This window comes from Enterobacter sp. EC_50 (genome assembly GCF_019584525.1).
GTDB lineage: Bacteria > Pseudomonadota > Gammaproteobacteria > Enterobacterales > Enterobacteriaceae > Enterobacter > Enterobacter roggenkampii.
Window position 1 is genome coordinate 1 of record NZ_VDAF01000026.1, and the last position, 56,495, is coordinate 56,495.

56 protein-coding genes, 1 tRNA gene and 1 other RNA gene (1 of these 58 running past the window's edge) are annotated in these 56,495 nt (G+C 55.9%); 17 read left to right on the forward strand and 41 right to left on the reverse strand.

What is annotated here, in order from left to right; genetic code table 11:
- Positions 1 to 311 precede the first annotated feature (311 nt).
- The 5 genes from FHC48_RS19005 to FHC48_RS19025 all read right to left on the reverse strand — a co-directional run bounded on the left by FHC48_RS19005 (position 312) and on the right by FHC48_RS19025 (position 6,079).
- Entirely contained in the window at positions 312 to 1,745 is a 1,434-nt protein-coding gene (locus FHC48_RS19005; protein ID WP_223825726.1) for a sugar porter family MFS transporter, read from the reverse strand.
- Positions 1,746 to 2,038: 293 nt separating this feature from the next.
- On the reverse strand, positions 2,039 to 2,800 hold the full coding sequence (gene kduD / locus FHC48_RS19010; RefSeq protein WP_008499679.1) for a 2-dehydro-3-deoxy-D-gluconate 5-dehydrogenase KduD: 762 nt from the start codon (positions 2,798 to 2,800) through the stop codon (positions 2,039 to 2,041).
- A 63-nt stretch (positions 2,801 to 2,863) separates the two neighbouring features.
- The gene (gene kduI / locus FHC48_RS19015) at positions 2,864 to 3,700 is read right to left on the reverse strand and encodes a 5-dehydro-4-deoxy-D-glucuronate isomerase (RefSeq protein ID WP_059364549.1); all 837 of its coding nucleotides are present in this window, start codon (positions 3,698 to 3,700) and stop codon (positions 2,864 to 2,866) included.
- A 240-nt stretch (positions 3,701 to 3,940) separates the two neighbouring features.
- A complete protein-coding gene (locus FHC48_RS19020; protein ID WP_059364547.1) occupies positions 3,941 to 5,119 on the reverse strand; it encodes an acetyl-CoA C-acetyltransferase in 1,179 nt (392 codons plus the stop codon).
- 93 nt (positions 5,120 to 5,212) lie between these two features.
- On the reverse strand, positions 5,213 to 6,079 hold the full coding sequence (locus FHC48_RS19025; protein ID WP_021242027.1) for a LysR family transcriptional regulator: 867 nt from the start codon (positions 6,077 to 6,079) through the stop codon (positions 5,213 to 5,215).
- A 105-nt stretch (positions 6,080 to 6,184) separates the two neighbouring features.
- On the opposite strand from FHC48_RS19025, the gene FHC48_RS19030 reads away from it, so the two are divergent.
- On the forward strand, positions 6,185 to 6,646 hold the full coding sequence (locus FHC48_RS19030) for a multidrug/biocide efflux PACE transporter (RefSeq protein ID WP_059364545.1): 462 nt from the start codon (positions 6,185 to 6,187) through the stop codon (positions 6,644 to 6,646).
- Between the two features lie 119 nt (positions 6,647 to 6,765).
- Entirely contained in the window at positions 6,766 to 7,995 is a 1,230-nt protein-coding gene (locus tag FHC48_RS19035; RefSeq protein ID WP_023294484.1) for an amino acid permease, read from the forward strand.
- A 55-nt stretch (positions 7,996 to 8,050) separates the two neighbouring features.
- On the opposite strand, the gene FHC48_RS19040 is transcribed toward FHC48_RS19035, so the two are convergent.
- Positions 8,051 to 8,503 carry an Lrp/AsnC family transcriptional regulator gene (locus tag FHC48_RS19040; protein WP_021242030.1) on the reverse strand — a complete coding sequence of 151 codons (453 nt, stop codon included), beginning with the start codon at positions 8,501 to 8,503 and terminating at the stop codon, positions 8,051 to 8,053.
- Positions 8,504 to 8,619: 116 nt separating this feature from the next.
- On the opposite strand from FHC48_RS19040, the gene FHC48_RS19045 reads away from it, so the two are divergent.
- Positions 8,620 to 9,231, forward strand: coding sequence for a LysE family translocator (locus tag FHC48_RS19045; RefSeq protein ID WP_059364543.1), 612 nt, complete (start codon positions 8,620 to 8,622; stop codon positions 9,229 to 9,231).
- A 27-nt stretch (positions 9,232 to 9,258) separates the two neighbouring features.
- Here FHC48_RS19045 and FHC48_RS19050 read toward each other — a convergent pair whose 3' ends face one another.
- Together FHC48_RS19050 and yjdI are read right to left on the reverse strand one after the other, a co-directional pair.
- Positions 9,259 to 9,531, reverse strand: a complete 273-nt coding sequence (locus tag FHC48_RS19050; RefSeq protein ID WP_059364539.1) for a GNAT family N-acetyltransferase — start codon at positions 9,529 to 9,531, stop codon at positions 9,259 to 9,261.
- A gap of 10 nt (positions 9,532 to 9,541) precedes the next feature.
- A complete protein-coding gene (gene yjdI / locus FHC48_RS19055; protein ID WP_008499689.1) occupies positions 9,542 to 9,772 on the reverse strand; it encodes a 4Fe-4S mono-cluster protein YjdI in 231 nt (76 codons plus the stop codon).
- A 176-nt stretch (positions 9,773 to 9,948) separates the two neighbouring features.
- Between yjdI and FHC48_RS19060 the strand changes: the two genes are divergently transcribed.
- From FHC48_RS19060 to FHC48_RS19080, 5 genes are all read left to right on the forward strand, one after another.
- Entirely contained in the window at positions 9,949 to 11,589 is a 1,641-nt protein-coding gene (locus tag FHC48_RS19060) for a sensor histidine kinase (RefSeq protein ID WP_048961952.1), read from the forward strand.
- Entirely contained in the window at positions 11,573 to 12,268 is a 696-nt protein-coding gene (locus FHC48_RS19065; protein ID WP_023294489.1) for a response regulator, read from the forward strand. Before FHC48_RS19060 ends, FHC48_RS19065 begins: the two co-directional genes overlap by 17 nt.
- A gap of 168 nt (positions 12,269 to 12,436) precedes the next feature.
- Positions 12,437 to 13,525: an ABC transporter substrate-binding protein gene (locus tag FHC48_RS19070; protein WP_023294490.1), complete on the forward strand. Its 1,089-nt coding sequence runs from the start codon at positions 12,437 to 12,439 to the stop codon at positions 13,523 to 13,525.
- A gap of 80 nt (positions 13,526 to 13,605) precedes the next feature.
- Entirely contained in the window at positions 13,606 to 15,375 is a 1,770-nt protein-coding gene (locus FHC48_RS19075; protein ID WP_023294491.1) for an iron ABC transporter permease, read from the forward strand.
- A complete protein-coding gene (locus FHC48_RS19080; protein ID WP_045415635.1) occupies positions 15,368 to 16,438 on the forward strand; it encodes an ABC transporter ATP-binding protein in 1,071 nt (356 codons plus the stop codon). Before FHC48_RS19075 ends, FHC48_RS19080 begins: the two co-directional genes overlap by 8 nt.
- A 210-nt stretch (positions 16,439 to 16,648) precedes the next feature.
- Here the strand turns inward: FHC48_RS19080 and FHC48_RS19085 are convergent, their stop codons facing one another.
- The 9 genes from FHC48_RS19085 to actS form a co-directional block, all read right to left on the reverse strand.
- Positions 16,649 to 17,101, reverse strand: a complete 453-nt coding sequence (locus FHC48_RS19085; protein ID WP_045353466.1) for a hypothetical protein — start codon at positions 17,099 to 17,101, stop codon at positions 16,649 to 16,651.
- Positions 17,101 to 18,261 (reverse strand): VENN motif pre-toxin domain-containing protein, encoded by a 1,161-nt coding sequence (locus FHC48_RS19090; RefSeq protein WP_227028230.1) that lies wholly within the window; start codon positions 18,259 to 18,261, stop codon positions 17,101 to 17,103. The genes FHC48_RS19085 and FHC48_RS19090 overlap by 1 nt, the downstream gene beginning before the upstream one ends.
- A gap of 574 nt (positions 18,262 to 18,835) precedes the next feature.
- Positions 18,836 to 19,387 (reverse strand): hypothetical protein, encoded by a 552-nt coding sequence (locus tag FHC48_RS19095; protein WP_185949880.1) that lies wholly within the window; start codon positions 19,385 to 19,387, stop codon positions 18,836 to 18,838.
- Positions 19,388 to 19,630: 243 nt separating this feature from the next.
- Positions 19,631 to 19,819: a CPCC family cysteine-rich protein gene (locus FHC48_RS19100; protein WP_369879017.1), complete on the reverse strand. Its 189-nt coding sequence runs from the start codon at positions 19,817 to 19,819 to the stop codon at positions 19,631 to 19,633.
- A complete protein-coding gene (locus tag FHC48_RS19105) occupies positions 19,816 to 21,273 on the reverse strand; it encodes a VENN motif pre-toxin domain-containing protein (protein WP_059364537.1) in 1,458 nt (485 codons plus the stop codon). The genes FHC48_RS19100 and FHC48_RS19105 overlap by 4 nt, the downstream gene beginning before the upstream one ends.
- A complete protein-coding gene (locus tag FHC48_RS19110) occupies positions 21,270 to 21,932 on the reverse strand; it encodes a hemagglutinin repeat-containing protein (protein ID WP_023294499.1) in 663 nt (220 codons plus the stop codon). The genes FHC48_RS19105 and FHC48_RS19110 overlap by 4 nt, the downstream gene beginning before the upstream one ends.
- On the reverse strand, positions 21,904 to 22,341 hold the full coding sequence (locus FHC48_RS19115) for a hemagglutinin repeat-containing protein (protein WP_059364535.1): 438 nt from the start codon (positions 22,339 to 22,341) through the stop codon (positions 21,904 to 21,906). Before FHC48_RS19115 ends, FHC48_RS19110 begins: the two co-directional genes overlap by 29 nt.
- Positions 22,342 to 22,850: 509 nt before the next feature.
- Positions 22,851 to 22,924, reverse strand: a tRNA-Gly gene (locus tag FHC48_RS19120).
- 80 nt (positions 22,925 to 23,004) lie between these two features.
- Positions 23,005 to 23,748 carry an amidase activator ActS gene (gene actS / locus FHC48_RS19125; protein WP_059364533.1) on the reverse strand — a complete coding sequence of 248 codons (744 nt, stop codon included), beginning with the start codon at positions 23,746 to 23,748 and terminating at the stop codon, positions 23,005 to 23,007.
- Positions 23,749 to 23,911: 163 nt separating this feature from the next.
- Here actS and idi point away from each other — a divergent pair, with 163 nt between their 5' ends.
- Positions 23,912 to 24,454 carry an isopentenyl-diphosphate Delta-isomerase gene (gene idi, locus FHC48_RS19130; protein ID WP_008499704.1) on the forward strand — a complete coding sequence of 181 codons (543 nt, stop codon included), beginning with the start codon at positions 23,912 to 23,914 and terminating at the stop codon, positions 24,452 to 24,454.
- Positions 24,455 to 24,492: 38 nt separating this feature from the next.
- On the opposite strand, the gene lysS is transcribed toward idi, so the two are convergent.
- The 5 genes from lysS to xerD form a co-directional block, all read right to left on the reverse strand.
- Complete coding sequence (lysS, locus tag FHC48_RS19135) at positions 24,493 to 26,010, reverse strand: lysine--tRNA ligase (RefSeq protein WP_021242046.1); 1,518 nt, start codon at positions 26,008 to 26,010, stop codon at positions 24,493 to 24,495.
- A 9-nt stretch (positions 26,011 to 26,019) separates the two neighbouring features.
- Positions 26,020 to 27,118, reverse strand: a protein-coding gene (gene prfB / locus FHC48_RS19140; protein ID WP_095908218.1) for a peptide chain release factor 2 whose coding sequence is annotated in 2 segments (ribosomal slippage) — positions 26,020 to 27,042 and positions 27,044 to 27,118 — 1,098 coding nt in all. Because the reading frame shifts where the segments join, the coding sequence is not laid out codon by codon here.
- 90 nt (positions 27,119 to 27,208) lie between these two features.
- Complete coding sequence (recJ, locus tag FHC48_RS19145) at positions 27,209 to 28,942, reverse strand: single-stranded-DNA-specific exonuclease RecJ (RefSeq protein WP_008499707.1); 1,734 nt, start codon at positions 28,940 to 28,942, stop codon at positions 27,209 to 27,211.
- 5 nt (positions 28,943 to 28,947) lie between these two features.
- A complete protein-coding gene (dsbC, locus tag FHC48_RS19150; protein WP_008499708.1) occupies positions 28,948 to 29,661 on the reverse strand; it encodes a bifunctional protein-disulfide isomerase/oxidoreductase DsbC in 714 nt (237 codons plus the stop codon).
- A gap of 28 nt (positions 29,662 to 29,689) precedes the next feature.
- Positions 29,690 to 30,586, reverse strand: a complete 897-nt coding sequence (gene xerD / locus FHC48_RS19155) for a site-specific tyrosine recombinase XerD (RefSeq protein WP_059364526.1) — start codon at positions 30,584 to 30,586, stop codon at positions 29,690 to 29,692.
- A gap of 102 nt (positions 30,587 to 30,688) precedes the next feature.
- Here xerD and fldB point away from each other — a divergent pair, with 102 nt between their 5' ends.
- On the forward strand, positions 30,689 to 31,210 hold the full coding sequence (gene fldB / locus FHC48_RS19160; protein WP_008499710.1) for a flavodoxin FldB: 522 nt from the start codon (positions 30,689 to 30,691) through the stop codon (positions 31,208 to 31,210).
- Between the two features lie 6 nt (positions 31,211 to 31,216).
- Here fldB and FHC48_RS19165 read toward each other — a convergent pair whose 3' ends face one another.
- On the reverse strand, positions 31,217 to 31,627 hold the full coding sequence (locus FHC48_RS19165; protein ID WP_023326024.1) for a protein YgfX: 411 nt from the start codon (positions 31,625 to 31,627) through the stop codon (positions 31,217 to 31,219).
- A complete protein-coding gene (gene sdhE / locus FHC48_RS19170; RefSeq protein ID WP_006178375.1) occupies positions 31,608 to 31,874 on the reverse strand; it encodes an FAD assembly factor SdhE in 267 nt (88 codons plus the stop codon). Before sdhE ends, FHC48_RS19165 begins: the two co-directional genes overlap by 20 nt.
- 294 nt (positions 31,875 to 32,168) lie before the next feature.
- Here sdhE and ygfZ point away from each other — a divergent pair, with 294 nt between their 5' ends.
- A complete protein-coding gene (gene ygfZ, locus FHC48_RS19175) occupies positions 32,169 to 33,149 on the forward strand; it encodes a tRNA-modifying protein YgfZ (RefSeq protein WP_047745992.1) in 981 nt (326 codons plus the stop codon).
- A gap of 84 nt (positions 33,150 to 33,233) precedes the next feature.
- Here ygfZ and FHC48_RS19180 read toward each other — a convergent pair whose 3' ends face one another.
- Positions 33,234 to 33,893: a hemolysin III family protein gene (locus FHC48_RS19180; protein WP_021242052.1), complete on the reverse strand. Its 660-nt coding sequence runs from the start codon at positions 33,891 to 33,893 to the stop codon at positions 33,234 to 33,236.
- A gap of 265 nt (positions 33,894 to 34,158) precedes the next feature.
- Here FHC48_RS19180 and FHC48_RS19185 point away from each other — a divergent pair, with 265 nt between their 5' ends.
- Entirely contained in the window at positions 34,159 to 34,890 is a 732-nt protein-coding gene (locus FHC48_RS19185; RefSeq protein WP_059364524.1) for a MurR/RpiR family transcriptional regulator, read from the forward strand.
- A gap of 116 nt (positions 34,891 to 35,006) precedes the next feature.
- Positions 35,007 to 36,440, forward strand: a complete 1,434-nt coding sequence (gene bglA, locus FHC48_RS19190) for a 6-phospho-beta-glucosidase BglA (protein WP_023294510.1) — start codon at positions 35,007 to 35,009, stop codon at positions 36,438 to 36,440.
- A 65-nt stretch (positions 36,441 to 36,505) separates the two neighbouring features.
- Here bglA and FHC48_RS19195 read toward each other — a convergent pair whose 3' ends face one another.
- The 8 genes from FHC48_RS19195 to FHC48_RS19230 form a co-directional block, all read right to left on the reverse strand.
- Entirely contained in the window at positions 36,506 to 37,249 is a 744-nt protein-coding gene (locus FHC48_RS19195) for an SDR family oxidoreductase (protein WP_021242055.1), read from the reverse strand.
- A 70-nt stretch (positions 37,250 to 37,319) separates the two neighbouring features.
- Entirely contained in the window at positions 37,320 to 40,193 is a 2,874-nt protein-coding gene (gene gcvP, locus FHC48_RS19200) for an aminomethyl-transferring glycine dehydrogenase (protein ID WP_220420566.1), read from the reverse strand.
- Between the two features lie 127 nt (positions 40,194 to 40,320).
- The gene (gene gcvH, locus FHC48_RS19205; protein ID WP_008499718.1) at positions 40,321 to 40,710 is read right to left on the reverse strand and encodes a glycine cleavage system protein GcvH; all 390 of its coding nucleotides are present in this window, start codon (positions 40,708 to 40,710) and stop codon (positions 40,321 to 40,323) included.
- Between the two features lie 23 nt (positions 40,711 to 40,733).
- A complete protein-coding gene (gene gcvT / locus FHC48_RS19210) occupies positions 40,734 to 41,828 on the reverse strand; it encodes a glycine cleavage system aminomethyltransferase GcvT (RefSeq protein WP_059364555.1) in 1,095 nt (364 codons plus the stop codon).
- A 397-nt stretch (positions 41,829 to 42,225) separates the two neighbouring features.
- Entirely contained in the window at positions 42,226 to 43,428 is a 1,203-nt protein-coding gene (ubiI, locus tag FHC48_RS19215) for an FAD-dependent 2-octaprenylphenol hydroxylase (protein WP_220418947.1), read from the reverse strand.
- A gap of 12 nt (positions 43,429 to 43,440) precedes the next feature.
- Entirely contained in the window at positions 43,441 to 44,619 is a 1,179-nt protein-coding gene (ubiH, locus tag FHC48_RS19220; RefSeq protein ID WP_032675466.1) for a 2-octaprenyl-6-methoxyphenyl hydroxylase, read from the reverse strand.
- Positions 44,616 to 45,929 carry a Xaa-Pro aminopeptidase gene (pepP, locus tag FHC48_RS19225; protein ID WP_119312288.1) on the reverse strand — a complete coding sequence of 438 codons (1,314 nt, stop codon included), beginning with the start codon at positions 45,927 to 45,929 and terminating at the stop codon, positions 44,616 to 44,618. The genes ubiH and pepP overlap by 4 nt, the downstream gene beginning before the upstream one ends.
- A gap of 31 nt (positions 45,930 to 45,960) precedes the next feature.
- Entirely contained in the window at positions 45,961 to 46,539 is a 579-nt protein-coding gene (locus tag FHC48_RS19230; protein ID WP_025912457.1) for a YecA family protein, read from the reverse strand.
- Positions 46,540 to 46,707: 168 nt separating this feature from the next.
- On the opposite strand from FHC48_RS19230, the gene zapA reads away from it, so the two are divergent.
- The 3 genes from zapA (at position 46,708) to FHC48_RS19245 (ending at position 47,883) form a co-directional block, all read left to right on the forward strand.
- Positions 46,708 to 47,037, forward strand: coding sequence for a cell division protein ZapA (gene zapA, locus FHC48_RS19235; protein WP_006811891.1), 330 nt, complete (start codon positions 46,708 to 46,710; stop codon positions 47,035 to 47,037).
- Positions 47,038 to 47,078: 41 nt separating this feature from the next.
- A non-coding RNA gene (gene ssrS / locus FHC48_RS19240) (6S RNA) lies at positions 47,079 to 47,262 on the forward strand.
- Positions 47,263 to 47,286: 24 nt separating this feature from the next.
- Positions 47,287 to 47,883 carry a 5-formyltetrahydrofolate cyclo-ligase gene (locus FHC48_RS19245; RefSeq protein ID WP_059359733.1) on the forward strand — a complete coding sequence of 199 codons (597 nt, stop codon included), beginning with the start codon at positions 47,287 to 47,289 and terminating at the stop codon, positions 47,881 to 47,883.
- 102 nt (positions 47,884 to 47,985) lie between these two features.
- On the opposite strand, the gene serA is transcribed toward FHC48_RS19245, so the two are convergent.
- Both serA and rpiA read right to left on the reverse strand, forming a co-directional pair.
- Positions 47,986 to 49,218, reverse strand: coding sequence for a phosphoglycerate dehydrogenase (serA, locus tag FHC48_RS19250; protein ID WP_021242062.1), 1,233 nt, complete (start codon positions 49,216 to 49,218; stop codon positions 47,986 to 47,988).
- 266 nt (positions 49,219 to 49,484) lie between these two features.
- Complete coding sequence (gene rpiA, locus FHC48_RS19255) at positions 49,485 to 50,144, reverse strand: ribose-5-phosphate isomerase RpiA (RefSeq protein WP_003860091.1); 660 nt, start codon at positions 50,142 to 50,144, stop codon at positions 49,485 to 49,487.
- A 127-nt stretch (positions 50,145 to 50,271) separates the two neighbouring features.
- On the opposite strand from rpiA, the gene argP reads away from it, so the two are divergent.
- Entirely contained in the window at positions 50,272 to 51,165 is an 894-nt protein-coding gene (gene argP / locus FHC48_RS19260; RefSeq protein ID WP_008499727.1) for a DNA-binding transcriptional regulator ArgP, read from the forward strand.
- Between the two features lie 43 nt (positions 51,166 to 51,208).
- Here the strand turns inward: argP and FHC48_RS19265 are convergent, their stop codons facing one another.
- From FHC48_RS19265 to epd, 6 genes are all read right to left on the reverse strand, one after another.
- The gene (locus FHC48_RS19265) at positions 51,209 to 51,940 is read right to left on the reverse strand and encodes an oxidative stress defense protein (protein WP_008499728.1); all 732 of its coding nucleotides are present in this window, start codon (positions 51,938 to 51,940) and stop codon (positions 51,209 to 51,211) included.
- A gap of 92 nt (positions 51,941 to 52,032) precedes the next feature.
- A complete protein-coding gene (gene argO, locus FHC48_RS19270; protein ID WP_055322115.1) occupies positions 52,033 to 52,668 on the reverse strand; it encodes an arginine exporter ArgO in 636 nt (211 codons plus the stop codon).
- Positions 52,669 to 52,817: 149 nt separating this feature from the next.
- Entirely contained in the window at positions 52,818 to 53,672 is an 855-nt protein-coding gene (mscS, locus tag FHC48_RS19275; protein ID WP_008499730.1) for a small-conductance mechanosensitive channel MscS, read from the reverse strand.
- Positions 53,673 to 53,858: 186 nt separating this feature from the next.
- On the reverse strand, positions 53,859 to 54,938 hold the full coding sequence (gene fbaA, locus FHC48_RS19280) for a class II fructose-bisphosphate aldolase (protein WP_008499731.1): 1,080 nt from the start codon (positions 54,936 to 54,938) through the stop codon (positions 53,859 to 53,861).
- A gap of 92 nt (positions 54,939 to 55,030) precedes the next feature.
- Entirely contained in the window at positions 55,031 to 56,194 is a 1,164-nt protein-coding gene (pgk, locus tag FHC48_RS19285) for a phosphoglycerate kinase (protein WP_059364518.1), read from the reverse strand.
- A 49-nt stretch (positions 56,195 to 56,243) separates the two neighbouring features.
- A protein-coding gene (gene epd / locus FHC48_RS19290) for an erythrose-4-phosphate dehydrogenase (protein WP_059364516.1) crosses the window boundary here: on the reverse strand, positions 56,244 to 56,495 show its 3' portion. The gene runs 768 nt beyond the window's last position; the window shows 252 of its 1,020 coding nt (coding positions 769–1,020); its start codon lies off the right edge, out of view — the gene reads right to left on this strand; its stop codon occupies positions 56,244 to 56,246.

Sequence of the window (56,495 nt, forward strand, 5' to 3'; positions counted from 1 at the left end):
CGGTCTAAATAGGCTGATTCAAGGCATTTACGGGAGAAAAAATCGGCTCAAACATGAAGAAATGAAATGACTGAGTCAGCCGAGAAGAATTTCCCCGCTTATTCGCACCTTCCCTTTCTCTTGATGCTACGCATCTTTGTTCATTGATCGCTGTGGCTCAATAATACAATAGATTAAGAAAAATCCTAATTCTAAACACCATTATCTGACTCCCCCTGCCAGAGTTAGTAGTGAGTTTCATCACGTTATGATTGTGATTAATCTCCCTTTCCACCTCCGGCATAGGTTAAACATGTAAACAGGCAATCCGGTCACACACCAATATTCCGCAGCTTCTCCCCGGCCATCAGCTTGCGCTCGATGTGTTCCAGCGTCACGCCTTTGGTTTCTGGAATCAGCCAGAACGTGACGCCAATAAATGCCACGTTCAGCACCGTATAGAGCCAGAACGTTCCCGCTGCGCCAATCGCGTCCAGCAGCGTCAGGAAGGTCGCGCCGATGATCATGTTCGATACCCAGTTGGTGGTCGTGGAACAGGTGATGCCAAAGTCGCGGCATTTGAGCGGCTGAATTTCGGAGCACAGGATCCACACCACCGGCGCGGCGCTCATCGCGTAACCTGCGATACACATCATGGTCATCCCGACAGAAAGCCAGGAGAGTCCGCTGGAAGCCGTGCCGTTATCAAACTGCATCAGGCAGTAGCCGAGGATCAGCGTGCCGAGCGCCATCACGCTGAAGCCAATTTTCAGCGCCGGTTTGCGGCCCGCCTTGTCCACGGTGAATACGGCAATAAAGGTGGCAAACATGAAGGTCAGCCCGACCACCAGGGTGGCGATCATCTGCTGTTCGGTGGTGGTGAACCCGGCCATTTTGAAAATGCGCGGCGCGTAGTACATGATGATATTCATGCCGGTGAACTGCTGCATCGCCTGCAGCAGCATGCCGAGGAAGACCGCCCGGCGCACGTTGCGGTTGATTTTAAACAGCGCCCAGCCCCCCTGCTTGAGCTTCAGGCTTTCGCGGATCTCGTTCAGCTCCTCGCGGGCTTTTTCGGAGGTATCGCGCAGCATGCGCAGCACCTCTTCCGCCTCCACGTGGCGCCCTTTTTGTGCCAGCCAGCGCGGGCTGTTCGGCAGGAAAATCACTAAAACAATCAGCACCACCGCTGGCAGCGCCAGCACGCCAAGCATTGCGCGCCAGTTGCCGCTGTAGCTGAAGTAGGTGTCAGACAGGAACGCCAGCACGATACCGAGCGTGACCATCAGCTGATACATGCTGATCATCTTCCCGCGCACGTTCTCGCTCGCCATTTCGGAGAGATAAAGCGGCGCCGTGTAGGAGGCAATCCCCACCGCCACGCCCAGCAGCACGCGGGAAAGCAGCAGAACCTCAACGTTTGCGGCAAAGGCGGAGCCAATGGAGCCGGCGACAAAAAGAATCGCCCCGGCCATCAGGCTGTATTTGCGCCCCAGGCGAAACGAGAGCCAGCCGTTGAACAGCGCGCCGATGGCCGCGCCGAGCATCATGCTGCTCACCACCCACTCCTGCAGGCGGCTGCTCAGGGTAAAGTGATCGGTAATAAAGGGCAATGCACCGGCAATGACGCCAATATCCAGTCCAAATAACAGGCCCGCCACGGCGGCGGCAATAGAGACAAACTGGTTCATGCGGCGAGTATCACGCAGCGCAGCGGGCATTAGGGTAGAGTCATTTATAGATGTCATATTTTCCTGCCTGAACAGTGAAATTCGTTAAGTGAAATTACGAGATAGCGAGAAAAAGTGTCAGGCGGGAAAAGGTGAAGATATGGATTATTTCGCTGCGACATAGCGTTCTGTGATGGACATTACAATTTCAACTAACGCTGAATAATCACATGCTTTTACTAATCATCTAATTTTTAAAGATTAAAAGTGTGATGGCTGTCGTTCATGACTTTTTAGTATGGATTTTCCGTGTTTATCCATATGGATTTTGACAATTTTTAAGCAAAAAAAACCTCTGCCCAAAAGCAGAGGTCCAGACCCGATGCGGGCTATCGCGCCAGCCAGCCGCCATCGACCGCCACGGTGTAGCCGTTGATATAGTCCGATGCGGACGAGGCCAGAAAGACCACCGGCCCCATCAGATCGCCCGGAAGCCCCCAGCGCCCCGCCGGAATGCGGTCGAGGATTTCCGCGCTACGCTGCTCGTCCGCACGCAGCTGCTGCGTGTTGTTGGTCGCCATGTAACCCGGCGCAATCGCATTCACATTGATGTTGTGTTTCGCCCACTCGTTTGCCAGCAGGCGGGTCACGCCCATCACGGCGCTTTTGGAGGCGGTGTAAGACGGCACGCGGATACCGCCCTGGAACGAGAGCATGGAGGCAATATTCACGATCTTGCCGCCGTTCCCCTGCGCAATAAAGTGCTTTGCCGCCGCCTGGGACATGAAAAATACGCTCTTGATGTTCAGATCCATCACGTCGTCCCAGTCGCGCTCGCTGAAATTGATCGCATCTTCACGGCGAATCAGCCCGGCGTTGTTGACCAGAATGTCGATGTGACCGAATTCCGCCACCGCGCGATCCAGCAGTTCAGGAATGGCATCGATTTTACGCAGGTCGGCGGTCAGGCTCAGGAAGCGGCGGCCCAGGGCCGTCACGCGCTCGAGGGTTTCCGTCGGTTCAACGATATTAATTCCGACGATATCGCAGCCCGCTTCCGCCAGGCCTAACGCCATCCCCTGACCCAGCCCGGTGTCACACCCGGAAACCACCGCCACTTTCCCCTGCAGAGAGAATGCATCCAGAATCATGTTTATTCCTTACTCTTTCAGAGCCTGTCACTCACAGGCAGGTTTATGCGTCACTGCCCGCGACTAGCGCAGATCGCTGACCGCAACATGGTCCATATCATCAAAGACCTGGTTTTCACCCACCATTCCCCAGATAAAGGTGTAGGCTTTTGTCCCTACGCCGGAGTGAATAGACCAGCTCGGCGAAATCACCGCCTGCTCGTTATGCATCACGATATGGCGCGTTTCCTGCGGCTGTCCCATCATGTGGAACACGCAGGCGTCCTCATCCATGTTGAAGTAGAAGTAGACTTCCATGCGGCGCTCGTGGGTATGGCACGGCATGGTATTCCACAGGTTGCCCGGCGCAAGTTCGGTCAACCCCATGCTGAGCTGGCAGGTCTCCAGCACGTCCGGCACGAAGTATTTATTGATGGTGCGGCGGTTGCTGGTGAGGTTGTCGCCCAGCGTCACGGGCGCGACGTCTGCCGGGGTCACTTTTTTGGTTGGACAGGTGGCGTGGGCCGGCGCGCAGTTGTAGTAGAATTTCGCAGGCCTGCTGGCGTCGATGCTGGCAAAGACCACGTCTTTCGCCCCTTTACCCACGTACAGCGCCTCGCGATGGCCAATCTCATAGCACCGTCCGTCTACGGTGATGGTGCCCGGCCCGCCGATGTTAATCACCCCCAGCTCGCGACGTTCGAGGAAATAATTCACGCCCAGCTGTTTACCGACCTCGCTGCCCACGGAGACGGTTTTCGTGACGGGCATAATGCCGCCCACAATAATGCGGTCGATATGGCTGTAAACCATGGTGTACCTGTCAGCCTCGAATATCTGCTCGACTAAAAATGCCTTGCGCAGCCCCTGGGTATCCAGCGTTTTGGCGTGCGCGCTGTGGATGCTTTCTCTGACGTCCACGGTAACCTCCAGATGTGGTCATGCCCGAAGGCGGGAAGTAAAACGAAACAGCGTTCCGTTTTACATGATGAGCACATACTATCGGCATAGAGTGGGCTTTTCAATTATATTTAAAACAACGTTTCATTTTTATTTTTGTTTATCGCGGAATTGATGCCCGGATCACGCTAAAACCGTCGGGAGATAAAGATCACGATAAAAAAAACCTCCCGGAGGAGGTCTTTTTTTAATGAGGAAAAATTAGCGTTCAATGGCCAGCGCCACCCCTTGTCCGCCGCCTATACAGAGCGTGGCAATCCCTTTGCGGGCGTTGCGCTTCCTCATTTCGTGGACCAGCGAAACCAGGATCCGGCAGCCGGACGCCCCGATCGGGTGCCCCAGTGCGATCGCCCCACCGTTTACGTTGACCCGCAGCGGATCCCACTCCAGCATTTTTCCGACAGAGATCGCCTGCGCGGCATAGGCTTCGTTCACTTCGATCAGATCCACATCAGAAAGCTGCCACCCCGCACGCTCCAGACAGCGACGGGTCGCATAGACCGGCGCGATCCCCATTAACGCAGGATCAACGCCCACGCTGGCGAATGCCTTAATGCGGGCCAGCACGGGGAGATCGAGTTCAAGGGCTTTGCTTTCGCTCATCATCATCACGGCCGCGGCGCCGTCGTTAATGGAAGAGGCATTTCCCGCCGTGACCGAGCCCTGCATTTCAAACGCAGGATTCAGCCTCGCCAGCCCTTCAGCGCTGGCGTCGGTGCGCGGCTGCTCATCGGTATCCACGACGATAACCTCGCCCCCCTGACGCTGCGTGCTGACCGGGACAATTTCGTCGCGAAAACGGCCGGAATCAATCGCCGCACGCGCTTTTTGTTGCGAGCTTAACGCATAGGCATCCTGCACCTCACGGCTGATGCCGTACTCGCGCGCCAGGTTTTCCGCCGTTACGCCCATATGATAATCGTTGAAGGCATCCCACAGCCCGTCATGCACCAGGCTGTCGAGCAGCTGACTGTTACCCAGCTGTGCGCCGGTACGGCTGTCGGTCAGGACGTGCGGCGCGCGGCTCATATTCTCCTGCCCGCCCGCAATGATTACGTCCGCCTCACCACACTGAATGGCCTGCGTCGCGAGATGCAGCGCTTTTAATCCTGAACCACAGACGTCGTTGATAGTGATAGCGGAGACGGTATTGGGCAGTCCGCCCTTCAGCGCCGCCTGTCGCGCAGGGTTTTGCCCGGCACCGGCCGTGAGGACCTGTCCCAGAATCACCTCATCAACTTCATGTGCTGCGATCCCGCTACGTTCTACCAGCGCTTTCACCACCACGCTGCCCAGGTCAACCGCCGAGTGACGCGCGAGCGCTCCCTGAAAACAGCCGATAGCTGTACGCAACGCACCCACTATTACGACATCTTTCATCACGACCTCTGTGTTAAATGACATGACGATAGTAGAGGATTGTTACTGGCAATTATCTTAATTGTTTAAAAATAGTGAGTTTAATCACAAGGATCAGCGTGCATCCTGCAGATACTGCCGCAGCCAGCTTCCGGCAACGCCGGGAGGGGATCGTTTATTCCACAGCAGATCGATGCCAATCGCCCGCGGCCAGCCGGGAACATTGAGCTGTACCAGGGATTTCGCGGCGGCAAATTCCTCCACCAGCGCGCACGGCAAGACGCACCAGCCAAATCCCTGTACCGCCATACTCAAGAGTAACAGGTAATTCGGGGCTGACCAGACGGGCCCGCGCGCGATCTCCGCCTCACGCTCAAGATAGGTGCTCAGCCGCAGCTCCCTCCAGCCGTGCAGCTCGTCACGCTGAACGTCATCCTGCCCGGCCAGCGGATGCGTGGTCGCGACATAGATCGCCATGCGGGTCTGCATCGGCAGCCGGATGGCGCCGATATCCGTAGGATAACCGTCTCGCGCTTCGGTGAGGCCAATCTGCGCGCGCTCCTTTTGCAGCAGATCGATCACGTCCTCCTCCTCGCCAATCAGACATTCGAATTCCGTATGGGGAAAGCGCGCGTCAAACTGCTTCATCATCTCTTCCAGCACGTCCGGGTTGAGGGTATCGGAAAGGACAAACGTCAGACGCGCCTCCGTTTGCGCCGTGAGCGACACCGCCAGCTCATCCAGCCGCGTGCTGGCGGCGAGAATAGCCTGCACGTAGCCCAGCACCTGTTCCCCCTGGGCCGTTAACACCGGCTGGCGGGCCGAACGGTCAAACAGCTCAAATCCCAGATCGGCTTCAAGGTTGGCAATGGACGTGCTGACCGTCGACTGGCTTTTACGCAGCCGGCGTGCGGCCGCAGAGAAAGAGCCTGCTGCAACGGTCTCGACAAACGCGGTCAGGGCTTCGGGTGAATAGCGCATAACCTATCTACTTTTACGATGGATACTATCTTTAATATATCAGCTTTAGCGATAAAAATAGGCCACATCAACGCCCATACTGGCGAATTAACGAGGTCTATCGCTATGCAACATCAGGATGCACTCCAACGTAAACTGCCGGAGCGGATCTTTCATGCTGTCTGTTTTGAAGGGATTGCGACGGCGATCCTCGCCCCTACCGCGGCGTGGTTGATGCAGCGTTCCGTGGTGGAAATGGGTGGGTTGACCATTATTCTGGCCACCACCGCCATGCTGTGGAACATTATTTATAACGTCGGCTTCGACCGTTTCTGGCCTGTTCAGCGCGTCAAACGTACGGCAAAAGTGCGTGCGCTGCATGCGCTGGGGTTCGAATGCGGCTTTATTGTGATTGGCGTGGCGATTGTCGCCGCCGTGCTGGGCGTCACTCTGCTGCAGGCATTCACACTGGAAATAGGTTTCTTCCTGTTCTTCCTGCCGTACACCATGTTCTATAACTGGGCGTACGATAATCTGCGTGAGAAATTTCTTAAGCGCCGCCAGCAACGACGCGCCCTGGCAGGCTGAACCGCCTCTGGCCGGACGCCCGTTCCGGCCCGACGTCGTCGAAGCAACTGCGCTCTTAAGGCATAACTATGGTAAATTGCACGCCATTCTGATGGTTTGATAGTTGATACGTTGCTCTAATGTCGAAAATTTGGTCAAAAGATGAGACTCTCTGGAGTTTCGCTCTCTACGGCACGGCCGTGGGCGCAGGAACGCTCTTCCTGCCCATTCAGCTGGGCTCCGCAGGCGCAATCGTCCTGTTTATTACCGCCCTCGTGGCCTACCCCTTAACCTACTGGCCGCACAAAGCGCTGGCGCAATTTATCCTGTCGTCGAAAACGAAAGGCAACGAAGGGATCACCGGCGCCGTTTCGCACTATTACGGCAGGAAGATCGGCAACCTGATCACCACGCTCTATTTCATCGCCTTCTTTGTGGTGGTGCAGATTTATGCGGTGGCCATCACCAACTCGTTAACCGAGCAGCTGGCAAAACACCTGACGGTAGACACCACCGTTCGCGTGCTGGTTAGCCTGGGCGTGGTGCTGGTCCTGAATCTGATCTTCCTGATGGGACGGCATATCACGATAAAAGTGATGGGCTTCCTGGTGTTTCCGCTGATCGCCTATTTCCTGTTTGTCTCGCTCTACCTGATCGGCAGCTGGCAACCCTCGCTGCTGACCAGCCAGATGGCCGTCGATCGCCATACGCTGCACCAGGTCTGGATTTCGATTCCGGTGATGGTGTTTGCGTTCAGCCACACGCCGATTATCTCGACGTTTGCCGTTGACCGCCGCGAGAAGTTCGGGGACGAGGCCATGGCTAAATGCAAGAAAATCATGAAGGTGGCATACCTGATTATCTGCCTGAGCGTGCTGTTCTTTGTCTTCAGCTGCCTGCTCTCTATTCCGCCGTCGTACATTGTGGCCGCCAAAGAGGAAGGGGTGACGATCCTGTCCGCGCTGTCGATGATGCCCTCTTCACCGGCGTGGCTGGGGATTTCCGGGATTGTCGTGGCGATTATTGCGATGTCGAAATCGTTTCTCGGCACCTATTTTGGGGTGATTGAAGGGGCGACGGAGATCGTGAAGTCGTCGCTGAACCAGGTGGGCGTGAAAAAGAGCCGCGCCTTTAACCGCGCGATTTCCATCATGGGGGTGTCGTTAATCACCTTTGCCGTCTGCTGCATTAACCCGAACGCCATTTCGATGATTTACGCCATCAGCGGCCCGCTTATCGCCATGATCCTGTTTATCATGCCGACGCTGTCGACGTATCTGATCCCCTCCCTGAAACAGTACCGTTCCATAGGCAACCTGCTGACGCTGATTGTCGGGGTGCTGTGCGTGTCGGTGATGTTTGTCGGCTAATTCCCTTTCCTGCCCGGCGCGCTGCCGGGCAGGCCATTCAACCCCGGCCTCCTGCTTACAGCGGAAAAGGCCTGTCCTGCACCACCGTTTTCATGACAAGCGTTGAGCGAAGATGCTGCACGCCGGGCATAGCGGAGAGCTTCTCGTCGTAGAGCTTCTGGAAAGCGGAAAGGTCGCGGGTCACGACGTGCATCAGATAATCAGGATCGCCAAACAGGCGCTGGGCCAGCACGATCTGCGGGATCTCTTCCACCGCCTCTTCAAACGCGCTGACCGCCTTGCGGTCACCCTCTTTCAGCGTCGCGAACACTATCGCCAGGAAGTTAAACCCCATTTTGGCGGGGTCGAGGCTGGCACGGTATCCCGTTATGGCCCCGCTTTGCTCCAGCGCCCGCACGCGACGATGGCACGGCGAAAGGCTCAGATTCACCCGCTCAGCCAGTTCGGTAAGCGACAGGCGGCCGTCAGACTGCAGCTCAGCAAGAATTTTTCTATCGATGCTATCCATGTGGAAGATTTTCTCATTTTCAGCGTGTTATGAGCATAACATTGAAAGCCTATTTCGCAGTGTTAGCGATATTCTTTTTCGCAACGTATAACGCACTGCGTGAGTATTTCAGGACGATGGAAATGAGTATTGTGGCCGGCTTTTGGGTGGTTTCGTTTCTGCTCATCATGACCCCGGGGGCCGACTGGGCCTACGCTATTAGCGCCGGAATCAACGGCCGCCGCGTGGTCCCGGCGGTGATGGGGCTGATGTCCGGGCATCTGCTAGCCACATTGATTGTGGTGGCAGGCGTGGGGGTATTGATTGCTCAACATCCGCTGGCGTTAGCCGGGCTGACCGTGGCGGGAGCCCTTTATCTCCTGTGGCTTGGCATAACGTTATTGCGTCACCCGGCCGCACCGGAAAAGGCCATCCAGCATGCGGGTAACTGGACGCAGTGGGCGTTGAAAGGACTCTGCATTAGCGGCCTTAACCCGAAGGTTTTTTTGCTGTTCCTGGCCCTGCTTCCGCAGTTTACAGACCCAACCGGAAGCTGGTCGATAGCGATGCAGATGTCTGCGCTTGGGATGATGCACCTTATCACCTGTACCCTGGTCTATCTGCTGGTGGGGTATGGTTCGAAAGCGGTGCTGGCGACCCGGCCACGGGCGGCCCGTCTGGTGAGCAGGGCATCGGGAGGGTTGATGGTGCTGATCGCGATGGTATTGCTGCTTGAGCAGGTGAGATAAAAAAACACCGGCCATCGCCGGTGTGAGTTACGCCCGAATGTCGTCATATTCCCGCGTTTTATCAAACTCATGTTTCGCAAACGGGCACAGCGGGATAATTTTGCGATTCTCACCGCGCATCTTCTCCACCACTTTCGCCACCAGCTGTTTACCGACGCCCTGCCCTTTCAGGCTCTCATCCACATCGGTATGCTCAATGATGCTCAGGTGCTCGCCGGTCGGCACGAAGACAATCTCCGCGACCTGGTTGCTGTTCGCATCATTCACGTAAAACTTGTTATGGCCTTCCAGAATATCCATGGTTCCTCGCTTATTTTTGGCGATACTTGAGCGCACCGCTCGGGCAGGTATCAATCACGCGTACAACCGTTTCAACGTCCACTTCATCGGGAATGATCCACGGCTTACGTTTCAGATTAAACAGCTTTGCGCTGCCACGCACGCAGTTACCGGAGTGTTTGCAGATCCCGGTGTTGAAGTAGACGTCAATTTTCTCGCCGGTATAGGCCCGGTAACCCGCATCCAGTAGCTCTTTATCCATGACATTGCCTCTGTAATTATTATCGTGCTGAATGAAGAATAGCCTGACAGGATCCTGATGGCTATAACGCCGAAAACGAAAAGCCAGGTCACAACTCTTTTCTTGCCAGATTGCGTCCGCTATTTGCCCATGTCAGGCTCGGGAAATGTCACTTTTACATAACATCCGCAGGTTGAATGAAACGCAGACTCTCATTTCAGGTAAAGCTGTTTTTAGCGCTGGTGTGCTTCTCCTGCCTGCTGTTAGTTCTGCTGGGAACGATCCTGTTTCATTTTATTGACCGGCAGCTCCATCACGATCTCGGCCAGCGCGCCCGGGTGCAGGCCAGCCAGATCGCGCTGATGCCGGGTCTGGCGGCCATGGTCGCGGCCAGAGATATTCCGGGGATAGCCCGGTTAATTCAGCCGCTGCGCGCCCAAAGCGATGCCAGCTACATTGTGATTGGCGATACCGAGGAACAGCACCTTTATCATTCGGAATCCCCGGAACGCATAAATTTACCGATGATCGGCGGGGATAATGCGGAGGTATTACAGGGCAAAACCATTATTTCCGTGCGCCAGGGGGGGATTGGGGTTTCACTGCGCAGCAAAGCGCCGATCTTTAACGCGCAGCACCAGGTGATTGGTATTGTCTCGGTCGGCTATCTGACCTCCTATATTGCCAATATTAATGCCCGCATTCTCTGGCAGTCCGGGCTGTACGGCGCGGGGCTTCTGCTGCTGCTGTTTATGTTCTCCTGGCTGTTTACCCGCAATCTCAAAAAACAGATGTTCCGACTGGAGCCGAAAGATATCGCTCAGTTGGTTTTGCAGCAGCGCGCGCTATTAGAAGCCATGTATGAGGGGGTATTTGCCGTCAATGATGAGAAGCAGCTGATTTTAATTAACCGCGCCGCACGAGAAATGCTGGATATCCGGCAAAGTGAAAAAGCGCTTATCGGCAAACCGCTGGAAGACGTTCTGCAGACGTCGCCGGGCTTTTTATCCCAGCGCTACGCCTCGGTGAGCAGCGGTAGCCACGACCAGATTGCCGTGCTGAACCAGCGGGAGGTAATCGTCAACCGCGTCGCGATTGAGGTCGAACCCGGCGTTGAAAGCGGCTGGGTATACAGCTTTCGCGACAAAAATGACATCAACACCCTCAGCAGCCAGCTCAGTCAGATCAAGCGCTATGCGGATAACCTGCGCATTATGCGCCACGAGCAGCTGAACTGGACCGCCACGCTGGTGGGCTTGCTGCAGATGAAACACTATGACGAGGCGATTCGCTATATTCAGGTGCAGTCCGAAGGCGCGCAGCGCGTGCTGGACTTTGTCTCCGCCCGTTTTTCCTCTCCCGCGCTGTGCGGGCTGCTGCTCGGAAAATACGTCAGCGCCCGCGAAAAAGGCATCGAACTGCTGTTTGATCCCGCCTGCCAGCTCACCCGCATGCCAGTCACGCTCAACGAAACGGAGCTGATGTCTATTATTGGTAACCTGCTGGATAACGCGGTGGACGCGACCCTTAAGGCCCCGGTCCCCGCGCCGGTGGAACTCTACATTTCTGACCGTAACCAGGAGCTGCTGATCGAGGTGGCCGACCGGGGCTGCGGGGTGGAGGATGCGATGAAGCCGCATATTTTCCGCCAGGGATTCAGCAGCAAGCCGGAACGTGAAAACGACATTGTGGGTACCGAGCACGGTATTGGCCTGTATCTGGTGGCAGGATATATCGACAAGGCTGGCGGCAGCATTGAGATTGCCGACAACACGCCACAAGGGACCATTTTTTCTGTGTTTATTCCGAATGGGCTAAAGCATGACCCGAGCACTTGATGTTGTGATCGTTGAAGATGAGCCGCACCTGGCAGAGCTGCATCGCGAGTATATCGAGCAGAATTTTCATTTGCGCGTGGTGGGCATCGCCGCGTCGATTGAGCAGGCATGCAGCCTGATTCGTCAGCATCAGCCGCGGCTTATCCTGCTGGACAACTATCTCCCGGACGGTAAAGGCGTGGAGCTCATCGATAACCCGCTGCTGAAAAGCTACGAATGCTCGGTGATCTTCATCACCGCCGCCAGCGATATGCAGACCTGCAGCCACGCCATGCGCAGCGGCGCGTTTGACTACCTCATCAAGCCCGTCTTTTTCCAGCGCCTGCACGCCTCGCTGGAGCGTTTTATGCGCTTCATCCACACCGTACAGCAGGTGAAGGTGGTCGACCAGCATGCGCTGGATCGCCTGTTTCATCTGCCTGCCGCGGAAGCCTCCGTAACGCCATCCACAAAGGGCATTGAACCCCAGACGCTGGAGCGGATAAAACGCCTGTTCGCCGAGCATCCCGACAGCGCGATGTCGGTTGAAGAGGTGGTGGAAAACGTGGGGATCAGCAAAACCACGGGGCGTCGCTACCTCGAATACTGCGTGGAGAGTGGGTTAATCAGCATTGAAATGCTGTACGGCAATATTGGTCATCCTCGCCGGTTATACCGCAAAGCCCCCGATAAACCGTAATCCGCAACCGTTCGTTGGCTAACGTTCGCGGATTTTATGGTGTTAATTGCTGAAACGACGGCGACAATCACACTTCGGAATCATTGCCCTCGCCTCCCTATTGTCGGAGGCGCGCTTTACGCTATGTTGACAATTAGTTCCTCAAATGTAACTAAAAGGTTAACTATAATGTCGAACACGTTCCGAATTTCTCTGCTTACCGCTACCGTACTGTTCTCTGCTTCTGCACTGTCTGCCCTGCCGCAGGGTTATCCTGCTGAGTATCAAAAAGTGGTTGATGCCGCCACGAAAGAGGGCAAGGTTGTCATCTATTCCACCACCGACATCAAAGCTGCCGGCCCGCTGATCCAGGGCTTCGAAAAAACCTACCCGGGCATTAAAGTCGAATACAACGACATGAACAGCACCGAGCTGTACAACCGTTTCATCAGCGAACAGGCTTCCGGCGGCGTGAGCGGCGACGTGGTCTGGAGCTCCTCGATGGACACGGGCCTGAAGCTCGCCACCGACTACGCCATGGAGTACAAATCTCCGGAGCAAAGCCAGCTGCCGAAATGGGCGGTCTGGAAAGATAAGGCCTACGGCACCACCTATGAGCCGGTGGTCTTCATCTACAACAAGCGTCTGATCCCGGCTGGCGACGTGCCGGACTCTCACGCCGCGCTGGCGAAGCTGATTGCCAGCCAGACGGACAAATTCAAGAACAAAGTCACCACCTACGACATCGAAAAATCGGGTCTGGGCTTTATGCTCTCGGTGCAGGATCACAACGCCGATCCGAACTACTTTAAGACCCTGGCCGACGTCGCCAAAGGGGGCCTGTCGGTGCAGTCGTCTACCGGCACCATGATGGAGCGCGTCTCCTCCGGTGAAAACCTGATTGGCTTCAACATCCTCGGTTCCTACGCGGAAGCGCGTGCGAAGAACGATCCGTCACTCGGCATCTCCTATCCGAAGGATTACACCCTGGTGCTGTCGCGCGTGTCGTTCATCAGCCAGCAATCGCAAAACAGCAATGCCGCGAAGCTGTGGCTGGACTACGTGCTCTCTGAACAAGGGCAAAGCATTCTGGCCAACCAGGCGGACATTCCCTCCATTCGTAACGATATCGAAGGGAAAAATGATATCGACGGCCTGACCAAAATCCTCGGCAACGCGCTGAAGCCGATCCCGGTTGATGAAACGCTGCTGGAATACCTGCAGCCGAAAAAACGCCTCGAGTACATCAAAGAGTGGCGCACCGCCGCCGGTAAATAAGCGTCTGAGCGCGGCGCTGGCCGCCGCGCTCCCTTATCGACTGAGTTCGTTTTTCTGGGCTGCAACACCAGGGATACCCCATGAATACATTACGCAGAAAGTGGCAAAGCCTGCCGCGAGGCATCGTCGTGCTGATAACCGCACTGGTTATCTACACGCCGCTGTCGTTTATCGTGATCCAGAGCTTCCTGTCCGCGCCGTTCTTTTCGCCGTCAAAAGAGTGGAGCTTTGAATCATTTGATTTTATTTTCACCGACCCCGATTTTTATAAGGCCCTGAAAAGCGGCTTTATTCTGGCTTTCGGGCTGGTCTTTATCTCTATCCCGCTGGGCGGCGTGCTGGCGTTTCTGATGGTGCGTACCGACCTGCCCGGCCGCCGGCTTATTGAGCCGCTGATCCTGGTCCCGATTTTCGTTTCACCGATGGTGCTGGGCTTCGGCTACGTGGTGGCCGCCGGTCCGGTGGGCTTTCTCTCCCAGTGGGCTGAGGCGCTGATTGGCTTTGTGCCGTGGAACATCTACGACATGTCGAGCATTGTGGTCATTGCCGGCCTGACGCACGTCCCGCACGCCTATCTGTATATCTCGTCAGCGCTGCGCAGCGTGGGCTCCGACGTGGAAGAAGCCGCGCGCACCGCGGGCGCGTCGCCCTGGCAGGTGATGACCTCCGTCAGCCTGCCGATGGTGCGCCCGTCTATTCTGTACGCCACCGTGCTGCTGTTCTTCCTCGGGCTGGAAGTGTTCGGCCTGATGCTGGTCCTCGGCGATCCGGAAGGCAACATGGTGCTGGCGACCTATCTTTATAAGCTGACGAACAAGATGGGTACCCCATCCTATAACCTGATGGCGGCGGTTGCCGTGGTGCTGATCTGCATCACCATCCCGCTGGTGATGCTCCAGCGTCGCCTGATGCGCACCGCCAACCGCTTCGTCACCATGAAGGGCAAGGCCTCGCAGGCCCGCGCGCTGCCGCTGGGTAAATGGCGCTGGGTGGCTGGCGCGGTGATTGCCTTCTGGCTCACCGTCACCATTGGCGTTCCATTGCTCGGCGTGGTGCTGCGCGCGTTTATCTCCAACTGGGGCGTGGGCGTTTCGCTGTGGGACGAGCTTTCTCTGAACACCTTCCGCACCATCTGGGCGCAGCCCAACCTGCTGCGCGCCATCGTCAACTCCATGGCGATTGGCGTCATTGGCGGCGCGCTGGCCGTGGTGTGCTACCTGTTTGTCGGCATTGCCATGCACCGCAAGCCGGACAATACCACGCGTTTCCTGGACTACAGCGTGCTGGTACCGCGCGCCGTGCCTGGCCTGCTGGCGGGTCTGGCGTTCCTGTGGGTATTCCTGTTCCTGCCGATGTGGCTGGATAACTCGCTGAAATCCGGCTGGCTTTCCGGGTTTGCCTGGACCGACTGGATGCGTGAAAACGTCATCGTCTGGCTACGCTCGCTGCGCAGCACCATTTTCAGCGTCTGGCTGGCCTATACCGTGGTGTGGATGGCTTACGGGCTGAGGCTTATCTCTTCCACGCTGCTGCAGGTAGGGCCGGAGCTTGAAGAGGCGGCGCGCAGCACCGGGGCGACGCGCGGGCAGATCACCCGCCACGTCACCATCCCGCTCTCCCGCTACGGCCTGATCGGTTCGTGGCTGCTAATGTTCCTGATCTTTGAACGCGAATACTCAACGGGTGTGTACCTGCTTTCACCCGGCACGGAGACCATCGGCTCGATGCTGGTTTCCCTCTGGGCCGCAGGCGCCATTGATATCGTGGCGGCGCTCTCTTTCATTAATATCCTGCTGGTCGTGGTAGGTCTGGGCATTGCCCTTCGTTTCGGAGTGAAAATACATGATTGAATTAGCGGTTGACGATCTGCACTTAACCTACGGCGACAATCCTGTTTTAAAAGGTGTCTCCATGAACCTGAAGCGCGGCGAAGTGGTCTCCCTGTTAGGCCCCTCCGGCAGCGGTAAAACCACCCTTCTCCGCGCCGTCGCGGGTCTGGAAAAACCGACCCAGGGGTCGATTGTGATTGGCAACAATAAAGTTTACGACGGTACGCCGCGCAGCGAGGTCCCGGCGGAAGAGCGTAACCTGGGGCTGGTATTCCAGTCATACGCCCTGTGGCCGCACAAAACCGTGTTTGAGAACGTGGCCTATCCGCTCAAGCTGCGCAAAGTCCCGGCCAAAGAGATCCAGCAGCGCGTGCAGGACGTGCTGGACCAGCTGGGTCTGGGCCATCTTGGCAAACGTCACCCGCATCAGCTCTCCGGTGGGCAGCAGCAGCGCGTGGCGATTGGCCGGGCGCTGGTCTACAACCCGCCGGTGATTTTGCTGGACGAGCCGCTCTCTAACCTCGACGCCAAACTGCGCGAAGAAGCCCGCGTGTTCCTGCGCGAGCTGATTATCAAGCTCGGGCTGTCCGCGTTGATGGTGACGCACGACCAGAACGAAGCGATGTCCATTTCCGACCGCATCCTGCTGCTGAACAACGGCAAAATTGAGCAACAGGGTACGCCGCAGGAGATGTACGGCTCACCGAAAACGCTGTTTACCGCCGAATTTATGGGCAGCAACAATCGCCTGCACGGCAAGGTCACCGACGTGCGCGACGGCAGAGCGCGTATCGAAGGCAAAGGCTGGGTGCTGTGGGGCCAGGCCGGTGAAGGCGTGCAGAGTGGCGCTGACGCCACGGCGGTGATCCGCGTCGAGCGCGTCGCGGTGGTTGAGGGGCCAGGGGAAAATCAGCTTGAGCTACCGCTGCTCACCAGCATGTACCTCGGCGACCGCTGGGAGTACCTGTTCCGCACGGTGGGGGATGATTTTGTGATCCGTGCGTATGGGCATGAGGTTCGGGATCCGCAGCACTGCCATCTTTCGCTGCCGGAGAAGCATGTTTGGGTGTTTCCGAAAGGGTGATGAGTCAATAATTAATCTGCCATGGCCCGGTAGCGATTCGCTTACCGGGTTTACAAAACAAAGAAATGGGCAGATGCCAGGATTGGTGGCGCTAGTTATTATTGTTAATGCATTCCGACTTAAATATTTACCTGCCCCTTCTTTCCATCCCTACGCATAACGGGTTAAGGCTCCATATCAAAATGTTATTACAGAGCATATAAAGAAAATTTATGCATCATATCCAGCATTTTTGAAAATTAATTGAACATGCTCCGTCAGTCCAACAAGATCTTCATAGGCGATTGGGCCAAAATCAGGATAATGGTTTTCAATATACTCGTTAACATCTTCCATACCTTCACTGACTCTGAGATTCTTAACAAATGTAGGCAAAATACGATGATTAACACCAGTACCATACTCTTTCGGATGATGGGTCATACACCACTCAACTTTACCTTTATATGATTGAATCGCATCTTCCAGTAAGGCGATAACTTCTGGAACCTCTTTTTCAAAACGAAAACTGGTATAAGGAGGATACTTAGAGCGATCAATTTTTTCAAAATGGTCATTTATCCATTCATCTTCAATACGGCTCTGATAATGTAACCACTCCAGTTTTCCAAGAGAACCAATGAAGTCCAACAAGATTGTTTCTTTCTTACCTATCGGAAACATTATTTTAACCCCTGTAATTTATCAGAGATCGTAACACTTCCCTGATTTATAGATTTGATATGTTTTTCCCAATCTCCTTTAGGAATTGGTTTTAAGGACACTCTTGGATCGTAAACATACTGACCATCGGTATAAACCTGATGAAATGCTTGTTCATGTACAATTTTTCCATTTTCATACACATTTAAGTTGTACGGAGTCGTCGGCCTTGCTTCAATAATTTTCCCGTGCCCGCCAGCTGCATCGAGAAGTTTAGGTGCGATATCTGAGCAATCCGTACAATCTGTATTGCCTATCCAGGCAATAAACTTAGGTTCGTTCATTTTTTCAATAACACTCTGATTGGCTGGATAACCGGGATTTTCAGGGCGAACATTTTCAAGACCGGGGATCTTCTCGTTCTGATAGAAAAGATCATCCAGTGAAGGAGAATCCGGAACCGGCGTAGTTGTCGTCCAGCCATTATTGTTTGACGCTCCATCACCGTTGGTATTACCAGTATGATTTATCCCTCCGGTTGCTACACTATTCTTCCCTGTGTTGGAGGGCACATTTCCAGTTACAGTCTGGTCTCCACCAGTGTTTGATGGTCCCGGGTTGATGACCTGCGTACCACCAGTACTGGTGATCGTCTTACCTGTCAGGGACTCATAGGCCGCTTTCTGAGCATCATTTAACTGACTGAGCTGGGAAGGATCATTGAGCGAGGCCACATAGATCAGATGCAACTGCTCATCTTGTGACAATGTATCCATTGCTGATGTGGATGCACCAATGCCCAGTAAAGCACCCAGACCACTGGCAACCAGGCGATCACGGCAAGCAGAAATTTTCAGACATCCCTGTGCAGCCAGTTTACCGCCCTGTATAACGACACCCAGCGAGTTATTCTCAACCTCCACCTTCGCCGTTTCCGACGCCGTCGCCGCCATGGAGACACTACCATCCGTCACTGCTGCGCCCGCCAGACCACCTGCGATACTCACGAGGCTACTGACCAGCCGTTTCTCCTCTGCTGCCAGGTCACTGGATTTTTTATCGCCATACAGCGCGCTGACCAGATGGTCGGTCATCGCCGAGGCCGTAATGGCACCCATGGCACCGGCCTTCAGGCCAGCAGCACTGCTCCCGCCACTCAGCTGCGTCAGCGCCGCAGCCACAATACCGTGCAGCGCGGCACGGGCTGTCGGATCTTTCTGCTCCTTGACCAGGGTCGCCAGAAGAGGGGCCGCCCCCGCTGCCGCGCCTGCCTTCAGGTTACCGCCAAGCGCGCCTGCCAGTAAGCCCGCCGCTGCACTGCCCTTAGTCCAGAAGGCACTCCCCGGACCGTACTCGGTATTCTGATATCCGGGCTGCGTCTTCAGGAACGCTTCCTGCTCCTGCGGCGTATCGCCCTGCAGTTTTCCTTCTGACGCCAGCTTCGCGCCCAGCGCCGCATTGGGGGTAAACTTAACGGCTGATTAAACGATCCCGGCACAGTGGCCGGGATCTGTGTCATTTAGACAGTGGTTCAAGGCGAAGAAGATGAGACTTTGCCTTCTCTATAAGCTGTAAAAACTCATCGCATTGAAATTCAAGAATATTACTTTCATCTGGATAAATAATAATATTCACTGATTTCCTGTCTTCTGATAGTGAGATTTCACCCCACTGGACTCGATTAAAAGACAATTCAGCATAAAGATCTTCCCGATCAACTGAACTACCTACGCTATATTCCAACATATGAGACCTCTATTTAGTTGGTGGTTCACGGAAGCCAATTAATCTTGAACCATCAGAATTAAATCGTAATGCTCGTCCATCAGGAGCTGTAGCTTCAACAACAGTAATCCTTTGTTTATTTTCAAAAAACACTCGGGATTCAATCTTAGTATTTGGATTGTTTAATATTTCGTTAGCTATATTCTGAGCTTCCTGATTAAGAACTGACGCTTTTTGACTGGAATAAGAATATGCGGAACCTTCTCTTCCGCCATGCTTTTGTAGTGCTCGTCCGGCATCAGTCAATCCATTTCTGTTAGATGCTGAAGCGGCCTCATTAAGGCGATCTTTTGATGGGGCAGTAGAAGCCCTGTTATTCCGAGCATTCTCCTCATCCTGCGGCTCCCAGCCCCCCGGCGTGCCTGATCCCGCTCCCCCCAGTTCTGCCTTTTCTTCATCCGTCCAATTTGCGCCAGTATTTGGCTGTTCTTTATCATTAGTCAGCGCTTCACCGATTGCTACACCTGCACCAGTGGCGGCAGCAGTCCCGCCTCCTGGCCCAAACCCACCACCTTCCAGCAATGGATTTCTGCATGCCCACGGCTCCTGTGCACACATTGCGCTGTTCAGCGTGTTATTCTCAACAACAACTCTTTCCTGTGCATTCCGGCAGGAACAACACATTTTTCCCTGTTCAGTCAGTGACTTACAGGGTGTTTTTGCTAAGGTACATCTGCTGCTGCAACTTTTTTCGCTGTTAAGCGTTTCAAGGGGTTAAAGGCTGATAAAACGATCCCAGCCATTGAGCTGGGATCGTTTTATCAGTTACTGTTTGTTAAATGCTCGTTTCGCCTCATTTAAATTCGAAGAGTTTGCCCCGCCAGAAAAATCTGGATCAGCCGATTGTACAGGGTCATCTTCCCACCCACATACAGGGCAAATTTCATAACAACCCAGCTCATCAATTGTTTTATTTCCACAGCATGGACAAGGATAAGAGCCATTATTCATCATTGTTTTTTCCAATATTCGAGACCTTTCTCTGGTTTAAACATTGTACGCGGTACACCATTTATATCTTTTGAAGCAAAGACATTAGTCGCAGGATTGTAATACAGCGTGTCTCCGTTAGGGCGAGTTTTAGTTAAGGTACCTTGCGGTGGGGTTGTCATAAAATTATGGGCAGCATCAACATATTGCTTAGCATTCTGATACTCAGGAAATTCTTTCCCATGTTTTGTCCAGTGTCCATAGGCATTACCCACAGGTTTTGCTTTCTTGGTTTCTGTCCAAATCTGAGTATCTTTAGATTTACCACCAATCGGAACAGCCCCAATCCCAAGACCAGCAGTTCCAGGAAGCGGCTTACCATCTTCGTCAAACAACACCCCAGGCCTGGCAATGTTGTAGACTTTTGGGAGGCGGTCGCCGTGCTCTTTCTCAAGCTCTTCCTCATCATGGCCAGGACTCAGCGTGTTATTCTCAACCTCCACCTTCGCCGTTTCCGACGCCGTCGCCGCCATGGAGACACTGCCATCCGTCACTGCTGCGCCCGCCAGACCACCTGCGATACTCACGAGGCTACTGACCAGCCGTTTCTCCTCTGCCGTCAGGTCACTGGATTTTTTATCTCCATACAGCGCGCTGACCAGATGGTCAGTCATCGCCGAGGCCGTAATGGCCCCTATGGCACCAGCCTTCAGGCCATCCGCACTGCTCCCGCCACTCAGCTGCGTCAGCGCCGCAGCCACAATACCGTGCAGCGCGGCACGGGCTGTCGGATCTTTCTGCTCCTTGACCAGGGTCGCCAGCAGAGGGGCCGCCCCCGCTGCCGCACCTGCCTTCAGGTTACCGCCAAGCGCACCTGCCAGTAATCCCGCCGCTGCGCTGCCCTTAGTCCAGAAGGCACTCCCCGGACCGTACTCGGTATTCTGATATCCGGGCTGCGTCTTCAGGAACGCTTCCTGCTCCTGCGGCGTATCGCCCTGCAGTTTTCCTTCTGACGCCAGCTTCGCGCCCAGCACCGCATTGGATTCCCGCGCTTTCTGCTCCGCATACTTGCCGTAAGCATCCAGCGCAGAGGTGGCCAGCGCCGCGCCTTCGCTCTGGACCGCCAGGTTATCCCTGACCTTCTGCACATCACCGTTCACGTCCACGCCGTGGTGGGCGTCAGCCGTATCACGGTTCAGGTCAGCAATATCCTGTTTCTGTCCCGCCGGGTTGCGAATGACAATGCTACCGCCACTCACCGCTGATGAGGTCGTCCCGGTATGGCTCTCTTCTGACTGGCCTGTACCGATGGCCGGTGCCAGGTTGCGGTTTTCACCGTTTCCGCTGCCGCCCGCGCTGCCGGAAAGCGCCACCGTGTAGCCGTTGCCGCTGGTCTGGCTCTCGTTGTGGAGATTACTGAAACCCAGCGTACCGGTGTCGAGGCTATTTTTATCTGCAGACGCCGTGGATGCAATCACCGCGCCGTCAAGCTGGGTATGATTTCCGGTGGTGACGGCAAAGCCGCCCTTGCCTGCGAATATCCCGCTCTGTTCAGCGACGCTCTTACCATTCTGGGTGATATTCTCACCGATGCACTGACGCTACCGGAAAAGGCACCATAACACAGTGGCGGTATGCACAGACTGAGGGACGCGCCTGACGAAGACTGCTTGCTGTCATAACTGGCTGTATCCTGCACGCTGCTGATGGTGAGATCGCGTCCGCTGTTCACCGTAAGCTGTTCATCAGCATGGACAACGCTGTTCGTATTGCGCTGTGACTGGCTGTTTTCCTTACCCTTATACTGTGACGCTCCCAGCTCCACCGAGATGCCGTTTTGTGCACCAATCAGGCTCACACCGACACCAACGCTGAACTGGCTAACGCTGTTTTTACTCTCAGAGAGGGTTGTGTTCTGGGAGGCAGACAACAGAATATCGCGCCCCGCATCCAGCGCCACGTGTTTACCCGCGATCTGTACCCCCATACCGGCAATGTCATTTCCGGCACGGACAGAGACATTCTCACCGGCATTAATGGTGGTGCCCTGCGTGTCGGTACTGTTGTAACGACTGTCCTGAGAGGACGTCTCCGCCGTTAAAGACACTTTAGCCTTGACGAGCGACGAGTCCGACATAGCGCCCTGCGCTGCGGGCAGCCGTCTCTGCGGCTTTAGCAGCCTCAACAGCCCAGCCGCCAGCAGATGCCGTCACACCATACTGGGCGCTGCTGCTGTGGTTTTCACCGTCGCGGGTATCCCGGCTCACCCCCATGAGGTCATTTTCGCCACTGAGTGAGACCGATTTACCGGCACGGATATCCGTACCTGACAGGGAGAGATCGTTACCGGCCTGCGCGACAAGAGTTTGCCGGGTTTTTGGGGAGATTAAGGTCGCACCGGAAAGAGTAATGGTATGAATGGTGAAACAGGGTCCGGAGCCGGAAACAGGCAGCGGTCTGGCGGGCGCAGGGCGAGGAATACTCCGCTCCAGCTCCTCACGCTGTTGCTGGCTCTTTAATAACAGTTCCTCCTGCTGCTGACGCACTGTGTCCCGGTCAGCAGGAGTAAGGGGGGCTGCATGGCTCAGAGAACAAAAATAAAACGAGCAAAAAAAGACGGCTTTGCTGTAATAGCGCATATTAAAGGATAATAGTTTTTGTTTTCCTCAATATGCCAGCTCTGGCGCAATAGGGAATAGTCTCAAAAAGAGGGCTACTATAATTGGTAGTAATATTTGCGTTAAGTTTAAAAAAACCGTTATGACGAAGAGCGTCATATCGGAATTTTTTATTATTGCCTGATTGTTTCTTCTTTCAAAAAATTTTAACCACCCCTTCCAATAGTTAGATATAAACATGAGCTAGCAGCGTAGATTAAATTATCCGTTGCATTCATCGTGCTGCAAATTCTGATGACACCTGATAACTCAGTGCTGAATATGGAGGCATGGGTGATAACTTCGTTGAAGCGATCAAACAACAGCATGACGATACCTGGATGGAAAAGGATAGGCTGGTAAAAAAATAGACAGAGGAGGATAACATCAAGAAAATCTGGAGCGGGCGAAGGGAATCGAACCCTCGTATAGAGCTTGGGAAGCTCTCGTTCTACCATTGAACTACGCCCGCTTTGAGGTGCGTAAGGCATTATAGACCTTACGCACCTTCATACAAGCCTCTTCACAACTAACCGGCGATTAAATAATCACTTAGCACTTCGGTTTGCTGCCGGGCGCAGGAAGATAACGCTGCGGATCGATGGCCGTCGCCTTATAGCGAATCTGGAAGTGCAGCTTCACTGAATCCGTACCGGTACTGCCCATGGTGGCAATCTTCTGCCCGGCTTTGACATTCTGCCCGTTGTTGACCAGCATCGTATCGTTGTGCGCATAGGCCGTGATGTAGTCTTCGCCATGCTTAATCATGATCAGGTTACCGTAGCCGCGCAGCTGGTTACCCACGTAAACCACCTTCCCGGCTCCGGAGGCATAAACCGGCGTACCGCGCGCAGCGGCGATATCAATACCCTTGTTGCCACCTTCAGAGAGTGAGTAAGGGGCGACCACTTTACCGCTGGCAGGCCAAATCCAGCAGCGCTGTCCAACCGGCGGCCATGACGATTGTGGCACCTGATAGGACGGCGTCACTTTGGCGGTTTTGCCTTTCGAAGAGAACTTTTTACCCGAGGACGATCCGCCGCTAACCTTCAGCTGCTGCCCCACCTCGATGGTGTAGGGCGGAGAAAGGTTATTCATCCGCGCCAGATCCTTCACGCTGGTCCCCGTTGCACGCGAAATCCGGTACAGGGTGTCCCCGCGTTTGACGGTGTAGACCGAACCGGAATAGCTTCCCGTATCCGAAGATTTGCTCCCTGAACAGCCCACCAGTAATAGCGTCAGCGTCAGGCAAAAAATAGCGGTAAGGGGTTTTCTCGTCAGGCTTCCTGCAAACAAAACAGATCCTCGGTCAGCGTGAATGGCGCACTATGATAACAGCCAAAACGAACAGGGGTCATTCCCTTTTCCGCTCTACGAGCCAAACCGTTCGTATAAGAATGCAGTATAATGCTTCGGCTGATGGTGCTGAACCACTCGGCAATTTGGCACTGGAGCATCAATGAGTATTCAAGAACACGTTATTTTGGTAAACGACCAGGGAATGGTGATTGGCACTCAGGAAAAATATGCCGCGCACACGTTACATACCCCGCTGCATCTGGCGTTCTCTTCCTGGCTTTTTAACGCAAAAGGCGAATGTCTGATCACCCGACGCGCCTTAAGCAAAAAAGCCTGGCCCGGCGTCTGGACCAACTCCGTGTGCGGCCACCCGCAGTCGGGTGAAGAGACAGTCCAGGCGATAATCCGCCGCTGCCGCTTCGAAGTGGGCGCAGAACTGACCGATATCACCGCCGTCGCCCCTGAATTTCGCTATCGGGAAACCGACCCGTCCGGGATCGTGGAAAACGAAATTTGCCCGGTATTCGCGGCACGCATTACCAATGACGTGACAATAAACGAAGATGAAGTGATGGACTATCAGTGGGTTGAGCTTGATGCGCTATTCCGCGCGCTGGACGCGACGCCCTGGGCCTTTAGCCCGTGGATGGTCATGGAAGCGACGACCGCCCGCGAAAAACTCATAGCCTTCGCGGCGCAATAAAAAAGCCCCTTTCGGGGCTTTTTTTACATCTTAACGTCTTACTTGACCGGGCGCATCGCCGGGAACAGGATCACGTCACGGATGGTGTGGCTGTTGGTGAACAGCATCACCATACGGTCGATACCAATCCCCAGACCCGCCGTTGGTGGCAGACCGTGTTCCAGCGCGGTCACGTAGTCTTCGTCGAAGAACATCGCTTCGTCGTCGCCTGCCGCTTTCGCGTCAACCTGGTCCTGGAAACGCTGAGCCTGGTCTTCCGCATCGTTCAGCTCGCTGAAGCCGTTACCGATTTCACGGCCGCCGATGAAGAATTCGAAGCGGTCAGTGATTTCCGGGTTCTGGTCATTACGACGCGCCAGAGGAGAGACTTCCGCCGGGTATTCGGTGATGAAGGTCGGCTGAATCAGGTGCGCTTCGGCCACTTCTTCGAAGATCTCTGTCACGATACGGCCCAGACCCCAGCTCTTCTCAACCTTGATACCGATGCTTTCCGCGATCGCTTTCGCAGAATCGAAGTTATCCAGATCCGCCATGTTGGTTTCCGGACGGTACTTCTTGATCGCTTCGCGCATGGTCAGTTTTTCGAACGGCTTGCCGAAGTCGAAGACTTCTTCACCGTAAGGGACCTGCGTGGTGCCCAGAATATCCTGCGCAAGGGTACGGAACAGAGATTCGGTCAGCTCGATCAGATCTTTGTAATCCGCATACGCCATGTAGAGTTCCATCATGGTGAACTCTGGGTTATGACGAACGGAGATCCCTTCGTTACGGAAGTTACGGTTGATCTCGAACACGCGGTCAAAACCACCAACCACCAGACGCTTCAGGTACAGTTCCGGCGCGATACGCAGGTACATGTCCAGGTCCAGGGCGTTGTGATGGGTGATGAACGGACGCGCAGACGCGCCGCCAGGGATCACCTGCATCATCGGGGTTTCCACTTCCATAAAGTCGCGGTTGACCATGAACTGGCGGATACCGGCCATGATCTGGGAGCGAATTTTAAAGGTCTTGCGGGATTCATCGTTAGAGATGAGATCCAGGTAGCGCTGACGATAGCGCGCTTCCTGATCCTGCAGGCCGTGGAATTTGTCCGGCAGCGGGCGCAGGGCTTTGGTCAGCAGACGCAGCTCGGTGCAGTGGATAGAAAGTTCACCGGTCTTGGTTTTGAACAGTTTACCTTTCGCGCCCAGGATATCGCCCAGGTCCCACTTCTTGAACTGCTCGTTGTAGATGCCTTCCGGAAGATCGTCACGGGAAACGTACAGCTGAATGCGGCCGCCAACGTCCTGCAGGGTCACGAAGGAGGCTTTACCCATGATACGACGGGTCATCATGCGGCCTGCAACGGCCACTTCAACGTTCAGCGCTTCCAGCTCTTCGTTCTCTTTAGCATCGAAGTCAGCGTGCAGTTGGTCTGAGGTGTGGTCACGACGAAAATCGTTCGGGAACGGCACGCCCTGCTCGCGCAGCGCTGCCAGCTTCTCGCGGCGGGTTTTCAGTTCGTTGTTAAGATCGACTACCGCGTCAGCGCCCTGTGCTTGTTGTTCAGACATGTTGGTTCCTCATAACCCTGCTTTCAAACTTGCTTCGATAAATTGGTCCAGGCTGCCGTCCAGCACCGCCTGCGTGTTGCGGGTTTCAACCCCGGTACGCAGGTCTTTGATGCGGGAGTCATCAAGGACGTAAGAACGGATCTGGCTGCCCCAGCCGATGTCAGACTTGTTGTCTTCCATCGCCTGTTTCTCAGCATTTTTCTTCTGCATCTCCAGCTCATAAAGCTTCGCTTTCATCTGCTTCATGGCCTGGTCTTTGTTCTTATGCTGGGAACGGTCATTCTGGCATTGCGTGACCAGCCCGGTTGGAATGTGGGTAATACGCACCGCCGATTCCGTACGGTTAACGTGCTGACCACCCGCGCCGGATGCGCGATACACGTCGATACGCAGGTCCGCCGGGTTAATTTCGATATCGATATCTTCATCAACTTCCGGGTAAACGAACGCGGAGCTGAAGGAGGTATGACGACGGCCGCCGGAGTCAAACGGGCTCTTACGCACCAGGCGGTGAACGCCGGTTTCAGTGCGCAGCCAGCCGTAGGCGTAATCACCGATGATCTTGATGGTGACGGATTTAATACCGGCCACTTCACCTTCAGACTCTTCGATAATTTCGGTTTTGAAGCCGCGCGCTTCGGCCCAGCGCAGATACATACGCATCAGCATGCTGGCCCAGTCCTGCGCTTCGGTACCACCAGAACCTGCCTGAATATCAAGATAGCAGTCAGCGCTGTCGTATTCGCCGGAGAACATGCGACGGAATTCAAGCTGCGCCAGCTTCTCTTCCAGCACGTCGAGTTCTGCCACGGCTTCGTTAAAGGTCTCTTCGTCGTCGGCTTCGACGGCCAGCTCCAGCAAACCGGAAACATCTTCCAGCCCCTGGGCCATTTGATCCAGCGTATCTACGATAGCTTCGAGAGAGGAACGCTCTTTACCCAGCGCCTGTGCGCGTTCAGGTTCGTTCCAGACGTCCGGCTGTTCCAGCTCGGCGTTTACTTCTTCAAGACGCTCTTTCTTGGCATCGTAGTCAAAGATACCCCCTAAGAACGTCAGAGCGCTCCGTGAGGTCCTGAATACGGTTTTTTACCGGATTAATTTCAAACATGGTCTGTTTTCTTTTATGGACTTGTCAAAATGCGGTGATAAGAGCGGGATTGTACCGAATCCACGCCCTTTTTTATAGAGATTACTGCCGCTAAATTGGCCAGATATTGTCGATGATGATCTGAAGGGTGCGGTTGCCGCGAAACTCGTTGATGTCCAGTTTGTACGCCAGCTCGACCTCGCGCACGCCGTTGTCCGGCCATACCGCCGTGTCAACGTTAAAGGCAATGCCGTCCAGCAGCGGGCCGCCGCCGACCGGCTCAACCATCACCTTCAGATGACGTTCGCCGACGATGCGCTGCTGCAGCAGGCGGAAACGGCCATCGAACAGCGGCTCCGGGAACATCTGCCCCCATGGACCGGCATCGCGGAGCATTTGCGCCACGTCCATCGTCATCTCAAGCGGTGAGAGCTCGCCGTCGGACACCACTTCCCCCTGCAGCAGGGCCGGGTCAATCCAGTCGGTGACCAGCTCGCCGAACAGGCGCTGAAACTCGTCGAATTTCGCCTCTTCCAGCGACAGGCCTGCCGCCATCGCATGGCCGCCGAACTTGATCATCAGGCCCGGATACAGCGTATCGAGACGCTCCAGCGCGTCGCGCATGTGCAGACCCTGAATCGAGCGGCCAGAGCCTTTCAGCGTGCCGTCGCCCGCGGGGGCGAACGCAATCACCGGGCGGTGGAAGCGCTCTTTAATGCGCGACGCCAGAATGCCGACCACGCCCTGATGCCACTCGGGATGGTACATCGCCAGGCCGCCCGGCAGCGTGTCGCCGCTGCGCTCCAGTTTTTCGCACAGGGTCAGCGCTTCGGCCTGCATTCCCTGCTCAATCTCTTTACGGGTCTGGTTCAGGGCGTCCAGCTCGTTGGCCAGCACGCGCGCCTCACCGAGGTTGTCGCACAGCAGCAGCGCGACGCCAACGGACATATCGTCCAGTCTTCCGGCCGCGTTCAGGCGCGGCCCGAGCGCAAAGCCCAAATCGCTTGCCGCCAGCTTGAGCGGGTCGCGGTTGGCAATTTCCAGCAGCGCCTTGATCCCCGGACGGCACTTGCCCGCCCGGATACGGCTCAAGCCCTGCCAGGTCAAAATACGGTTATTGGTATCGAGCGGCACCACGTCAGCGACGGTACCCAGCGCCACCAGATCGAGATATTCGGCCAGGTTCGGTGCGGCAATACCGCGGGAGTCGAACCAGCCCTTGTCGCGTAACAGGGTACGCAGCGCCAGCATCAGATAAAACGCCACGCCTACGCCCGCGAGGGATTTCGACGGAAAATCACAGTCGCGCAGATTGGGGTTAATAATCGCGTCGGCGGCAGGCAGCGTTTCACCGGGGAGATGGTGATCGGTAACCAGCACCGGGATCCCCAGCGCGTGGGCATGATCGACCCCCGCATGGGAAGAGATCCCGTTATCGACGGTCATGATCATCTGCGCACCGCGGGCGTGGGCCTGATCGACCACTTCCGGGCTGAGTCCGTAGCCGTCCTCAAAACGGTTCGGCACCAGATACGTGACGTTATCGCAGCCCAGCGCGCGCAGGCTGAGCACGCTCAGCGCGGTGCTGGTTGCGCCGTCGGCATCGAAATCCCCTACTACCACAATACGCGTGTTCTCACGCAGGGCGTTGTAGAGCATTTCAGTGGCTTTTTCGATGCCGTTCAGCTGCTGCCAGGGCAGCATCCCTTTTACGCTACGTTCAAGATCCTCAGCACGACGCACGCCGCGGCTGGCGTAGAGGCGCTTCAGCAGCGGCGGGAGATCGTCCGGCAAATCAATCGGTTCAACCGCCTCGCGGCGGCGCAATTTTATCGGGGCTTTCACGCGGATTATTTACCACTAACCTGTTTCTGGTGCGCGTCGAGGAACTCTTTCATCTCTTTTGGTCCCTGATAGCCCGGAACGACGTACCCGTTGCTCAGGACAATCGCTGGCGTACCGCTCACGCCAAACTGCACGCCCAGCGCGTAGTGGTTAGCGATATCAATGTCGCAGGAGGCCGGCTTAACGCCTTTGCCGTTCATCGCGTCGTCAAACGCTTTGTTGCGGTCTTTTGCACACCAGATCGCCTTCATATCCTGCTCCGGCTGGCTCTGCACGCCCGCGCGCGGGAAAGCCAGGTAACGCACGGTAATACCCAGCGCGTTGTAGTCTTTCATCTCTTCATGCAGCTTGTGGCAGTAGCCGCAGGTGATATCGGTGAAGACGGTAATAACGTGTTTTTCCTGCGCCGCCTTATAGACGATCATCTCTTTCTCGAGCGCGTTCAGGTTTTTCATCAGCAGCTGGTTGGTCACGTTGACCGGCTGCGCGCCGCTCACGTCGTACATCGGCCCCTGAATAATGTGTTTGCCGTCTTCGGTGACGTACAGCACGCCGCTGTTGGTCAGTACCGTTTTCATCCCGGCGACCGGTGCTGGCTGAATATCGCTGCCGGTGACGCCAAGCTTAGCGAGCGACTGTTTGATAGCGGCGTCGTCAGCATGGGCGAAACCGGTGAATGAGGCTGCCAGCAGGGTGAACAGCGCGAAACTCTTTTTCATAGTTGATCCTGTTACAATTCGTCGGCACTCACGCACGAGGGTGGTGCTGTTGGTGTAGCTGCCGCAGGCGTTCCGTCGCGACATGGGTGTAAATTTGCGTCGTGGAAAGATCGCTATGTCCCAGCAGCATCTGCACCACGCGTAAATCCGCGCCGTGGTTGAGCAGATGCGTCGCGAAGGCATGACGCAATACGTGCGGCGAAAGCTTTTCACTGTCGATACCGGCCAGTGTGGCGTAATGCTTAATGCGATGCCAGAACGTTTGCCGCGTCATCTGCTGTGCGCGCTGGCTCGGAAACAGAACGTCGATAGACGCGCCGTTGAGCAGCCACGGGCGACCGTGCTCCAGATACGTTTCCAGCCAGTAAACCGCCTCTTCGCCCAGCGGAACCAGCCTTTCCTTGTTTCCTTTACCGATGACGCGCACCACGCCCTGACGCAGGCTGATGTCGCTCATCGTCAGGCCAACCAGCTCCGAAACGCGCAGGCCGGTAGCATACAATAGCTCAAGCATGGCTTTATCGCGTAACTCCAGCGGCAGGTCAACAGCCGGTGACTGTAATAATCTCTCAACTTGTGCTTCGCTGAGATCTTTCGGCAGCCGCTGCGGGAGCTTAGGGGATGCCAGCCGCGCGCTGGGATCGTCTTCGCGGATCTTCTCACGGTAGAGATGCTGGAACAGCCGACGCATGGCGCTGAGCAAGCGTGCAGAGCTGGTGGCTTTGTATCCCCCTTCTACACGTTCACCGAGCAGCGCCTGCAGGTCGTCGCTTTGCGCGCTCGCCAGCGAGAGCTGCCGACGGGCCAGCCACTCCACCAGCATGGTAAGATCGCGCCGGTAGGCGCTGAGCGTATTCTCGGCCAGATTTTTTTCCAGCCACAGCGCGTCGAGAAACTGTTCAACGAGTGCGAGATCCTTTTCCACATCAGCCCCTTTGATTCTGCAGTCAGGCCATTATGCCTGATTGTGACCGGTTTCTGGTACACTACGCGCAAAGTCAAAGCATGAATTGAGATAAGTTACGCGATGAATATTGGTCTGTTCTATGGTTCCAGCACCTGCTACACCGAAATGGCGGCAGAGAAAATTCGCGACATCATTGGCCCGGAACTGGTGACGTTGCATAACCTGAAAGATGACGCGGTCGCGCTGATGGAACAGTACGATGTGCTGATCCTGGGCATCCCAACCTGGGATTTTGGTGAGATACAGGAAGACTGGGAAGCCATCTGGGATCAACTCGATTCAGTCAATCTCGACGGCAAGATCATTGCCATGTACGGCATGGGAGATCAGCTGGGTTACGGGGAATGGTTCCTGGACGCGCTCGGCATGCTGCACGACAAGCTGGCGCCGAAAGGGGTGTCGTTCATCGGCTACTGGCCAACCGAAGGTTACGAGTTCACCAGTAAAAAACCGATTATTGCCGACGGCGAGCTGTTTGTTGGGCTCGCGCTGGATGAAACCAACCAGTACGATCTTAGCGATGAACGTCTGCAAACCTGGTGCGAGCAGATCCTGGGCGAAATGGCAGAAAAGTTTAGCTAACGCGTATTACCCCTGCGTCGTCTGCTGCAACAGCATCCGGCGCAGGTCTCGCCACTCGGCAGCATCCATACTGTCAGCCGCCAGCCAAAGATGCTGGCAACGCCCGCCGTCCACCTTGCGTAGCCGTAACATCATGCCGCAGTTGAGCATCCAGGGCATACCGAGAATATCCCACTCTTTTCCCTGCCAGCGCAGGCGGGAATCCATCAGTAACTTGATCTCTCCCTGACGGGCATTAATGCGACGCTGGCTGCGTACGCTGTCAAAAACGACAAACGAAAGTAGCAGCAGCCACAGCGGCGTATAGCTCAGCGGCCACGGCATCAGTAACACAATGGCCGCAACCAGGCCGTGGAGCAATAAAGACATCCACTGCGAGCGCCACGAGACGCGAAGATCAGATTGCCACAGGACCACGTTCCCGATTCCGTGTTTGAATTAATTGCACCATCCGTTGCAACTCGGTGTCGGCGGGTTTGCCGTGGTTCATCAGCCAGTTGAATAAATCCGGATCGTCAGACTCAAGCAGGCGAACAAACAGACGCTTATCGTCGTCGCTTAAGGTGTCATACTCATATTCGAAGAAAGGCATGATGGAAATATCAAGTTCACGCATGCCGCGACGGCACGCCCAGTGAATACGGGCCTTGTTGTTAATATCCATGTTCAGTTTCCTGCATTACGTTTGGCACAGTCGGTACCCCATTCGGTGTTCTTTATTTCTCTACGGGGACACAAGCTAGTGTAACGTGTTTTTGACCGTTTCATTACTGGAATATTGCGATCAACGAGCAGGCTTCCAGAATAATCCCTACAAAGACAGCGGATTACACTATTTTGCGTGGCGCTACGCAGAACCGGTTTATGGCACAAATGGCCTGTTGAAAGCGCTTGCATTGCCTGCAGGCTCTTTTACCATTAGGCATTATCAAAGCGTTAAGCAATTCAGGATATCGTTATGGCCTTTACACCATTTTCTCCTCGCCAGCCCGCCGCCTCTGCGCGTCTGCCGCTGACGCTTATTTCTCTTGATGACTGGGCGCTGGCAACGCTCACCGGTGCCGACGCCGAAAAATATCTGCAGGGCCAGGTGACCGCCGACGTCAGCCAGATGACCGAACACCAGCACCTGCTGGCCGCCCATTGCGACCCAAAAGGCAAAATGTGGAGCAACCTGCGTCTGTTCCGCCGTCAGGACGGCTTTGCCTTTATTGAGCGCCGCAGCCTGCGAGACGCCCAGCTCAAAGAACTGAAAAAATACGCGGTCTTTTCCAAAGTCACCATTGCCGCAGACGACGAACATGTCCTGCTGGGTGTGGCCGGCTTCCAGGCGCGTGCGGCGCTGAAAAACCTGTTCAGCGAACTGCCGGATGCCGAAAAGCCGCTCGTCAGCGAAGGCGCCACCTCAATCCTGTGGTTTGAACATCCGGCGGAGCGTTTCCTGTTAGTCACGGATGCGGCAACTGCCGAACGCGTGACCGAAGCGCTGCGCGGCGAAGCGCAGCTTAACAACAGCCAGCAGTGGCTGGCGCTGAACATCGAAGCGGGTCTGCCGATCATTGACGCTGCAAACAGCGCGCAGTTTATTCCTCAGGCAACGAACTTACAGGCGCTGGGCGGCATCAGCTTTAAAAAAGGCTGCTACACCGGCCAGGAGATGGTCGCGCGTGCGAAATTCCGCGGGGCAAACAAACGCGCGCTGTGGACGCTGGCGGGACATGCCAGCCGCGTCCCTGAAGCGGGTGAAGATTTAGAGCTGAAGATGGGTGAAAACTGGCGCCGTACCGGCACCGTATTAGCCGCCGTACAGCTGGATGATGGACGTCTTCTGGTGCAGGCCGTTATGAACAACGACATGGAAGCGGACAGCGTGTTCCGCGTGCGTGACGATGTGAACACGCTGAGCATCGAGCCGCTGCCGTATTCTCTGGAAGAGTGATGCTGTATCGCCCGGTGGCGCTGCGCTTACCGGGCCTACTTATCCCGTAGGTCGGGTAAGGCGAAGCCGCCACCCGACGAAAAACTACACCTGCCCCACGTACAAATAAATCGCCAAAAAGTGGCACACGCTGCCGCCCAGCACGAAGCCGTGCCAGATGGCATGGTTGTAGGGAATGCGCTTGCAGACGTAGAAAATGACGCCGAGCGAATACACCACGCCGCCTAAGGCCAGAAGCGTCACGCCCCCAATCGACAGTTTGATTGCCAGCTGGTACACCACGATCAGCGACAGCCAGCCCATGGTCAGATAGGTGACCAGCGACAGCACCTTAAACCGGTGCGCGATGGTGAGCTTAAACAGGATCCCGAGCAGCGCCAGGCTCCAGATAACGATCATCAGCCCGCGCGACAGCGGTGAGTTGAGCCCCACCAGCAGAAACGGCGTGTAGGTACCTGCAATGAGAAGGTAGATAGCGCAGTGGTCAAATTTCTTGAGCCACATCTTGGCCCGCTGATGCGGGATCGCGTGATACAGCGTCGAGGCCAGAAACAGCAGGATCATGCTCCCGCCATAGAGGCTGTAGCTGGTAATCGCCATCGCGCTGGCATTGGCGTCTACCGCCTGCACCAGCAATAACACTAAACCGACAATCCCAAACACCAGGCCAATGCCGTGGCTGATGCTGTTGGCTATTTCCTCAGCCAGCGAATATCCCTGTGCGATTAATGGTCTACTCACCATACAAAACTCCGGGAAAACAAAAGATGATTATTCATCGCATCACTATGCTAACTGAGAATGATTCCAGTGAACACCTGTTAGCTAAAATAATTTCACATCAGAATTTATGACTATAAATCATAGGCATAAATAAATTTTTCACCTAACATTTGTTCACATTAAAATTTAACCATTAAAAATCAAGAGCATAAAAATGGATCCTGTCGTCAGGCCCCATGTTATGATGAATACATCAGGTCTGAATAAGAGTTATGCCACTGTGAGTATGTTCACCCACTCCGCCATTGCCAGTCTCAATAACCTGGAGATGATGGTTTACAACTATGTCATTAAAAACCGTGACAAAGTCATGTACATGACCATCCGCGAGCTGGCGGATGCGGCGGGTGTCTCGACGACCACTATCCTGCGCTTTTGCCGCAAGCTTAACTGCGAAGGCTACTCGGAGTTTCGCGTTCGCTTTAAGCTTTATCTTGAACAAAACGAGCCCCAGCAGGCGAATTTCGGCACCAGCGAAATAATCAGCTTCTTTAAAAGCGTAAATAATGAAGAGTTCGACGCGTTATTAGATAGTGCGGTCGATATTATTTTATCGTCGGAACGCATTATATTTGTCGGCGCAGGAACGTCAGGCTCGCTGGCAAAATATGGCGCACGTTTCTTTTCTAATATCGGAAAATTCAGTAACCATATTGATGACCCTTATTTCCCGGTCACCAATGACATGGCGAAAAATGCGCTGGCGATTGTGCTCTCCGTCTCGGGTGAGACCGAGGAGATCCTGCGCTTCGCCAGCCAGTTTAGCCTGCATCACTGCAAGGTGCTTTCCATTACCAGCCACGAGCACTCGCGCCTCGCAAAACTGGCGGACTTTAATCTCTCCTGGCACGTTCCCCAGACGCGTATTGCAGGCGTCTACGATATCACCACGCAAATTCCCGTTATCTATATTCTGGAATCTCTCGGCCGTAAGCTGGCGAAGAAACTTGCAGAATAAAACATCCTGTTTTTTTGATGTGACAAATCACATTATGCCCAATTTGTTATATCGTGACATTTAATTTCGCTTTGCTAGACTCGATGCCAATAAGCCATTTATTGAGAATAGCAGCGATGAAAAAATTGACCTTACCAAAAGATTTTTTATGGGGTGGCGCGGTTGCCGCTCACCAGGTTGAAGGCGGCTGGAACAAAGGCGGCAAAGGGCCAAGCATTTGCGACGTATTAACCGGCGGCGCACACGGCGTGCCACGCGAAATCACGCAGGACGTGGTGCCGGGAAAATACTATCCCAACCATGAGGCGATTGATTTCCACGGCCATTACAAGGAAGACATCAAGCTGTTTGCCGAGATGGGCTTCAAGTGTTTCCGCACCTCTATTGCCTGGACGCGTATCTTCCCGAACGGTGACGAAACGCAGCCAAACGAAGAAGGGCTTAAGTTCTACGACGACATGTTCGATGAGCTGCTGAAATACAACATCGAACCGGTGATCACCCTCTCCCACTTCGAAATGCCGCTGCACCTGGTGAAGGAGTACGGCAGCTGGACCAACCGTAAAGTGGTCGATTTCTTTGTGCGCTTCGCGGAAGTGGTCTTCGAGCGCTACAAAAACAAGGTCAAATACTGGATGACCTTCAACGAAATCAACAACCAGCGCAACTGGCGCGCCCCGCTGTTCGGCTACTGCTGCTCGGGCGTGGTCTATACGGAACATGAAAATCCGGAAGAGACCATGTACCAGGTCCTGCACCACCAGTTTGTGGCCAGCGCCCTGGCGGTGAAAGCCGCGCGCCGCATCAACCCGGAGATGAAAGTCGGCTGCATGCTGGCGATGGTGGCGCTCTATCCGTTCTCCTGCAAACCGGAAGACGTGATGTTCGCCCAGGAGTCCATGCGCGAGCGCTACGTCTTTACCGACGTCCAGCTGCGCGGCTACTACCCGTCCTACGTGCTGAACGAATGGGAGCGTCGTGGCTTCTCCATCAAAATGGAAGCGGGTGACGAGCAGATCCTGCGCGAAGGCACCTGCGACTACCTGGGCTTCAGCTACTACATGACCAACGCGGTGAAGGCGGAAGGCGGCACCGGCGATGCCATTTCCGGTTTCGAAGGCAGCGTGCCGAACCCGCACGTGAAGGCCTCCGACTGGGGCTGGCAGATTGACCCGGTGGGCCTGCGCTATTCTCTGTGCGAACTGTACGAGCGTTACCAGAAGCCGCTGTTTATCGTTGAAAACGGCTTCGGTGCCTACGACAAGGTGGAAGAAGACGGCAGCATCAACGATGACTATCGCATCGACTACCTGCGTGCCCACGTGGAGGAGATGATCAAAGCCGTCACCCACGATGGCGTCGATCTGATGGGCTATACGCCATGGGGCTGTATCGACTGCGTGTCGTTCACCACCGGCCAGTACAGCAAGCGCTACGGCTTTATCTACGTGAACAAGCACGACGACGGCACGGGCGACATGTCGCGTTCCCGCAAGAAGAGCTTCGAGTGGTATAAAGGCGTGATTGCCAGCAACGGCGAGGCGCTGTGATTTTTTGCCCGGTGGCACTGCGCTTACCGGGCCTACACGAATAGGAGGCCGGGCCGCCACCCGGCTTATTTCCCGCCCGCTAACTCAATAAAACTCCCCGTCACGTACGACGCCTTTTCGCTCAGCAGCCAGACAATCGCCTGGGCGACCTCTTCCGGCTGGCCGCCGCGCTGCATCGGCAGTAACGCTTTCACGCGGTCCACTCGCCCCGGTTCTCCGCCCGAAGCATGAATATCGGTATAGATCAGGCCCGGACGGACGCAGTTGACGCGAATGCCCTGCGCCGCCACCTCCAGCGACAGCCCCGTTGTCAGCGAATCCACCGCCCCCTTGGACGCGGCGTAATCCACATATTCCCCCGGCGCGCCCAGGCGCGACGCTGCGGAAGAGACATTCACTATCGCCCCGCCCTTGCCGCCATGTTTGAAGGACATGCGTTTTACCGCTTCCCGGCAGCAGAGGAAGTAGCCCGTGACGTTGGTCGCCAGGACGCGGTTAATGCGCTCGGCGGAGAGATTCTCAATGGTGGATTGCTCAAACAGAATCCCCGCATTATTGACCAGCGCGGTCAGCGGCTCGCCTTCACGATCGAGGCTGTCAAACATCGCCAGCACCTGAGCTTCATCACTGATGTCTGCCCGAACGGCAAAGGCTTTACCGCCCGCCTCAACAATCTGGTTGATCACGTCCGTTGCGGCCTTAATGTTGTGATGATAGTTCACCGCCACGGTGTAGCCTTCGCGGGCCAGCTGCAGCGCAGTGGCCTTCCCAATGCCCCGGCTGGCGCCGGTCACAAGTGCAATGCCCATTTTCTTCTCCCAATAAAAAAGCCGGGTGGCGGCTTCGCCTTACCCGGCCTACGTTACTACATCAGCAATGTTACTGGTATTCGCTCATCGGCACGCAGGAGCAGAACAGGTTACGGTCGCCGTAGACATCATCAAGACGCTTCACGGTCGGCCAGTATTTGTTCGCCACGCCTGCCGGGAAGACGGCCAGCTCGCGGGAATAGCCGTGGTTCCACTCGGCCACCAGCTCGTGCTGGGTGTGCGGAGCGTTGACCAGCGGGTTATCTTCCAGCGTCCACTCGCCGTCCTGCACGCGGTCAATTTCCATGCGGATGGCCAGCATCGCGTCGATAAAGCGGTCCAGCTCGGCTTTACTTTCGGACTCTGTTGGCTCCACCATCAGCGTGCCCGCAACCGGGAACGACATGGTAGGCGCGTGGAAGCCGTAGTCGATCAGGCGTTTGGCAATATCCAGCTCGCTAATGCCGGTCTGCTCTTTCAGCGGACGAATATCGAGGATGCACTCGTGCGCCACGCGACCGTCGCGGCCGGTATAGAGCACCGGGAAGGCAGACTTCAGGCGGGTCGCAATGTAGTTGGCGTTCAGAATAGCCACCTGGCTCGCCTGCTTCAGCCCTTCCGCGCCCATCATGCGGATGTACATCCAGCTGATTGGCAGGATAGAGGCGCTACCGAACGGTGCCGCAGAGACCGCGCCCTGACGGGTCAGCATGCCTTCGATCTGCACAACGCTGTGGCCTGGGACAAACGGTGCCAGGTGCGCCTTCACGCCGATTGGGCCCATGCCCGGGCCGCCACCGCCGTGCGGGATGCAGAAGGTTTTGTGCAGGTTAAGGTGCGACACGTCCGCACCGATAAAGCCCGGAGAGGTAATGCCCACCTGCGCGTTCATGTTCGCGCCGTCGAGGTATACCTGACCGCCGAACTGGTGCACCACTTCGCACACTTCACGGATGGTCTCTTCATACACGCCGTGGGTGGACGGATAGGTCACCATGATGCAGGAGAGCTTGTCGCCCGCCTGTTCGGCTTTCGCGCGCAGGTCAGCCAGGTCGATGTTGCCGTTCTTATCGCACGCGACCACCACGACTTCCATGCCCGCCATCTGGGCTGAGGCCGGGTTGGTGCCGTGGGCGGAGCTTGGAATCAGGCAGATATCGCGATGGCCTTCGTTACGGCTTTCGTGATAGTGACGGATCGCCAGCAGGCCGGCATATTCACCCTGCGCGCCGGAGTTCGGCTGCATGCAGAGCGCGTCGTAACCGGTCAGCTTCACCAGCCAGTCGGAAAGCTGGTTAATCATCACGTGATAACCTTCCGCCTGCTCCGGCGGGCAGAACGGGTGCAGCTCGGAGAATTCAGGCCAGGTGATCGGGATCATCTCTGCTGCAGCATTCAGCTTCATGGTGCAGGATCCCAGCGGGATCATCGCCTGGTTCAGCGCCAGATCCTTGCGCTCCAGAGAGTGCATGTAACGCATCATCTCGGTCTCGCTGTGGTAGCGATTGAAGACCGGGTGCGTCAGGATGGCGTCGTTACGCAGCATGCTGTCCTGAATGGAGCGGCTGTCGAGCGCAACTTCTTTGTCGAGCGCATCAATGTCCAGACCGTGCGCGTCACCCAGCAGCACGCTGAACAGATTCAGGATATCGTCGCGGGTGGTGCTTTCATCCAGCGTAATGCCGACGGCGTTGTGGATGTCGCTGCGCAGGTTGATCTTTGCCGCGTCCGCGCGGGCCAGCACGGCGGCTTTGTCCGCCACGTCCACGCACAGGGTATCGAAGTAGTGGGCATGGCGCAGCTTAAGACCTTTTTGCTGCAGGCCGCAGGCCAGGATATCGGCCAGGCGGTGAATGCGGCTGGCAATGCGTTTCAGGCCTGCCGGGCCGTGGAACACGGCGTACAGGCTGGCGATGTTAGCCAGCAGCACCTGTGAGGTACAGATGTTGGAGTTCGCTTTCTCGCGGCGGATATGCTGCTCGCGGGTCTGCATCGCCATGCGCAGCGCGGTATTACCGGCAGCGTCTTTGGAGACGCCGATAATACGGCCAGGCATGGAACGTTTGAATTCATCTTTCGCGCCGAAGAACGCCGCGTGCGGGCCGCCGTAGCCCATCGGTACGCCGAAGCGCTGTGCTGAGCCGAATACGATATCCGCGCCCTGTTTGCCCGGGGCCGTCAGCAGCACCAGCGCCATAAAATCGGCGGCAACGCTGACAACCACCTTGCGGGATTTCAGCTCGGCAATCAGCGTGCCGTAGTCGTGCACTTCGCCGGTGGTGCCCACCTGCTGCAGCAGCACGCCGAAGACGTCCTGGTGATCCAGCACTTTGTCAGCGTCATCGACGATCACGTCAAAGCCGAAGGTTTCCGCACGGGTGCGCACCACGTCCAGCGTCTGCGGATGCACATCCGCCGCCACGAAGAAGCGGTTGGCATTTTTCAGTTTGCTCACGCGCTTCGCCATCGCCATCGCTTCGGCGGCGGCGGTCGCTTCATCCAGCAGAGACGCAGAGGCGATATCCATACCGGTCAGATCCAGCGTTACCTGCTGGAAGTTCAGCAGCGCTTCCAGACGACCCTGGGACACTTCTGGCTGATACGGCGTATAGGCGGTGTACCAACCCGGGTTTTCCAGCATGTTGCGCAGGATCACCGGCGGCAACTGCACGTTGGTGTAGCCCATGCCAATGTAAGACTTATAGCGCTTGTTCAGGCCGGCGATAGCCTTCAGCTCCGCCAGCGCGGCGAACTCCGTGGTGGCTTCCCCCACCTGAGGCGGCGTGGCAAGATGGATGTCTTTTGGCACAATCTGGCCGATCAGTGCGTTTAATGAATCCGCGCCAACCGTCTTCAGCATCTCCTGCTGTTGCTGAGCATCCGGCCCAATGTGACGTTCAATGAAGGCGCCACGGTTTTCAAGCTGGCTTAAAGTCTGTGTCATGAGCGATGGTTCCTGAAACGTGCAGTGAATCGTAGTTATCTGTAACGCTGTTGCCCGGTGGCGCTAACGCTTACCGGGCCTACGTTGATCTCCAGGCCGGATAAGCGCAGCGCCATCCGGCACAACGTTATTCGTCTTCCAGTAGTGCTTCGTATGCGGTCGCATCCAACAGCGCGGCAACCTGGGATTCGTCGCTGGCTTTGATCTTGAAGATCCAGCCTCCTTCATAAGGCTCGCTGTTGACCAGCTCAGGGGAGTCGCTCAGCGCGTCGTTGACCGCAACAATCTCACCGCTTACCGGTGCGTAGATGTCTGATGCCGCTTTTACGGACTCCGCCACGGCGCAGTCGTCGCCCGCGCTCACGGTCGTGCCCACGTCAGGCAGGTCAACAAACACCATGTCGCCCAGCAGCTCTTGCGCGTGCTCGGTGATCCCGACGGTGTAAGTGCCGTCCGCCTCTTTACGCAGCCACTCGTGTTCTTTGCTGTATTTCAGTTCTGCTGGCACATTGCTCATTGAAGTTCTCCTGATAAAAATAGTTAGGCGACCGGCTTACCGGCGCGAACAAAAATCGGTTTGGTCACGTTGACCGGCATTTCGCGGTTGCGGATTTGCACCACCGCCGTTTCGCCAATGCCTGCCGGCACGCGTGCCAGTGCAATACTGTAGCCCAGCGTCGGTGAGAAGGTTCCGCTGGTGATCACGCCTTCGCGAGGATTGCCGTCAGCATCGGTAAAACGTACAGGCAGCTCGCCGCGCAGCACGCCTTTTTCCTTCATCACCAGGCCAACCAGCTGTTCAGTGCCCTTCTCGCGCTGCATCTCCAGCGCTTCACGGCCAATAAAGTCACGGTCAGCCGGTTCCCACGCGATGGTCCAGCCCATGTTGGCGACCAGCGGAGAGACGCCTTCGTCCATCTCCTGACCGTAGAGGTTCATGCCCGCTTCCAGACGCAGCGTATCGCGCGCGCCCAGGCCCGCAGGCTTCACGCCCGCCTCCACCAGCGCACGCCAGAAATCAGCGGCCTTTTCGTTCGGCATCGCAATTTCGTAGCCCGCTTCACCGGTGTAGCCGGTGGTGGCGATAAACAGATCCCCCGCCTGCACGCCGAAGAACGGCTTCATGCCTTCGGTGGCTTTACGTTGCTCATCGTTGAACAGAGACGCGGCTTTCGCCTGCGCGTTAGGCCCCTGCACGGCGATCAGCGACAGGTCATCACGGACGGTGATGTCGATGGCATACGGTTCGGCGTGTTGGGTGATCCAGGAGAGGTCTTTTTCGCGGGTGGCGGAGTTTACAACGAGGCGGAAGAAATCTTCGGTGAAGTAGTAGACGATAAGGTCATCAATCACGCCGCCCGAGGCATTCAGCATGCCGGTATAGAGCGCTTTACCCGGCGTCTTCAGTTTGGCGACGTCGTTTGCCAGCAGATAACGCAAAAACTCCCGGGTGCGGCTACCGCGCAGATCGACAATCGTCATGTGGGACACGTCGAACATACCGGCATCGGTGCGCACCGCGTGGTGCTCATCAATCTGCGAGCCGTAGTGCAGCGGCATCATCCAGCCATGGAAGTCCACCATGCGGGCGCCGCATAACACGTGTTGTTCGTACAAAGGAGTCTGTTGAGCCATCTTGTCCTCGTTGAAAAATTCACCGTGAAACCCGGTATCGGCCCCGCGTTCGGGCACCGACGCAAACGTTCTCTTTTACCAGAACTTACCACCGAAAACGGCGGTTAACCATAAGGCAAAACAGGTCATCACATTAGCTTATGACCAAAAAACGCTGAAAAGCCTACAGAGTTATCCACTAGAAAAATGCGATTAACCCCGCACAAAATTAACAATGATCTAACAGGATTTAGCACATGGTGATATTTCGTGCGGAAAAACGGGCCGAATTTCCGTAACGAGAAAAACACGACATTAGATTATCTAATGCGAAAAATGACGTGAAATTAGAATATTTCAAACGAGGGAATTTCCCCGGCGCAGAGGCCGGGAAAAGAAAGTGTGACAGGAGTCTACATTAACGCAGCCAGTCCGGGAGGTCGTTAAGACCCATCGCCTGACGGAGGAGTTGGGGTTTAACACCCGGAAGGGTGTCAGCAAGCTTAAGGCCGATGTCGCGCAGCAATTTCTTCGCCGGATTTGACCCGGCAAACAGCTCGCGGAAGCCCTGCATACCCGCCAGCATCATTGCCGCGCTGTGCTTGCGGCTGCGCTCGTAGCGACGCAGGTAGAGATACTGGCCGATATCTTTGCCTTCACGATGCAGGCGACGCAGCTCCTCAACCAGCTCCGCCGCGTCCATAAAGCCGAGGTTAACGCCCTGTCCGGCCAGCGGATGAATGGTATGCGCCGCATCCCCCACCAGCGCCAGACGGTGCGCCGCAAACTGACGCGCGTAGCGGCCGGTTAACGGGAACACCTGACGCTCGCTTTCAAGCGTGCACAGGCCAAGGCGGTTATCAAAGGCCACGCACAGCGCCTGGTTAAAGGCCTCCGGCGTCGCCTCATGCATCTGCTGGGCTTTTTCCGGCACCAGGGACCAGACAATTGAGCACAGGTGCGGATCGGCAAGCGGCAGGAACGCCAGTATGCCATCGTTGTGGAAAATCTGGCGCGCGACGCCGCCGTGCGGCTCTTCGGTACGGATCGTCGCGACCAGAGCATGATGGCGGTAATCCCAGTACGTCAGCGGGATATCGGCTTTATTACGCAGCCAGGAGTTGGCACCGTCAGCACCGACCACCAGACGCGCGGTCAGCATGTCGCCACTCTGCAGGGTGATAAACGCCTCGTTTTCGCCCCACGCCACCTGCTGGATCTGCGCAGGCGCAATCAGCGTCACGTCGCTGCACTGCTGTGCTTTCTGCCACAGCGCGTGGTGGATCACCGCGTTTTCAACGATGTGCCCCAGATGGCTATAGCCCATGCTTTCATCATCAAAAGCAATATGACCAAAGCTGTCTTTATCCCACACTTCCATGCCGTGATAGCAGCTGGCACGGTGTGCCACAATATCTGACCAGACGCCAAGGTGCGTCAGCAGCTTTTCGCTGGCCGCATTGATCGCCGAGACGCGGAGTTCAGGCGGCGCATCCGATGCAACGGGCTGAGGCTGCTTTTGCTCCAGCACCGCCACGCGCAGGCCGCTGCCCTGTAATCCGCAGGCCAATGCCAGTCCAACCATTCCGCCACCAACGATGGCGACATCAACATTTTGCACGGTGATAACTCCTTAACGCGCGACCCAACCCAGGGTCCGCTGCGCCAGCACGTCACGTGCCGGAATGAATAATTCCATCGCCATCAGCCCAAGGTTGCGACCCGCAACCAGCGGTGCCCAACGATTGGCAAAAAGATGGACCAGACCATCGGTCACACCGATGGTGGCCTCTTTATCCGCCTGTCGGCGCTTCTGGTAATGACTCAGCACCGAATACGCCCCACAGTCTTTTTGCTCGCCCCACGCCTGCGCCAGAGATTCGGCCAGGCTCATGACATCGCGTAAGCCAAGGTTGAAACCTTGCCCCGCGATGGGGTGCAGCGTCTGCGCAGCGTTACCGACAAGCGCCAGACGATGGGAGACAGACTGAGACGCCGTGGTCAGCGAAAGCGGGTAGACCGTCCGCTTGCCGGCATGGGTAATACGCCCCAGCCGCCAGCCAAAGGCTTTCTGCAGCTCGGTACAAAAACGTTCGTCGGACCAGGCCTTAACCTCTTCCGCCTTATCCTGCGGGTGACACCAGACCAGGGAACAGCGCCCGTCCGACATCGGCAGCATCGCCAGCGGGCCATGCTGCGTAAAGCGCTCAAAGGCCCTGCCGTTGTGGTCAGCTGCGGTAGAGACGTTCGCAATGACCGCCACCTGCCCGTAAGGCTGCTGGCGCCACTCCACGCCGCACTGGGTACCGAGCGACGAGCGCGAACCGTCCGCAGCGACCAGAAGCTGGCCTTCAAGGACGGTGCCGTTTTCCAGCGTCACGCTGACCGACGCTTCGCTTCGGCTCACGCTGGCCACGCGCGCGGGGCAATGCAGCGTGACGCCCGGCGCGTCCTGGAGCAGGCGGAACAGACGCAATCCGACGTCGTGCAGCTCAACAACCTGACCCAGGGCATCAATCCGGTAATCCTGCGCGTCCAGCGTGACAAAGCCTGCATGGCCGCGATCGCTGACGTGAACGGTCCCGATCGCCGTAGCACGGTCGGCAATCGCCTGCCAGATCCCAATGCGGGAAAGCTGCTGGCAGGTGCCCTGCGCCAGCGCAATGGCGCGGGCATCAAAACCGGGGTGGTTCGACGCCTCTGGCGCAACGGCTTCTACCAGGTGCACCGGAAGCTGGCCCTGCGTCATATGCGAAATGGCCAGCGCCAGCGTGGCCCCGGTCATGCCGCCGCCCACGATAATCACGCTCATGCGCGTGCCGCTGCCATCAGCGCCTCGATATCGTCAGCGTTTTTCACGACGCTGGCGGTCAGGTTTTCGTTACCGGTTTCGGTAATCACGATATCGTCTTCAATACGAATGCCAATCCCGCGGTATTCTTCTGGCACGTCGGCATCCGGCGCGATGTACAGGCCCGGCTCGACGGTCAGCACCATGCCCGGTTCAAGCACGCGCGAGCGTTCAGGGCCGTACGCGCCCACGTCGTGCACGTCCAGCCCCAGCCAGTGGCTCAGGCCGTGCATGAAATACGGTCGGTGCGCATTTTCAGCAATCAGGGTGTCGACATCCCCTTTCAGGATCCCGAGCCTGACCAGACCGGTAATCATGATGCGCACCACTTCGCCGGTCACTTCCTGCATGGAAGTCCCCGGACGATACAGTTTGAGCGCTGTCTCAAGGGATTCGAGAACAATGTCGTAAATCGCGCGCTGTGCTGGCGAGAATTTACCGTTCACCGGGAAGGTACGGGTGATGTCCCCCGCATAACCCTGATATTCGCAACCGGCGTCAATCAGCACCAGATCGCCGTCGCGCAGCGCACTTTCGTTTTCGGTGTAGTGCAGAATGCAGCCGTTTTCGCCGCCGCCGACAATGGTGTTGTAGGAGGGATAGCGCGCGCCGTGGCGGTTAAATTCGTGGTGAATTTCGCCTTCCAGCTGGTATTCGAACATCCCGGGACGGCATTTCTCCATGGCGCGGGTGTGTGCCAGCGCGCTGATTTCGCCCGCGCGGCGCATCACATTTAGCTCTTCCTCAGACTTGAACAGGCGCATCTCATGCACCACCGGACGCCAGTCCGACAGCGTGGCCGGTGCGGACAGGTTCTGGCGCGAGCCTTTGCGCAGCTTATCCAGCGCGGTGAAGACAATCTCATCGGCGTAGGCATATTCGCCCTGCGCGTGATAGAGCACGTCGAGGCCGTTAAGCAGCTGGTAGAGCTGCTGGTTGATTTCGCTAAACGCCAGCGCACGGTCAACGCCCAGCTTCGCCGGCGCGGCCTCCTGGCCCAGGCGGCGGCCAAACCAGATTTCGGCCGTCAGGTCGCGCACGCGGTTGAAAATCACGCTGTGGTTGTGGGTGTCATTGCTTTTAATCAGCACCAGTACCGCTTCCGGCTCGTTAAAGCCGGTGAAGTACCAGAAATCGCTGCTCTGGCGATAGGGATATTCGCTGTCAGCGCTGCGCGTCACTTCAGGCGCAGCAAAAATTAGCGCGGCGCTGCCCGGCTGCATTTTCGCCAGCAGCGCCTGACGGCGGCGCGAATACTCTTGACTCGAGATAACCATGACACCCTCCTGTGCGTTATTTTTCTTAATGTAAGGTTGGCTTACGAACTTCCGGTGCGGTCGGCTGTGAGCGCGTAAAGTTGTCGTGGCACAGCAGTGCCGCCACGCGCACGTACTCGATGATCTCTTCGAGAGACATTTCCAGCTCTTCCTGGTCTTCGTCTTCATCGTAGCCAAGCTGGGCAATGTTGCGCAGGTCGTCGATCGCTTCACCCGCTTCGCCGGTCACTTTATCCAGTTTAGGCTGCGTGACGCCCAGCCCCAGCAGATAGTGGTTTACCCAGCCGGCCAGCGCATCGGCGCGATCGAACACGCTGACGTCGTCGCCGTCAGGCAGATAAAGCTGAAAAAGGAAGCCATCGTCTTCCAGCGAATCGCTGATGGCGGCGTGCATTTTACGCAGCGCTTCCGCCAGCTCGTGACCAAACGCCAGCCCTTCATTCGTGAGGTCGTGGATCAGCGGCTGCCAGGAGCTGTCGCTGTTTCCGCCGCACAGCATGCCACTGATCAGACCGTGCATTTCGGCAGGGGTTAAACCGACTCCCTGCTGGTTCAGTAACTGGTTTAAATCCTTGTAACCAGGCATTTCGTTCTGTATAGACATGCGCATTCGTCATCATTGGGGGGAAGTTTCATGATATGCTACCACTTTGGACCCTGGTGATACCAGAAAAGGGCTTGTATCTTCACATCAGGGTAGCTATAGTGTCGCCCCTTCGCAGCCCCCGGGGCAGTAAGCGAAGGCAGCGCAGTCAATCAGCAGGAAGGTGGCATGTCTGCACAACCCGTCGATCTCCAGATTTTTGGCCGTTCACTGCGAGTGAATTGTCCGCCTGAACAAAGGGATGCTTTGAATCAGGCTGCGGACGATTTGAATCAGCGGTTGCAAGATCTAAAAGAACGCACTAGAGTCACAAATACTGAGCAGCTGGTTTTCATCGCCGCGTTGAACATCAGCTATGAACTGACTCAGGAAAAAGCGAAGACCCGCGACTACGCGGCAAGCATGGAGCAGCGCATAAAAATGCTCCAGCAGACCATAGAACAAGCATTGCTTGATCAAGGTCGCAATCCCGAAAGACCGGGACCCAAGTTTGAATAACACTTCTCAGTTGACTATGGTAGAGTAACTGTGAAGACAAAATTTCTCTGAGATGTTCGCAAGCGGGCCAGTCCCCTGAGCCGATATTTCATACCACAAGAATGTGGCGCTCCATGGTTGGTGAGCATGCTCGGTCCGTCCGAGAAGCCTTAAAACTATGACGACACATTCACCTTGAACCAAGGGTTCAAGGGTTACAGCCTGCGGCGGCATCTCGGAGATTCCCTCTTTCTTCTTCTACCGACTACCATGACTCAATTCCCTGAAGTTTCGGCTTCACGCCAGGACATCCGTCAGCTCATTCGCCAGCGCCGTCGTGCGTTAACTCCAGAACAGCAAGCGCATTTTGCCCAGCAGGCCGCCGCCCGTATGATGGCGTATCCCCCTGTCGTGATGGCGCGCACGGTTGCCCTGTTTCTGTCGTTTGACGGCGAACTGGACACCCAACCGCTGATAGAGCAGCTCTGGCGCGCCGGGAAGAAGGTATACCTGCCGGTGCTGCACCCGTTCAGCGAAGGCAATCTGCTTTTTTTGCACTATCACCCGCAGAGCGAGCTGGTGGTGAATCGTCTGAAAATCACCGAGCCGAAACTCGACGTGCGCGACGTGCTGCCGCTGTCACAGCTGGATGTGCTGATTACGCCGCTGGTGGCGTTTGATGAGCAGGGACAGCGCCTGGGAATGGGCGGTGGTTTTTACGACAGAACGCTACAAAACTGGCAGCAGTATGGTTTGCAGCCGGTAGGCTACGCGCATGATTGCCAGGGCGTGGAGGCGTTGCCGGTGGAGAAATGGGATGTGCCGTTACCGGCGGTGGTGACGCCCAGCAAAATCTGGGTCTGGTAGGATAAAGCCGGGTGGCGGCTGCGCCTTACCCGGCCTACATAAATCCTCAAACATTGTAGGTCGGGTAAGCGTCAGCGCCCCCCGACACCACAGACCGCACCATCAGTAAAGCAGACGCGCGCGAATCGTCCCTGGAATGGCCTTCATGCTCAGCAGCGCTTTCTCGGCCACATCGTCATCCGCTTCGATATCAATGACCACATAGCCCATCTGCGAGTTGGTCTGCAGATACTGCGCGGCAATGTTGACGCCCTGCTCGGCAAAGATCTGGTTGATCGCGGTGAGCACGCCTGGACGGTTTTCGTGGATGTGCAGCAGACGACGACCGCCGTGCAGCGGCAGAGACACTTCCGGGAAGTTCACCGCAGAGAGCGTAGAACCGTTGTCGGAGTATTTGCTCAGCTTACCTGCCACTTCCAGACCGATATTCTCCTGCGCTTCCTGCGTAGACCCGCCGATGTGCGGCGTCAGGATCACGTTGTCGAACTCGCACAGCGGAGAGGTGAACGGATCGCTGTTGGTGGCGGGCTCCGTTGGGAAAACGTCGATGGCCGCCCCTGCCAGATGCTTACGCTTCAGCGCATCGCACAGCGCAGGGATATCGACCACCGTGCCGCGCGCGGCGTTAATCAGCAGTGAGCCCGGCTTCATCAGCGCCAGCTCTTCTGCGCCCATCATGTTTTTGGTGGACGCATTTTCCGGCACGTGCAGACTTACCACGTCACTCATGTTCAGCAGGTCAGACAGGTGTTGAACCTGGGTGGCATTGCCTAAAGGCAGCTTGCTTTCGATATCGTAAAAATAGACATGCATACCGAGAGATTCCGCCAGAATCCCCAGCTGGGTACCGATGTGACCATAGCCGATGATACCCAGTTTTTTCCCACGGGCTTCGTAGGAGCCCGCAGCCAGTTTGTTCCAGACGCCGCGGTGTGCTTTGGCGTTAGCCTCCGGAATGCCGCGCAGGAGCAGCAGCAGTTCGCCAATCACCAGCTCCGCCACGGAACGGGTGTTAGAGAACGGGGCGTTGAAGACAGGAATACCGCGTTTCGCAGCAGCATTCAGGTCAACCTGGTTGGTACCGATGCAGAAGCAGCCGATAGCCACCAGCTTTTCCGCCGCGGCAATCACATCTTCAGTCAGGTGAGTACGGGATCGCAGGCCAATGAAATGGGCATCACGGATGGACGCTTTCAGCTCTTCGGTATCGAGCGCGCCTTTGTGAAATTCGATGTTGGTGTAACCTGCCGCACGAAGGCTATCGATTGCTTTTTGATGCACGCCCTCGACCAGCAGGAATTTAATCTTGTCTTTCTCCAGTGATACCTTTGCCATTTACCCGACCCTGTTTTTGTCTGAACTGATGTTGTGCTGGATATAAATCCGCTGTAGCCAACATATCAAAAAAAACTATTGCAGCAATATGAACGTTTGCGTCAGTACGCTGAAGGAAAGTCATACAGCGCAAAATGGCAGAGGAAAATGCTATGGAAATTTACAAACGCGGAAGGATCGGCAAAAGAGGCATAAAAACGTGACACAAGTCACCGAATTTAGCGTTTCAAAAATTTTTTAGCGGGGGGAGGACTCCCCCCGTCAGATCATTTTACGATGGTTTTCACGCCGTCAGCGGTGCCGATCAGCGCCACATCCGCGCCACGGTTGGCGAATAGCCCTACGGTCACTACGCCTGGAATGCCGTTGATGGCGTTTTCCAGCGCAATCGCGTCAAGAATTTCCAGACCGTGAACGTCGAGGATCACGTTGCCGTTGTCGGTCACTACGCCCTGACGATATTCCGGACGACCGCCCAGCTTGACCAGCTGACGGGCAACCGCGCTGCGGGCCATCGGAATCACTTCAACCGGCAGCGGGAAGTTACCCAGAATGTCGACCTGCTTGGAGGCGTCGGCGATGCAGATAAACTTGTCCGCAACGGAGGCGATGATCTTTTCACGCGTCAGCGCCGCGCCGCCGCCTTTGATCATCTGCATGTGGCCGTTGATTTCATCCGCGCCATCAACGTAAATCCCCAGACGATCCACTTCGTTAAGATCGAAAACGGTAATGCCGAGGCTTTTCAGCTTTTCCGTGGAAGCATCAGAGCTGGAAACCGCGCCCTCGATCTGCCCCTTCATCGTGCCCAGCGCATCGATAAAGTGTGCCGCGGTTGATCCTGTACCGACACCGACAATGGTACCCGGCTGTACGTACTGGAGAGCGGCCCATCCTACTGCTTTTTTCAGTTCATCCTGCGTCATGATCGTTTTGCCTGTGGTGTGAAAACTCAGGGCGCATTATAGAACACGTCGAATGGAATTCGTCTGCCACAAAGGGAAAATTGTGTCATAGTGCAGAATAAGCAAAATTAAGGAGCCAGCCAGAGCAATGAAACGTCCGGACTACAGAACACTACAGGCACTTGATGCAGTTATTCGTGAACGAGGCTTTGAGCGCGCGGCGCAAAAGCTTTGCATCACGCAGTCCGCCGTCTCTCAGCGTATCAAACAGCTTGAAAACATGTTCGGCCAGCCGCTGCTGGTGCGTACCGTGCCGCCACGTCCAACAGAGCAAGGGCAAAAGCTCCTCGCTCTGCTGCGTCAGGTTGAACTGCTGGAAGACGAGTGGCTGGGTGACGAACAAACGGGCTCTACGCCGCTGCTGCTCTCTCTGGCGGTCAACGCCGACAGTCTGGCAACCTGGCTGCTGCCGGCCCTGGCGCCGGTCCTCGCGGACTCCCCTATCCGCCTGAATTTGCAGGTTGAAGACGAAACCCGCACCCAGGAACGCCTGCGTCGCGGTGAAGTGGTTGGGGCGGTCAGTATTCAGCCTCAGGCGCTGCCAAGCTGCCTTGTCGATCAGTTAGGCGCCCTGGACTATCTGTTTGTGGGTTCAAAAGCCTTTGCGGAACGCTACTTCCCCAACGGCGTCACCCGCGCGGCGCTGCTGAAAGCCCCTGCCGTGGCCTTCGACCATCTGGACGATATGCATCAGGCGTTCCTGCAGCAAAACTTCGACCTGCCGCCGGGCAGCGTGCCGTGCCATATCGTGAACTCGTCAGAAGCCTTCGTGCAACTTGCGCGCCAGGGCACCACCTGCTGCATGATCCCGCACCTGCAGATTGAGAAAGAGTTGAAAAGCGGTGAGCTGATTGACTTAACGCCGGGGCTGTATCAGCGTCGGATGCTCTACTGGCACCGTTTTGCGCCGGAAAGCCGCATGATGCGCAACGTCACTGACGCGCTGCTGGCGTACGGGCATAAGGTATTGAGACAGGATTAAAAAGAAAAGCCGGGTGGCGGCCACGCCTTACCCGGCCTACAGATTACTGAGCCGGTTTCGGCTGTGCTGCAACAGGTTCAAGCTGGAACACCACATCCACCTGATCGTCGAACTGGATTGTCGGCTGCTCGTAAGTTTCCTGAGCGGATACCGGCGCTGCGTCAGCCTTCATCATACGAACCATCGGGCTTGGCTGGTAGTTAGAGACGTGGTAACGCACGCTGTAAACCGGACCGAGCTTGCTCTTAAAGCCAGAAGCCAGCTGTTCCGCCTGGTGAATGGCATCATCAATCGCCGCTTTACGCGCTTCGTCTTTGTACTTCTCCGGTTGCGCAACGCCCAGCGACACGGAACGGATCTCGTTCAGGCCCGCCTTCAGCGCACCGTCCAGCAGCGAGTTAAGCTTATCCAGCTGACGCACGGTCACTTCAACGGTACGCACCGCACGGTAGCCTTTCAGGATGCTTTTGCCATTTTGGTAGTCGTAATCGGGTTGAGTACGCAGGTTCGCAGAGTTGATATCTTTTTTACCGACACCGTTCTGCTCGAGGAAAGAGAGGTATTGCGCAACGCGATCGTCAGCCTGCTTCTTGGCCGTCGCTGCATCTTTCGCCGCCACATTCACCTCAATTGCCAGGGTTGCAACATCGGGTACCGCGTCCACGCTTGCGGTGCCTGACGTGACGATGTGCGGGCCATCCGGCAATTCGCTTGCCTGCACCGACACCGCACCGAAACTCACTAATGCCGCCAGGGCCATCACTTTAAACTTCACTGTCATTCCTCCATGTTGCGAAGAGTGCCCCAATAACAGGGCGCATGCCAGCAAGCTTAGCGGGTCTTATTCAGTTGTCCATAAGACAAGGATTAGTTGAACAATTCCTGGACATGATGAATCCCCTCTTTCGCCAGCTGGAAAGCGATAAACCACATCACCAGGCCGACCAGGGTATTAATGATGCGCTGGGCTTTGGCCGTACGCAGGCGGGGCGCCAGCCATGCCGCCAGAATGGCGAGACCGAAGAACCACAGGAAAGAGGCGCTGACCGTACCGAGCGCAAACCAGCGTTTCGGCTCAACCTCCAGTTGACCGCCCAGGCTGCCCAGCACGACGAAGGTGTCGAGATACACATGCGGGTTAAGCCAGGTCACCGCCAGCATGGTGACGATAATCTTCCAGCGGCCCTGCTTCATGACCTCCGCGCTCGCCAGTTCGAGGTTACTGCTCATCGCCGTTTTCAGCGCGCCGAATCCGTACCAGAGCAGAAACGCCACGCCGCCCCAGGTGACCAACGCCAGCAGCCACGGAGACTGCATCAGCAGCGCGCTGCCGCCAAAAATCCCGGCACAGATCAGCAGCAAATCACTTACCGCGCATAGCAGGGCAATCATCAGATGGTACTGGCGGCGGATGCCCTGATTCATCACGAACGCATTTTGCGGGCCGAGGGGAAGGATCATGGCTGCACCTAAGGCAAGCCCTTGAAAATAATAAGATAGCATGATGATTTTCTCGCAGAGTTGTTCTGGAAGCTGACTATACTGCGCGAATCACATTAGATGAAATGGATAATATTAATTGGGTATTAGCGGAGCTTATGAAGGTAAAGCCCGGTGGCGCTAGCGCTTACCGGGCCTACAACGTCGGGGGATTACTCGGCGGCTTTCTCGCGTTTAAGATTCACGTCCATCTGCGGATACGGGAAACTGATGCCGTTGGCGTCGAAGTCGCGCTTAATGCGTTCCAGCACGTCCCAGTATACGTTTTGCAGATCGCTGCTTTTGCTCCAGATACGCACCACAAAGTTAATGGAGGAAGCGCCGAGTTCATTCAGGCGAACCGTCTGCTCTTTGTCTTTCAGAATGCGATCGTCAGAAGCAATGATGTTGGTAATCAGCGACTTCACCTGATCGATGTCGGAGTCGTATGCCACGCTGATAATCAGTTCGTTACGACGCACCGGTTCACGGGAGAAGTTGATGATGTTGCCCGCGATAATTTTCCCGTTCGGCACGACCACGATGCGGCCATCGACGGTACGCATAGTCGTTGAGAAAATCTGCACCTGCAGCACGGTTCCGGCAATGCCGCCAAGGTCAACGTATTCGCCGGAGCGGAACGGACGGAAGGTCACCAGCAGCACGCCTGCCGCCAGGTTTGAAAGCGAGCCCTGCAGTGCCAGACCAATGGCCAGACCGGCGGCACCGAGAACGGCAATGACGGAGGCGGTTTGCACCCCCACACGACCCAGCGCGGCAATCAGCGTGAAGGCGATAATGCCGTAGCGCACCAGTGCGGAGAGGAAGTCTGCCACCGTGGCGTCAATGTGACGGGCCAGCATTACGCGGTTAACCGTATTCGAGACAATACGCGCCACGATCATCCCGACGATGATGATGGCTATCGCCGCGACGATGTTCACGGCATAGCTCAGCAGCAGGGCCTGGTTGCGCACCAGCCAGTTACCGGCGTTATTGATGCTGTCTACAACATCGAGTTGTTCCATTTATTCTTCCTTTTGTTAAACCAAAACACAAAATCCATCCCCCATGGAGACAGGCAGGTCAGTAAAGGGTAAACAAAAAGCACCGGCTTTGCCAAACAGATCACAAAAACAGGGCTGGCAGGGTATTGAAAAAGCATAAAAAAAGGCCCGCATTTGCGGGCCTTCTGATGCTGTTAGCAGCTCAAATTACAGAACGTCGATCGCGTTCAGTTCTTTGAAAGCCTGCTCCAGACGGGTCACCATGGACGTCTGCGCTGCGCGCAGCCATACGCGTGGATCGTAGTATTTCTTGTTCGGCTGGTCTTCGCCTTTCGGGTTGCCCAGCTGGCCCTGCAGGTAAGCTTCGTTCGCTTTGTAGTACTGCAGGATACCGTCCCAGGTTGCCCACTGGGTGTCGGTATCGATGTTCATTTTCACAACGCCGTAGCTTACGGAGTCTTTGATTTCCTGAGCAGAAGAACCGGAACCGCCGTGGAAGACGAAGTTCAGGCTGTTGTGCGGCAGGTTGTGTTTCTTGGAAACGTATTCCTGAGAATCACGCAGGATGGTTGGGGTCAGAACCACGTTACCTGGTTTGTAAACGCCGTGTACGTTACCGAAGGACGCTGCAATGGTGAAGCGTGGGCTGATTTTGCTCAGCTCGGTGTAAGCGTAATCAACGTCTTCTGGCTGGGTGTACAGTGCAGAAGCGTCCATGTGGCTGTTGTCCACGCCGTCTTCTTCACCGCCGGTGCAACCCAGTTCGATTTCCAGGGTCATGTCCATTTTGGCCATGCGCGCCAGGTACTTAGAGCAGATTTCGATGTTTTCGTGCAGTGACTCTTCAGACAGGTCGATCATGTGAGAAGAGAACAGTGGCTTACCGGTTGCCGCGAAGTGTTTTTCACCCGCGTCCAGCAGACCGTCGATCCACGGCAGCAGTTTCTTCGCGCAGTGGTCAGTGTGCAGGATAACTGGAACACCGTAGTGCTCAGCCATCTGGTGTACGTGGTGCGCACCAGAGATAGCACCCAGGATTGCAGCACCCTGAGGAATGTCAGTTTTCACGCCTTTACCTGCGATGAACGCAGCGCCGCCGTTAGAGAACTGAACGATAACTGGAGCTTTAACTTTAGCAGCAGTTTCCAGTACGGCGTTGATGGAGTCGGTACCCACGCAGTTAACTGCTGGCAGAGCGAAGTTGTTTTCTTTAGCTACCTGGAACACTTTCTGTACGTCATCACCAGTGATAACGCCAGGTTTTACGAAATCAAAAATTTTAGACATGTTGCTTAGTCCTGTATCTTCGGCCGTTAGAAAAGGTGCGAGCTCTTAAAAGCGCGCTGAAAATTGGGCAGGTTTCCCTGCCCTTGAATGGCTTACTTCTTAGCGCGCTCTTCGAGCATTGCTACTGCTGGCAGTACTTTGCCTTCCACGAATTCGAGGAATGCGCCGCCACCAGTGGAGATGTAGGAGATCTTGTCAGCGATACCGAACAGGTCGATTGCTGCCAGGGTGTCACCACCGCCTGCGATAGAGAACGCTTCGCTGTCTGCGATTGCGTTAGCCACGATTTCAGTCCCTTTGCGGAAGTTCGGGAATTCGAACACGCCAACAGGACCGTTCCACAGGATAGTTTTTGCGTTTTTGAGGATTTCAGCCAGTTTCTGTGCAGAAACGTCGCCCAGGTCCAGAATCTGCTCTTCGTCTTTGATGTCGTTTACAGATTTCAGGGTCGCGGTTGCGGTTTCGGAGAACTCGGTCGCGACGCGAACGTCAGTTGGAACCGGGATATCACAGGTACCCAGCAGGCGTTTGGCTTCGTCAACCAGGTCTGCTTCGTACAGGGATTTACCGACGTTGTGGCCCTGAGCGGCAACGAAGGTGTTCGCGATACCACCGCCAACGATCAGCTGGTCAGCGATTTTAGACAGAGAATCCAGAACGGTCAGTTTGGTAGAAACTTTAGAACCACCAACGATAGCGACCATCGGACGAGCAGGCTCTTTCAGTGCTTTACCCAGCGCTTCCAGTTCGTCAGCCAGCAGAGGACCGGCACACGCTACGTCTGCGAATTTACCGATACCATGGGTAGACGCCTGAGCACGGTGAGCCGTACCGAATGCATCCATCACGAATACGTCGCACAGTGCAGCGTATTTTTTGGACAGGGTTTCGTCGTCTTTCTTCTCGCCTTTGTTGAAGCGAACGTTTTCCAGCACAACCAGCTCACCGGCTGCAACGTCAACGCCGTCCAGGTAATCTTTCACCAGGCGAACCGGGTTGGGCAGTTTGTCTTTCAGGTAATTAACCACTGGCAGCAGAGAGAACTCTTCGTTGTACTCGCCTTCAGTTGGACGACCCAGGTGGGAGGTGACCATCACTTTCGCGCCCTGCTTCAGAGCCAGCTCGATGGTTGGCAGAGATGCACGGATACGCGCGTCGCTGGTCACTTTGCCATCTTTAACCGGTACGTTCAGATCGGCACGGATGAAAACGCGTTTACCAGCCAGATCCAGATCGGTCATCTTAATTACAGACATGGTGAATCCTCTCGTTGATTCTTAAAGTTTTGCAGACGCACGATGCGCCTTACCTGAAACCTTGAGCAGCCATTGCTAACGTGGTGTCGAGCATTCGGTTAGCAAAGCCCCATTCGTTATCACACCAGACCAGCGTCTTGATAAGGTGTGCGCCACTGACCCTCGTTTGCGTGCCATCGACGATGGCGCTGTGCGGGTCGTGGTTAAAATCTACTGAGACCAACGGTAATTCCGTATAGTCAACTATACCATGAAATGCCCCCTGTGCCGCTTTTTGCAGCAACACGTTGACTTCACAGGC

What these genes read in the sequence shown, in the direction of transcription:
- mscS (WP_008499730.1), bottom strand. Translation starts at nt 53,672, where the DNA reads ATGGAACAACTCGATGTTGTAGACAGCATCAATAACGCCGGTAACTGG.
- FHC48_RS19080 (WP_045415635.1), top strand. Translation starts at nt 15,368, where the DNA reads ATGATTGAATTAGCGGTTGACGATCTGCACTTAACCTACGGCGACAAT.
- FHC48_RS19110 (WP_023294499.1), bottom strand. Translation starts at nt 21,932, where the DNA reads ATGTCGGACTCGTCGCTCGTCAAGGCTAAAGTGTCTTTAACGGCGGAG.
- ygfZ (WP_047745992.1), top strand. Translation starts at nt 32,169, where the DNA reads ATGGCCTTTACACCATTTTCTCCTCGCCAGCCCGCCGCCTCTGCGCGT.
- pgk (WP_059364518.1), bottom strand. Translation starts at nt 56,194, where the DNA reads ATGTCTGTAATTAAGATGACCGATCTGGATCTGGCTGGTAAACGCGTT.
- FHC48_RS19050 (WP_059364539.1), bottom strand. Translation starts at nt 9,531, where the DNA reads ATGGATATTCTGGAAGGCCATAACAAGTTTTACGTGAATGATGCGAAC.
- FHC48_RS19100 (WP_369879017.1), bottom strand. Translation starts at nt 19,819, where the DNA reads ATGATGAATAATGGCTCTTATCCTTGTCCATGCTGTGGAAATAAAACA.
- rpiA (WP_003860091.1), bottom strand. Translation starts at nt 50,144, where the DNA reads ATGACGCAGGATGAACTGAAAAAAGCAGTAGGATGGGCCGCTCTCCAG.
- FHC48_RS19035 (WP_023294484.1), top strand. Translation starts at nt 6,766, where the DNA reads ATGTCGAAAATTTGGTCAAAAGATGAGACTCTCTGGAGTTTCGCTCTC.
- FHC48_RS19180 (WP_021242052.1), bottom strand. Translation starts at nt 33,893, where the DNA reads ATGGTGAGTAGACCATTAATCGCACAGGGATATTCGCTGGCTGAGGAA.
- FHC48_RS19025 (WP_021242027.1), bottom strand. Translation starts at nt 6,079, where the DNA reads ATGCGCTATTCACCCGAAGCCCTGACCGCGTTTGTCGAGACCGTTGCA.
- FHC48_RS19085 (WP_045353466.1), bottom strand. Translation starts at nt 17,101, where the DNA reads ATGTTTCCGATAGGTAAGAAAGAAACAATCTTGTTGGACTTCATTGGT.
- FHC48_RS19070 (WP_023294490.1), top strand. Translation starts at nt 12,437, where the DNA reads ATGTCGAACACGTTCCGAATTTCTCTGCTTACCGCTACCGTACTGTTC.
- serA (WP_021242062.1), bottom strand. Translation starts at nt 49,218, where the DNA reads ATGGCAAAGGTATCACTGGAGAAAGACAAGATTAAATTCCTGCTGGTC.
- FHC48_RS19030 (WP_059364545.1), top strand. Translation starts at nt 6,185, where the DNA reads ATGCAACATCAGGATGCACTCCAACGTAAACTGCCGGAGCGGATCTTT.
- fbaA (WP_008499731.1), bottom strand. Translation starts at nt 54,938, where the DNA reads ATGTCTAAAATTTTTGATTTCGTAAAACCTGGCGTTATCACTGGTGAT.
- bglA (WP_023294510.1), top strand. Translation starts at nt 35,007, where the DNA reads ATGAAAAAATTGACCTTACCAAAAGATTTTTTATGGGGTGGCGCGGTT.
- FHC48_RS19195 (WP_021242055.1), bottom strand. Translation starts at nt 37,249, where the DNA reads ATGGGCATTGCACTTGTGACCGGCGCCAGCCGGGGCATTGGGAAGGCC.
- FHC48_RS19245 (WP_059359733.1), top strand. Translation starts at nt 47,287, where the DNA reads ATGACTCAATTCCCTGAAGTTTCGGCTTCACGCCAGGACATCCGTCAG.
- gcvH (WP_008499718.1), bottom strand. Translation starts at nt 40,710, where the DNA reads ATGAGCAATGTGCCAGCAGAACTGAAATACAGCAAAGAACACGAGTGG.
- gcvT (WP_059364555.1), bottom strand. Translation starts at nt 41,828, where the DNA reads ATGGCTCAACAGACTCCTTTGTACGAACAACACGTGTTATGCGGCGCC.
- gcvP (WP_220420566.1), bottom strand. Translation starts at nt 40,193, where the DNA reads ATGACACAGACTTTAAGCCAGCTTGAAAACCGTGGCGCCTTCATTGAA.
- FHC48_RS19040 (WP_021242030.1), bottom strand. Translation starts at nt 8,503, where the DNA reads ATGGATAGCATCGATAGAAAAATTCTTGCTGAGCTGCAGTCTGACGGC.
- FHC48_RS19075 (WP_023294491.1), top strand. Translation starts at nt 13,606, where the DNA reads ATGAATACATTACGCAGAAAGTGGCAAAGCCTGCCGCGAGGCATCGTC.
- fldB (WP_008499710.1), top strand. Translation starts at nt 30,689, where the DNA reads ATGAATATTGGTCTGTTCTATGGTTCCAGCACCTGCTACACCGAAATG.
- lysS (WP_021242046.1), bottom strand. Translation starts at nt 26,010, where the DNA reads ATGTCTGAACAACAAGCACAGGGCGCTGACGCGGTAGTCGATCTTAAC.
- FHC48_RS19060 (WP_048961952.1), top strand. Translation starts at nt 9,949, where the DNA reads ATGAAACGCAGACTCTCATTTCAGGTAAAGCTGTTTTTAGCGCTGGTG.
- kduD (WP_008499679.1), bottom strand. Translation starts at nt 2,800, where the DNA reads ATGATTCTGGATGCATTCTCTCTGCAGGGGAAAGTGGCGGTGGTTTCC.
- argO (WP_055322115.1), bottom strand. Translation starts at nt 52,668, where the DNA reads ATGCTATCTTATTATTTTCAAGGGCTTGCCTTAGGTGCAGCCATGATC.
- yjdI (WP_008499689.1), bottom strand. Translation starts at nt 9,772, where the DNA reads ATGGATAAAGAGCTACTGGATGCGGGTTACCGGGCCTATACCGGCGAG.
- sdhE (WP_006178375.1), bottom strand. Translation starts at nt 31,874, where the DNA reads ATGGATATTAACAACAAGGCCCGTATTCACTGGGCGTGCCGTCGCGGC.
- FHC48_RS19020 (WP_059364547.1), bottom strand. Translation starts at nt 5,119, where the DNA reads ATGAAAGATGTCGTAATAGTGGGTGCGTTGCGTACAGCTATCGGCTGT.
- FHC48_RS19230 (WP_025912457.1), bottom strand. Translation starts at nt 46,539, where the DNA reads ATGTCTATACAGAACGAAATGCCTGGTTACAAGGATTTAAACCAGTTA.
- idi (WP_008499704.1), top strand. Translation starts at nt 23,912, where the DNA reads ATGAGTATTCAAGAACACGTTATTTTGGTAAACGACCAGGGAATGGTG.
- ubiH (WP_032675466.1), bottom strand. Translation starts at nt 44,619, where the DNA reads ATGAGCGTGATTATCGTGGGCGGCGGCATGACCGGGGCCACGCTGGCG.
- dsbC (WP_008499708.1), bottom strand. Translation starts at nt 29,661, where the DNA reads ATGAAAAAGAGTTTCGCGCTGTTCACCCTGCTGGCAGCCTCATTCACC.
- zapA (WP_006811891.1), top strand. Translation starts at nt 46,708, where the DNA reads ATGTCTGCACAACCCGTCGATCTCCAGATTTTTGGCCGTTCACTGCGA.
- FHC48_RS19065 (WP_023294489.1), top strand. Translation starts at nt 11,573, where the DNA reads ATGACCCGAGCACTTGATGTTGTGATCGTTGAAGATGAGCCGCACCTG.
- FHC48_RS19045 (WP_059364543.1), top strand. Translation starts at nt 8,620, where the DNA reads ATGGAAATGAGTATTGTGGCCGGCTTTTGGGTGGTTTCGTTTCTGCTC.
- FHC48_RS19185 (WP_059364524.1), top strand. Translation starts at nt 34,159, where the DNA reads ATGTTCACCCACTCCGCCATTGCCAGTCTCAATAACCTGGAGATGATG.
- argP (WP_008499727.1), top strand. Translation starts at nt 50,272, where the DNA reads ATGAAACGTCCGGACTACAGAACACTACAGGCACTTGATGCAGTTATT.